The organism is Streptomyces sp. MI02-7b (genome assembly GCF_033793585.1).
Classification (GTDB): Bacteria; Actinomycetota; Actinomycetes; order Streptomycetales; family Streptomycetaceae; genus Actinacidiphila.
In genome coordinates, this window is the sequence record NZ_JARAWX010000001.1 from 459,444 (window position 1) to 516,225 (window position 56,782).

Here is a 56,782-nt window from a genome sequence, read left to right on the forward strand (position 1 = left end):
GAATCACCGGGGCTGGAGGCGGCGCTGCGTGCTCCGCGGTCCGAACTGCGCACGGGGGTGGTGCTGCCGGGCGGCCAGTCCTACGAGACGTTGCAGCTCTACGCCGCGACGACGGTGCCGGGCTTCTGCCGCGTCTCCTCGGCCGGCACACCGCTCGTGGCCAGGCCCTCGCAGTACGAGGATCCCGCGGCGATCGTGGCCGACGGCTCCCTCGCGTATCTGACCGTCGTCAAGACCCGCGACGGCGGGACCCCGGCCGAGCGCCGGTTCGAGTTCGTGGTGCACGCCTACGGCGCGGCCGGTCCCGGCCTCGCCGGTCGACTGGCCCAGTGCGTACGGGACTGGGACCGGTACGTGCGCGGCACGGGCTGTCCGGCGATGACCGTCCACCCCGCCGGAACCCCCGACGAGGACCTGCCCGTGGGGGACGTGCTCGACAAGAAGGCCTCCCGCCTGGTCCTCCAGTGGCCGGGGCGCGCACCGCACGCCGGGTCCGACACCCTGCGGGCTCTGACGACCGCCGGGGGCGCCGATGCCTGACGCACAAGGCCCTCCGCCCGGTCGTCCGGCCCTTCTCGCGGTCTTCGCCCACCCGGACGACGAAGCCCTCGGTGCCGGCGGCGTTCTCGCCCGCCATGCCGCGGCGGGTGCCCGCACCGCCGTCCTCACGACCACCTGGGCCCCGGACAGCCACCGGGCGGCCGAACTGGGCGACGCCGTCCGCCTCCTGGGGGCGGACCGCCCTCGGATGCTCGGCTACGCCGACCACCGCCTCCCGGAATCCGCTCCCGGCCGGCCACGCTGGTGCGACACGCCGCTGGACACCGCGATCGCACACGTCGTGACGCACATCCGCGAGTTCCGTCCCGCGATCGTGGTCACCCACGACGCGTACGGCGGGCTGACCGGCCACCCGGACCACCGCCGCACCCACCGCGTGACCACGCTCGCCGTGCACGCCGCCGGACTGGAACACCTCTGCCCCGAGGCCGGCCCGTCCTGGCAGCCCAGCGCCCTGTACCTGGCCACTCGTCCCCACTCGGCCGTCGAAGAGCTCGGACCGCTCCTGACCGGTGCCGGAAAGACCGTGCTGAGCGTGCCGGACGAACTCGTCACCACGACGGTGGACGTCCGGCCATGGCTGGACCGGAAGTGGAACGCCGTCCTCGCCCACCGCAGCGAGGTCCGGCGGGAGCGCTCACTGCCCGGCATCCTCTCCCGCCTTCCCGCCGGCACCCGGGACCGGATCCTGTCCACCGAGCACTACAGCCTCATCGCCCTCGCACCGTCCCCGCACGACCACGAACGACAGGAGCGGACATGAGCGGAACCTGGCTCCCGCCGGTGCAGTACGTTGCCCAACTCCCCAAGGCCACGGTGTACGGCTGCTTCCTCATCACCGACCAGGAGGACCGCCCCGTCCAGTTGCGCTCCGTCAGGAACCCGGCGAACTGGCAGTGGCCCGGCGGCAACATGGACCCGGGCGAGACCCCCTGGGAGTGCGCCGTCCGCGAGGGCCTGGAGGAGACCGGCCTGGAGATCGCCCGGACCCCGCGCCTGCTGGGCGTCCGCTACCTGATGCCGCGTCCGGACTGGCCCGCGCACAAGATCGGGCTGATCTTCGACGGCGGTCGGCTCACCCCGGAGCAGATCGCCGCCATCGTCCTGGACCCGGCCGAGCACGACGAGGTCCGTGTGCGGTCATTGGAGGAATGGCGCGACGAGTTGACCGACGCCGCCTTCCAGCACCTGGCCGCCGCCGTCCAGGCACGACGCGACGGCATCCCCTGCTATCTCGAACAGACCGAAACCTCTTAGCGGGAGGCCCCCGGGGCCCCGCGCACGCACTCGGGGCTGCCGGATCGCACCGCGGACGCCCGAACACGTGCGGTCCGTGCCAGGGTTGGCGCATGCTTCCCATCACCGTGTTGCGGGAGAACGGCAGCCGGCACGTCCGGGTCTCCGCGCGCGAACTCGCGGACCTGATCGGCGGGATCGGGGCCGAGGGCGATCTGTTCCTGATCGTCCAGCGCATACCCGACCTCCCCGACGTCTTCATCCAGGTGTGGCACCGCTTCGGGGAGGGCTGTGTGCTGGAGCACCGCGACGGCGGACCCGGCCGCCACTTCCAGGTGCTCCTGGACACGCCGGACGCCGCGGTGGCCGCGATGACCGGATGGGCCCGCCAGGAGCAGGACTGGGACAAGGAGTTCGCCTGGAGACGGCTGAAACTCCGGGCACCCAGGCGCGTACGCCCGCCGAAGCTCGACGAGGACGAACGCGCGCAGTTGGAGGCACGCGTACGCGAGGCACTGGTCGGTGGGTACGCGACGCGGGCGGAGCTGGCGGAACTCGCGGAGGAGTGCCTCGTCTCCGGGAGGCGGCGGCCGGTCTCCCCCGAACAGGCCCGGCAACTGGCCGACCGGATGTGGCTGGAACGCGTCGGGGAACAGGCCGACTGGGAGGGTGAGACCGATCCGGAGCGGCTGACGCGGGCGTTCACGGCGCTGGAGGCGGCAGGTGTCACGGCGCGGGAGAACTTCACCTGCTGCCGCTCGTGCGGGGACTCCGAGATCCGGGCGGCAGCCGCGCCGGGCGCCCGCGGATTCGTGTACTTCCACTCCCAGTGCACGGACTCGGCGGTGGCCGGACGCGGACTGCCGCTCCTCTGCGGGGGTTTCGACGGCTCGACGGAACAGGCGGCTGCAATCGGACGCGAGGTCGTGGCGGCGCTCGAGGCGGCCGGGCTGCGCTCGCAGTGGGACGGCGACCCGGCCCGGACCGTCACGGTGACACCGCTGGACTGGCGTAAGCGGCTGGTGGGCTGAGGGGTAGGGGGTGCGGGGTCCCGCGCGTTCCCCTGCCACAACCTGCCGGCCGCCGGCGAGGCCTCCCGGCGCCCCGGCTCGGTGTACCGCCGGACCTGCGCGAGCCGAGAGCCGGCGAATCCCGCCGGAGCCGGATCCTCCCGGGTGCGCCGGCCGTTCCGTGGACCGTTCCGTGGGCCGGCCCGGCACGGCCGCGCCGGCGACCGGGCGGGGTCGCGGCGCGGCCGTGCACGTGGCCGGTCAGATCGTGGCGACGGGCCCGGAAGGGGACGCGTAGCGGGCGCCGGCCGGCGGCCGGGCGTCGGACGGCTGGGGTGCCGGTGCGGGCTGCTCCCCTACGGGCTGGCAGTGCGGGCACAGTTCGTGGCGGCCGAGGTCGGTGATGATGGTCCCCCATCCGCGACAGTGCGTGCAGTCGCGGGCCAGAGCGGGATCGGCGTGGGGAGCGGGGCTGGCCCCGTCGGTCATACGGCGCTTCCTCCGATGCGTCTCTTGTGTCGCCTTTGCATCATTTGTACGTGATCCGCACCACTCCCGCCAAATACGTGTTCGACGATGACGTGTCGATCGGCATCCGGTCGGCCGCGAGCGCAGCGCGGCGGCGCGGGAAGTCTGCCACGAACGACCGTCATTTGTCCGGGGTGTGGACGACGTCGCATCGGCGGACCGCGCGGCGGGGGGGGTCCCCGCGGAGGGGGAAGAGCCTGCGGGAACGGCCCCGGGTCCTGCCGGCGCCCCGCGCGGTCCCGGCCGGCGGGGCGACAGCCGGCCGGTGCGGCGGCGCGCACAACACGATGGCCGCCCGCGGCGAGCGCGGGCGGCCACGACCGGTACGCGCCGGGGCGCGCGCCTCAGTGAGGCTTCGTCGCCGGTTCCAGGACGAAGACCGGGATCTCACGGTCGGTCTTGGTCTGGTAGTCCGCGTAGTCGGGCCACGCCGCGATCGCGCGCTCCCACCACTCCGCCTTCTCCTGGCCCGTGACCTCTCGCGCCGTCATGTCCTGGCGCACCGGTCCGTCCTGGAGCTCGACCCGGGGGTCGGCCACCAGGTTGTGGTACCAGACGGGGTGCTTCGGGGCGCCGCCCTGGGACGCGACCACGGCATAGCTTCCGTCGTGCTCCACGCGCATCAACGGGGTCTTGCGGATCTTGCCGGACTTCGCGCCGAGCGTCGTCAGGACGATCACGGGCCTGCCGCGGAGCGTCGTCCCCTCGGCACCGCCGGATCGCTCGTACAGCTCGACCTGATCGCGGACCCACTGCTCCGGGCTCGGCTGGTACTCACCCACCAAAGGCACGCCGTCCTCCATTTCTCCGTGTGTCACCGTAACCCCGCCAACACCATCAGCCACCTCGCGCATTCCCGGTCGGACCGGCCGCCACACGCCGGGCGTACCGCCGGTCAGCCGGACGGCGGCAGGACGGTCGGGACGGGCACGGCAGGCATCCCGGGGACATCCGGGTGCCGGGCGGAGCGGCGGAGCCCGCACCGGGCACCTGGGCGGCACCATCGGGGCAGACCCCGGACACAAGGAGAGAACCCCATGGAACTCGGGCTGCACATCGCCGACTTCACGTGGACGGGCGGCGCCCCCGCCCTCGGCCCCGCCCTCGCCCGGTACGCCAGGGACGCGGAGGCGGCCGGCGTCACCCGCATCACCGTGATGGACCACTTCTGGCAGCTCGGCGGCGACCTCGGCCCCTACGAGCACGAGATGCTGGAGGCCTACACCACCCTGGGCTTCCTGGCCGCCCACACCGAGCGGGTGCTGTTGCACACCCTGGTCACCGGCGTCGTCTACCACGAGCCCGCCGTCCTGGCGAAGAAGGTCACCACCCTCGACGTCCTCTCCGGCGGCCGGGCCGGCCTCGGCGTGGGCGCGGCCTGGAACGCGGACGAGTCCAAGGGCCTCGGCATCCGGTTCCCCGAGGTCAAGGAACGCTTCGAGCGACTGGAGGAGACCCTGCAGATCTGCCTGCAGATGTGGTCCGGCGACGAGGCACCGTACGCCGGTGCGCATCACACGCTCGACCGCACCCTCAACTCCCCGCAGAGCCTGTCCCGGCCGCACCCGTACCTGATGATCGGCGGTTCCGGCGAGAAGAAGACGCTGCGTCTGGTCGCCCGGTACGCCGACGCCTGCAACATCTTCGCCGGGCCCGAGGCCGCCCGGAAGCTGGAGGTCCTCAAGGAGCACTGTGCCGCGGTCGGCCGCGACTACGCGGACGTCGAGAAGACCACCACCCTCGCGGTCGGCCCGGACACCACCCCCGACGACCTCACCGCGCGGGCCCGGGCCATGGCGGAACTCGGCTTCGGTGCGGCGTACGTCTACAGCCACCAGATCCGTGAGCCCGCCCGTGTCGTCGACCTGCTGGCCGCCGTGGTCCCGCGGATCGCGTAGCCGGCGGTGCGGCGCCCCGCCCCGGCTCAGGCAGCCGGGGCCGCGGGCCCGACGAGTTCCTCCAGGACGTCCTCCATGGTCACGTAGCCGAGGAGCGTGCCGTCCTCGTCCGCCACGGCGGCGAGGTGGGAGCCGGCCGCGCGCAGGGCGGTCAGGGTGTCGTCCAGCGGCGTGGCGCACCGCAGCCGGATGACCGGCCGGATCGCCGCGCGGGGGAAGGGGCGGTCGCGGTCGGTGACGCCGAGGGTGTCCTTGATGTGCAGGAAGCCCAGGACGTCCCCGTCGGACCCGGTGACCGGCAGCCGGGAGTAGCCGGAGGCGGCCGCCAGCCGTTCCAGTCCGTCCGGGGTGACCTGGGCGTCGACGGTGACCATGCGGTCGGCGGGCACGAGGATGTCGCCGACCGGCCGGGTGCCGAGTTCCAGTGCGTCCCGCAGCCGTTCGGTGCCGGAGGCGTCGAGCAGTCCCGCGGCGTTGGAGTCCTGCACCAGACGGGCGAGTTCCTCGTCGGTGAAGGCGGCGGTGACCTCGTTCCGGGGCTCGACGCGCAGCAGCCGCAGCAGCGTGTTGGCGAAGGCGTTGATCCCGAAGATCACCGGCCGCAGGGCGCGGGTCAGGCCGACCAGCGGCGGACCGAGGAGCAGCGCGGTCCGCTCGGGGGCGGCCAGCGCCACGTTCTTCGGGACCATCTCGCCGAAGAGCATGTGCAGGTACGTGGCCGCGGCGAGGGCGATCACGAACGCGATCGGGTGGACGAGCCCGTGCGGCACGTGCGCGGCCTCGAAGCCGGGCTCCAGCAGGTGGGCGATGGCGGGCTCCGCGACCGCGCCCAGCACCAGCGAGGAGACGGTGATGCCCAGCTGGGCCGTGGCCAGGAGCGCGGACAGGTGCTCCAGGCCCCACACGACGGTGCGGGCCCGCTTGTCACCGGCCTCGGCGCGCGGCTCGACCTGACTGCGCCGCACCGAGATCAGGGCGAACTCACCGCCCACGAAGAAGGCGTTGGTCAGCAGGGTCAGGGCGCCGATGGCGAGTTGCAGTACGGTCATCGCGCGTCCTCCGAGATGCGGGCGACACGGACCCGCTCGGCCACGTGGTGGTCGACGCTCAGCACGCTGATGCGCCAGCCGTCGACCTCCGTCTGGTCGCCACGGGCGGGTATGCGGCCGAGCGAGGTGGCCATCAGTCCGGCCACGGTCTCGTACGGGCCCTCGGCGACGGCCAGCCCGATCTCGGCGAGCTGGTCGATGCGGACGTTGCCGTCGGCCTCCCACGCGCCGTCGCCGGACGGTGCCAGGTCGGGGCTCTCCTGCGGGTCGTGCTCGTCGCGGACGTCGCCGACCACCTCCTCCACGACGTCCTCCACGGTGACGACGCCGGCGGTGCCGCCGTACTCGTCGATGACCACAGCCATGGTGCGGCGGCTGCGCATGCGTTCCAGGAGCCGGTCGACGGGCAGGCTGTCCGGCACCAGCAGCGGCGCGGTGGCCAGCGCGGTGACGGGTGTGCGGCCGCGCGCGGCGGCCGGGAGGGCGAGGACGTCGCGGATGTGCACGGTGCCGACGACCTCGTCGATGCTGTCCCGGTAGACCGGGAAGCGGGACAGGCCGGTGGCCAGGGTGAGGTTCGCGGCGTCGGCGGCGGTGGCGCGGGACTCCAGGGCCCGTACGTCCACGCGCGGGGTCATGACGTTCTCCGCGGTCAGCTCGCTCAGGTGCAGGGTGCGCACGAACAGCTCCGCGGAGTCCGGCTCCAGCAGGCCCGCGGCCGCCGAGTGGCGGGCCAGCGCCATCAGCTCGTCCGGGGTGCGGGCGGAGGCCAGTTCCTCGGCGGGTTCGAGGCCGAAGCGGCGCACGAGACGGTTCGCCGCCTCGTTCAGGTGCCGGATGAACGGTCCGAAGACGGCGGTGAAGCCGCGCTGCGGTCCGGCCACGGTCCTGGCCACGGCCAGCGGGCGGGAGATCGCCCAGTTCTTCGGCACGAGCTCGCCGATCACCATCAGGACGACCGTGGACACCCCCACGCCGAGCACGGTCGCCAGCGAGGACGCGGCGCCCTCCGGCAGCCCGGTGGCCCGCAGCGGGCCGGTCAGCAGCACCGCGAGGGACGGTTCGGCGAGCATGCCGATGACCAGTGACGTGACGGTGATGCCCAGCTGCGCGCCGGACAGCTGCAAGGTCAGCCGGCGTACCGCCTTCAGAGCGCCGCCGGCACCGCGTTCGCCGGCCGCAGCGGCCCGCTCCAGCTCGCCGCGCTCGACCGTGGTCAGGGAGAACTCCGCCGCGACGAACACCGCGCAGGCCAGGGTCAGCAGCAGCGCCAGCAGCAGGAGGAGGACTTCGGTCACCGTGTCACCCCCGCTCCCCCGGCTCGGCGGTTCTCAGGGGGAATGACACGGTCGGTACTGGGAGGGTGGTCCATCGCGGGAACCGCGGCTCCTTCTCGGGCTCGGAACGGTGATGTTTCCCCCAGGGTAAAGGACGCGCAAAGGTGCCCGGTAGGGGCAGCCTCCGGCGGCCGGCCGGGCGCGGGTCACCCGTTCGCGCCGCCCGGGAACTCCCGGCCCCGGCGGCGCAGTTCAGCATGCGGCCCGCACGGGGCCGACGGAACCACATACGAAGGAGTGAACGCCGCGATGGCGTTCGAACGGCTGCTCGGGGCGCTCGGCGTGGGCGGGCCCTCGGTCGACAAGGTCCTCACCGGGGGCCCGGTCCTGCCCGGCGGCACGCTGTACGGACAGAACCACCTGGCAGGCGGCGACACGGACGCGGACATCCACGCCGTCGTCCTGGAACTGGTCGCCCGGGTGGAGGCGGAGGGCGGCCACGGGTACGGGGACGAAGACGGGGAGCACGAGGGCGTCGTCGTCTTCGACCGGACCGTGGTCGGCGGTGGTTTCCGCCTGCCGGCCGGCGCGCGGCACACCCTGCCGTTCTCCGTGCCCGTGCCGCGGGAGACGCCCGTCACCGAGTTGCACGGGCGCAGCCCCTCGGTATCACCCTCGGCGTCCGCACGGAGCTGGAGGTGGCGGGCGCCCGTGACAAGGGCGACCTCGACGCGCTGAGCGTCGCGCCGCTGCCCGCGCAGGAGGCGATCCTGGAGGCCCTCGGGCAGCTCGGCTTCGGCTTCACCGCCGCCGACCTGGAACTGGGCCACCTCCACGGCACCGGCCGGCGGCTGCCGTTCCACCAGGAGATCGAACTCGTGGCCCCGGCGCGGTACGCGCACGCCGTCAGTGAGATCGAACTGACCTTCCTCGCCCACCCGGCCGGCGTCGAGATCGTTCTGGAGGCCGACAAGCACGGCGGCCTCTTCTCCGAGGGCCGCGACCGGGTCGACCGCTTCGCCGTCGGCCACGCCGCTGTGCTCCGCACGGACTGGACCGCGGAGGTCGACTCCTGGATCCAGCGGCTCGTCGACCGGCACGGCGGACCCGGCTCCCCCGCGGCGTACGGTCACGACCACGGTCACGGTCACCATCACGACGACGACCACCACGGATCCGGCATGGGCGTCGGCACGGCCGTCGCCGCGGGCGCCGCCGGCCTGGCGGCCGGAGCGGTCGGCGGCTACCTGGTCTCCGAGGCGGTCGACGAGTTCGTCGACGCCGAGGACAACGACGCCGACGCCGACGGCAACGAGGGGTACGACGAGAACGACGAGGACGACGAGGACGATGAGTCCTGAAGCGACGCCGATGCCCGCCGAGCACGAGCCGGCGTGAGCAGCACCGGGGCCCGGGCCGTGCGGCCCAGGCCCCGGTGCGCTGTGCGGGTACGAAGGTCAGCGATGCGCCTTCGCACGGTCCAGGGCGGCGACACCCACCGCGGCCAGGGCGATCTGGATGAGCCATTCGACCCAGTCGACGCCGTTGGTGTCCGCCACGCCCACACCCGCCGCGATGGCCGAGCCGATCAGCGCCGCCACGATGCCGATCAGAATGGTCCAGATCACGCCGATGTGCTGACGCCCCGGGACCAGCAGACGTCCCAGAATGCCGATGATCACGCCGATGATGATGGCACTGATGATGCCTGAGATCTCCATGGCCGCCTCCCTGTGAACAAGCTCGTCGCCCGTCATGTGCCCCCTATCGCCCCCCGCATGCCGACCACTTGCCGAGGACCGGCCCACGGCTCGCCCGGGGACGGGCCTTGGGCCTTCCGGGCGGAGCGCCGGGCGACACGCACGACGTCCCGCCCCGCCGCCGGAGGTGGTGCTGTGATCGTTCCGATCGGTCCGAACCGACCGGTCGCAGCGATCAGCCGGACCGCATCGAGGAGCGCCATGGCCGCCGCCGCACAGGACTTCGCCGGGCTCGGCGGGGCGATCGACGTCCACGCCCACTACATCACCCCGTCCTACCGCGAGGCGCTGACGGCCGCCGGGCACACGCGCCCCGACGGCATGCCGGCGATCCCCGAGTGGAGTCCGGAGAGCGCCCTCGCGCTGATGGACGAGACCGGTGTGGCGACGGCGATGCTGTCCGTCTCCTCCCCCGGTGTCTCGCTGGGGGACGCGGCCGCCGCCGCGACGCTGGCCCGTGCCGTCAACGAGGAGGGCGCGGCCGTCGTCAGGGAACATCCCCGGCGGTTCGGGCTGCTGGCATCACTGCCGCTGCCCGACGTCCCGGCCGCGCTCGCGGAACTCGGCCACGCCCTGGACGTGCTCGGCGCGGACGGGGTGATCCTGCTGACCAACTACGACGGGGTGTATCTCGGCGACAGCCGCTTCGCACCGCTGATGGCGGAGCTGCACCGCCGCGAAACCGTGGTGCTGCTGCACCCGACGTCCCCGGTGTGCGGGGAGCGGACGGCCCTTGGATTCCCGCACCCGATGGTCGAGTTCCTCTTCGACTCGACGCGCGCGGTCGCCGAACTCGCGCTGCGTCACGTGCTGGAGCGCTGTCCCGGCATCCGGTTCGTCGTGCCGCACGCGGGGGCGGCGCTTCCCGTGATGGCGGACCGGATCGCGGTGTTCGCGCAGATGTCCGGGACCGGCGTCGACGTCCTGGCGGCGCTGCGCGCACTGCACTACGACGTGGCGGGCGCCGCACTTCCGCGCGCGCTGCCCGCGCTGCTCTCCCTCGTCGACCCCGACCGGCTGGTGTACGGCAGCGACTACCCGTTCACCCCCGCGCCCGTCGTCAAGGACCTGGCTGCCGCGTTGGCCGCCACGGGAGTACTCGACGCGGCCGGGAAGCATCTGGTGACCTCGGGCAACGCGCGCAGTCTGTTCCCCCGTCTGACCCGGCTGACCGGATAGCCGCCCGACAGCGCCTCGGGAACGACGCCGGGGCGGCGGGTCTCCCCGCCGGCACGCCCCGGCCCACGACCGCGCCCCGCCCCCGGGCGCGGCGATCGGGTTGCCGGGGTGCCGGTGCCCCCGACGGGCCGCGGGTCAGCGCACGACCCGCGGCGGGGTGGCGGTGCCGTGGACCCGCTTGGCGTGCCGGGCGTACAACCGCGGCGCGAGGAGCGGCATGACCATCCGGGCGGGCCGCGGGGCCTCGGTGAGGACCGCCTTGATCACCTCGGGGTCCCCCTCGTACATGGCCATGCCGAAGGCGAGCGGGAGTGCCTTCTTCGGCACCGCACCCATGCCGTGCTCACCGAGCTGCCGCCACTCGGTCGCGGTGACGTACTTCTCGGCCAGAGGAAGGATCCGCTCCTCCTCCATCGCCATGTGCTCCAGCAACGTGACCAGCAGCCGGTCGAACGCGTCGGCGAGCTCGTGCCCGCCGCGCGCGGTGGACCTCCACTCCGGCAGCAGGCGCATCGCCGCGCCGTGGGCGGCCTCGATGGCGTGGTGCTGCTCCTCCATCACCGGCACGATGGCCTCGGCCTCCTCACCGCCACGCTCGTGGAGCAGCGGCCAGAGGATCACGTCCTCGCCCTCGTGGTGGAAGTGCAGGATGTCGCAGACGAGTTGGACATGGGCGCCCACGACCTCCGAGCGCTTGGTGTCGTACGGCTCGACGTCCCGAACGAGTTTCGGGAGCAGGCCGAATTCACGACGGAGCATGGTGTGCGCCATGTACATGTCTCGCACATCGGCCATGGCTTCGCGGGTGGCGGGATTCACTGGCTCCTCGTTCGGATTGCTGTCACAACGTGTGCTGGCTGGCGGCAGCCCCTCTGTACCCCGACACGGTTCGGAGCGGATCGCGATCACCTTTCAGTCTCGGCCGCCGTGGGCCTCCCGCGGCCGGAACTCGTTTCCACCAGCCACTCCGACAGTGTCAATAGTTGAAGGATATATCAAACATTGCGTCCTTCGGTGGGTGATGACGCCGCGGTGGGCGCGGCGCCGTACCCGGCCGACTCCCACAGACGGAACACGGGCCGGGCAGTACCCCGGTGTTCCCGGGACTCCCGTTCCCCGGACCGGGCGTCTTCCGGAGGCGTCACCCGGACCGCCACGGGGGAACGCCCCGCGCCAAGACCCCCGACAGGCTCGGCACGGGGCGCTCCCGTATTCCCGGCGTGGGTCTCCCCACAGATCCACGCCGGGAGTCTTCTGCGCGACCCGTCCACAGCGCGGGTCGCTCGCATCACGGCCACAACGGCGGTGTGACGCCGCCGGCCTGCCCGACCGGCGCGAGTGACACCGTAGCAAACCAAAATGTCTTGCAAAGATTGTCATGGCGAGGACGCCCCGACAAAACGCGCATTCTCGGCTGATTCACCGGGCGTCGCCGCACGCGGTATGCGCCCAGAAATACATCGTGTCACAATGAATGGTGTGAACGATGCCGGACTCTGCGGGGCGGCCCCGAACGACCCTTCCGCCCCGTTCCGCCGACCGGAGTCGCAGCAGAACTGTGACCGTGTCACCACGTGCCGTACTAATCTGTGGAGCAGGCGGACCGACGTGTCCCCGCGCCTCGCGCGCGCTTCTCACGGAAGCGACGACGGGGACGTTCGGTTCGCCACACCAGGACGGAGCCGGAGCCGAGGATGAGAGGGCGCATGGCTTTCATCACGCACACCGCTCGTGACATCGAGGCCACCGCTCGGGCGCTCCAGGACGAACTCCAGCGCCTCGAGGCACAACAGCACGGGCTGGAGCGGGAACTGGCAGCAGTCCTCGCGCACCTCGGCTCCGTGCGCAGGGCCCTCGGTGCTCTTCAGAAGCTGATGCCCACCGAGTCCCGCGACCTCGACGACGTCACCGGTGGTTCCGTCCCGGTGCCCGTGACGCATCCGGCCGAGTCCGCGGCCACGCAGGGCACCTACGGCCGGCTGACCGAGCAGATCCTGGAGTACCTGGCCACCACCGGCGGCACCGAGGTCCGCGCCCGCGACGTCGCCGCCGCTCTGGGCCGCGACGCGAACGCGGGCAGCATCAACGCGGTGCGCAGCACGCTCGACCGGCTCGTCGGCGCCTCCCGGGTGCGGCGCACGGGGCGCGGCCTCTACCGAGCGGCCTCCTGACCGGCCCCTTTTCACGGTGCCCTACGGCGACGCTTCGGCTGTTGGCTGTGGCTTTTGTCATGTGCACCTCATATATGACGTCAGGCGACGTGTTTGTCATTGTCTGACACTCGTGTCTATAGTCGACGCCATAGTCCGGGACAGTCCCCGGACGGACCGGAAAGGAGCTCAGACATGGCCACCACCCCCGCCCCCGGCACACCCTGCTGGGCCGAACTCGGGTCGCCCGACCCCCGGGTCGCGGCGACCTTCTACCGCGCCCTCTTCGGCTGGGAGTTCGCGCAGGGCGATCCGCACACGAGCCACCGCACGGCCCTGCTCCACGGGCGGCCGGTGGCCGGGCTCCGGCCCGTGAGCGAACCGGCGATGACGGGCTGGACGACGTTCATCGGCGTGACCGACACCGCCAGGAGCGCCGCCGCCGCCGCTGCCGCCGGCGGCAGCGTCCTGTCCTCGTCCGACGGGGACGTGCATGTCACCGACCCCGGCGGTGCGCGGTTCGCCCTCCGCGGGACCGGGGCACGGCCCGCCGCCCCGGCAGGGACCCGCGAGCCCGGGACCTTCGCGTGGAGCGAGCTCATCACTGACGACGTCCACGCTTCGGCCGCGTTCTACCGCGAGCTGTTCGCGTGGGAGGTGGGCGCCCCCGAAGCGCCGCTGGGCCGTCGCGCCGTGCACCTCGCCGACACGCGGGTCGCCCTGCTGCTGCCCCGTCCGCCGGCGATGTCCCCGGAGATTCCGCCGTACTGGGACGCCTACTTCACCGTCGAGGACCCGGCGGAGGCCGCCGTACGCGCCTCGGACGCGGGCGGCACCGTGCTCATGGCGCCCACCGACATGGGCGCGGGCCGCATCGCCGTGCTGCTCGACCCGCTGGGCGCGGTCTTCACCGTTCTCGCGCACCGGAAGTGAGGGAGACCGACCATGTCCGTCACAGGAAAGACCGGCATTGTCACCGGTGCCGGAGCGGGGCTCGGCGAAGCGACGGCCAAACGCCTCGCCCGTGAGGGCGCGCAGCTCGTCGTGGCCGACGTGGACAGCGCGGGCGCCGAACGGGTGGCACGCGAGATCAAGGCCGCGGGCGGCGAGGCGACGCCCTTCGAGGCCGACGTCCGGGTGCTCCAGGACACCGCGCGGCTCGTGGAGTTCACCGTCGCCGCGTACGGCCGGCTCGACATCGCCTTCAACAACGCCGGGATCACACCCGGGCTGGTGGACGTCCACGAGACGGCGCCGGCCGACTGGGCGCGCGTCATCGACGTCAACCTCACCGGTGTCTTCCACAGCATGCGGGCGCAGTTGTCCCGCCTCCTCGCGCAGGGCGACGGTGGGGCGATCGTCAACATGGCGTCCACCGCGGGCCTCATGGCGCACGCCGGACGGGCCGCCTACGCGGCCTCCAAACACGGCGTCATCGGTCTGACGCGTTCCGCGGCCGTGGAGTACGCCCGGCGGGGCATCCGCGTCAACGCCGTCGCACCGGGCCCGATCGACGCCCCGTCCGCCCGCGCGCTGCCGCCCGAGGTCCGGGCGGCGATCGCGGCGAAGACGGCGATGAACCGCACGGGGGACGTGGAGGAGGTGGCCGCGGTCGTGAGCTTCCTGCTGTCCGACGACGCGTCCTTCGTCACCGGCTCCGTCTACGAGGTCAACGGCGGCCAGACGCAGCTCTGAACCCGTCCTGGTCCTGGCCCCGGCAGAGGATGACAGGAATGTCCACCTGCGGCTCCGTTGTCAGTGACGGATAGGCTGTCCCCATGAGCAGCCCAGACGCAGCCCGATCAGGCCTCCGGGAGATGACGCGGCAGACGGTGCGGTCGCAGATCGCCGACCGGGCGATGGCGTTGTTCATCGAGCACGGTTTCGACAGGACCACCATCGAGCAGATCGCGGCCGAGATCGGCATGTCCGGGCGGAGCGTCGCGCGCTATTTCGCCAGCAAGGAGGACATGGTCGTCGGGAACCTGACAGCCATCGGTCAGGGCATCGCCGACCGGCTGGCGGCCCGGCCCGTGGACGAGCCGCTCTGGGCGGCGCTGCGGCACGCGCTGGACGGCCATGTCGAGGCCCTCGACCGCGATCCCGACGGCAGGCTCCTCGCCACGTCCCGGATGCTCGCCGCGACGCCGGCGCTGCGGGGGGCGCTGGCGAAGAAGCAACTGGAGTGGCAGGAACTGCTGGTCCCCCTCGTCGCGGCCCGACTCGACGGCGAGCGGCGGGAGTTGCGGGCCCGTGCCATCACCGCGGCAGTACTGGCCTGCCTCAACACGGCCGTCAACGCGTGGACGGAGAGCGGCGGCACCGAGCGCGTCGAGGTTCTGCTCGACGTGACCCTGGAGGCCGTCGCCTCCGCCGCCGCGCACGCGCACTGATCACGCAGGGCCCGCCCTCCTCTCACCTCTCCGCACCTCTCCTCATCCCTCCGCACACGTTCCTGCGCCGGAGCCGGAACAGGATCCGGCACATACGCCTTAGATTATAGTGAGTATCTAAGAGGCGTGGCACGCCTCCATGAACGAGAGGGATCGACATGTCCACAGCATCGGCCGGAACGGCACTCATCACCGGCGCGACGGCGGGCCTTGGCGCGGCCTACGCGGAGGAACTCGCCGCGCGCGGCCACGACATCGTGATGGTCGCCCGCGACCAGGCCCGGTTGGAGAAGGCCGCCGCGAGCCTGGCGGAGCGGTCGGGCCGCGCGGTCTCGGTCGTGCGCGCCGATCTGTCCACCGCCGAGGGCATCAGGGCCGTCGAGACCCGCCTGGCCTCCGACGCGGCGATCGACGTCCTGGTCAACAACGCCGGCAGCGCGTTGTTCGGGCCCCTGTCGGCGGCGGATCCGGATCAGCTGGAGTCGCTCATCACGCTCAACCTGACCTCCGTCACCCGGATCGCGGCGGCCGCCGCGAAGGCGTTCGCCGGGCGCGGCGCGGGCTCGATCGTCAACATCTCGTCCGCGTTCGCGCTGAACATCCCGCCGGTGGGCGCGGTGTACGGCGCGGCCAAGGCGTACGTGATCGCGTTCACCCAGGCGCTGGCCCAGGAGTTCGCCGACTCCCCGGTACGCGTCCAGGTCGTGGTCCCGGGCGCGCTGGAGACGACGATCTGGGACGGTTCCGGCATCGAGCTGCACCAGCTGCCCAAGGAGGCGGTCATGTCGCCGCGGGACGCGGCCCGGGCCGCCCTCGCCGGTCTTGACGCCGGTGAGCTGGTGACGATCCCCTCACTGCCGGAGTACGACACGTGGAAGGCCTACGACGAGGCCAGGCTCGCGCTCGCCCCGGTGCTCTCGCTGTCGCAGCCGGCGAAGCGCTACACCGGGCAGTCGTAGCCGTCGTAGCCCGTCGTCACGGTCGCCGTGCACCGCGGGCCTGGTACCCCCCTGCCGAGGGGGGCACCAGGCCCGCGGCCCGCGTGGTCGGTCAGGCGCCTTCCGCGGTGCGGTGGGGGTGCGCCGGGTACACGCCCATGAAGCGCACCTCGGAGGAGAAGAATCGCAGTTCCTCCAGGGCCAGGGCGACCCGCTTCTCGTCCGGGTGGCCCTCGATCTCGATGTAGAAGCGGCTGGCCGCGAGCCCGGCGCCGACCTGGTAGCTCTCGATCTTGGTGAGGTTCACGGCGTTGCTGGAGAAGCCGCCCAGCGCCTTGTACAGCGCGCTCGGGATGTTCCGCACGGAGAAGAAGAGGCTGGTCATCATCGGCTCGCCGGTGACCGCAGGGAGCTGTGCGTCGCGGGCCAGCACCACGAAGCGCGTGGTGTTGTCGTGGGTGTCCTCGACGCCGCTCGCCAGCACCTGCAGCCCGTAGAGGGCGGCGGCACCGGGCGGGGCCAGGGCCGCGTGCCGCGGGTCGCCGAGCTCGGCGACCTCGCGGGCGGCACCGGCGGTGTCGTCGCTCACCAGGGTCTGCCAGCCGCCCTCGCGGATGATCTTCCGGCACTGGCCCAGCGCGTGCACGTGGCTGCGGACGCACTTAACGTCCTCCAGCGACCCGCCGGGAACGCCCATCAGGTCGAAGCGGATGGGCAGGAAGTACTCGGCGATGATCGACAGGCCGGAGTCGGGGAGCAGGTGGTGCACATCGGCGACGCGGCCGGCGGCGGAGTTGTCCATGGGGATCACCGCGAGGTCCGCGGTACCCAGCGTCACCGCCTCCAGGGCCTGCTCGAAGGTCGTGCAGGGCAGGTCGCGGCTTCCGGGGTACAGGTCACGGGCCGCGGCGGCCGAGTTCGACCCCGGCTCTCCCTGGTAGGCGATGGTCACCATGTGCGTGTCGGTATCTCCGGCTCGGGGCTGGCCGCGACCGTCGGTCGGCGGTGCGTACGGGACCGGCGCGGGCAAGCGCGCCCGGACCCACTCCCCGCATGCTACTGGGATCATCCGCGAAACCGTGCGGGCCGACCGCCCGGGCGGGCCCGCGGCGGCACGCCGGCCGGGGCCCGCGAGGGCGGGTGTTCACCAGGGCAGCGGCCCGCTGCGGTCCGTGAACGTGCCGGTGGGGCCGTCCTGCCCGATCGTGGCGAGCATCACGATCGCCTCGGCCCCCTCCTGGGGGCTCTGGATGCCGTCGCCGCTCAGGCCGTGCAGGTCGGTCGCGCTGAAGCCGGGCTCGACGGCGTTGACCCGCATGGCGGGCAGGCCCCTGGCGTACTGGACGGTCAGCATGTTCACCGCGGCCTTGGCGGACGAGTAGACCGGCGTCACGAAGTGCGACTCGTGCCGGTCCGGGTCCTGGACCACGCCGAACGAGCCGAGCCCGCTGCTGACGTTCACCACGACGGGGCTGTTCGACGCCCGGAGCAGCGGCAGGAAGGCGTGCGTCACGCGCACCAGGCCGATGACATTCACATCGAGGACGGTGGTCATGTGGTCGGCCGTCGCCTGCTCGGCGTTCACCATGCCCTCGAAGACACCGGCGTTGTTGACCAGGACGTCCAGGCGGCCCTCCTGCCGGCGGAGCTCCTCCGCCGCCGCGGTGACGGAGGCGTCGTCGGTGACGTCGAGCTGCAGGAAGCGGGCACCGAGGTCGTCGGCGGCGGCCCGGCCGCGTGCGGTGTCACGGGAGCCGATCCAGACGGTGTGACCGCGCTCGACGAGCTGCCGGGCGGTCTCGCGGCCCAGCCCCTTGTTGCCGCCGGTGACGAGTGTGATGGTCATGTGGGTTCCTCGAAGGGTGTCGGTGTGGTGTCGGGTACGGGGTGGGCATCGGGAGCGGCCCTCGGCCGCGAACGGGTGCCCACGGCGTCGAGCCGGGCCGTCGCGTCGGCGTGCGGTCCCCCGCCGGTCCCGGCCCGTCGACCACTGTGCGCGGGTGCCGCCACGGACGGCAGTGTCCCCGTGTTCATGGGAGCGAGAGGGCCAGGCACGCGACGGCCCGGCGCGGTTACGGTCGACGGCATGGACGGTACGAACGCACTCGGCGAGTTCCTCCGCGCGCGCCGGGGTCTGGTGTCGCCGGAGGAGGCCGGCATCACCCCGGGCGGGCTGCGGCGTGTCCAGGGCCTGCGGCGGGAGGAGGTCGCCCTGCTCGCAGGCATCAGCGCGGACTACTACCTGCGGCTGGAGCAGGGACGCGACCGCAACCCCTCCGCACAGGTGCTCGCCTCGATCGCCCGGGTCCTGCGGCTGGACGACGACGCCACCGCCCATCTGCTCGCACTGGCACGGACGGGGGCGGCCGGGCGGGCGCGGGTACGGACCGCGGCCCGCAAGCCGCGACTGGAGCAGATGCCGCACAGCATCCGGCAGTTGATCGACGGCTGGCCCGCCAACCCGGCCTGGGTGCAGAACAGGTTCTTCGACGTCCTCGGGGCGAACGCGCTCGGCGCGGCCCTGTCACCGAACAACACCCGCGGCGTCAACCTGCTGCGGGCGGCCTTCCTCGATCCTGCCGAACGAGCCCGGCGCCGGGACTGGGAGGCGGTGACCCGCGAGGGTGTCGCGACGCTGCGCGCCCAGGCCGGGCCGGGAGCCGAGGACCCCCGGCTGAACGACCTCGTCGGCGAACTGTCCCTGCGCAGCGAGCGCTTCCGTCAACTGTGGGGACGCCACGACGTACGCCCGCAGAAAGGCCACGTCACGCGGCTGACCCACCCCCTGGTCGGCGACCTGGACCTGATGGCGGACAAACTGTCCGTCGGCGGCACCGACGGTTTCGTGCTGGTCGTCCTGCATGCCGAACCCGGCAGCCGCGACGAGGAACTCCTGCGCCTGCTGGGCAGTCTCGCCGTCTCCGGCAGCGGCGCACGGCCGGTGGGGCAACGTTCGGCGGAGCATCCGCCCGCCGGGCACGACCGCCCCGGCACCGACGAGTCCTGAGCGCGATACCCCCTCGGACCGTCCTACGGGTGCGTGGTCTCGCCGGCCGGCGTCGCGGCGTCGCGGACGGCCTCGAGGATCTCCTCCGAGAGGGGTGACCCCGCGGTGGCACGGGCGAGGAGCACACCACCCACGAGCGTGGCCAGGCCCGCCAGTCCGGCCTTTCCGGGGGCGACCCACCCGGCCATGTCACGGACCCCCGCCACGTAGGGAGCGCGCCACTCGGGTTGCCGTGCGACGTCGCCGCCGAAACCGGCCGCCGGGCATCCATCGCCCAGGGAATCGCGGTGCTCGGTGGAGAGGTACCGGTCGCGCAAAGCGGAGACCGCCGCGTCGTGGCCGCCGAACTCGGCGTCCAGTGCGGCCAGGTACTGCAGCATGTCCCCAAAGCCCTTGGCCTGGGCCTCGCCGACCAGGGCGTCCTTGGAGGCGAACTGCTTGTAGAAGCCGCCCTGGGTCAGACCGACCGCCTGCATGACGTCCACGACACTGACGTTGGCCACGCCCCGCTCACGGAAGAGCCGGGCGGCGGCCTCCACCACCCGCTCCCGGTTGGCCTGCGCCTCGGCCTGCGACACCCTGCTCATGTCCGGTCCACCTCTTCTCGCACGTCCGGTGAGATCCGTCGCGCGGGTGACCGGCGGCTCCGCCCGGTTGGGTAGCGGCCCCGGTGCGACTGCGACCACCCGTTCGATGATACGCGTCATCTATCGGTCCCGGGCGCAGGGCCTGCCGTCACATCCCCTCCCCCGGCGGCGGCTGGGCGAACCGCGGGGCCGGCCCTTCGGGCGGCCGGCGCCAGTGTGACCACAGGGACTAAGCTCGTGGCACGGCATCGCGTGCCGGTCACCGACCGGGTGAGGCATGGAGGTGCCCGTGAGACTGCCCACGGAGGCATTCCACACATGCCCGTCGAGTTGAACCACACCATCGTCCACGCCCGGGACAACCGGGAGTCCGCCGCTTTCCTCGCCCGCATCCTGGGGCTCGAAGTCGGCGCCGAGTGGGGGCCGTTCGTCCCGGTCGCCACGAGCAACGGGGTCACCCTGGACTTCGCCACGATCCCCGCGGAGTCGATCGTGATGCAGCACTACGCCTTCCTCGTCTCCGACGAGGAGTTCGACGCCGCCTTCGCCCGCATCGAGGAGGCCGGCGTCACGTACTACGCGGATCCGCACCTGAAGCAGCCGGGTGAGATCAACCACCACCACGGCGGCCGCGGCGTGTACTTCCTGGATCCCGCGGGGCACGGCATGGAGATCATCACCCGTCCCTACGGCAGTCACCAGCAGGCCGACGGCGCCTGACGGGGACGACGCGGACACCCGACGGGCGGCGGTCCGGACCCCGTGGTCCCGGACCGCCGCCCGTCGCGCTGTGGGTCAGTCCCCCGTGACGAAGGCGGCGACGGCGTTCGCGAACTCCGAGGGCTGCTCCAGGTGCCCGAAGTGGCCGCTGTCCTCCAGGACCAGCAGTTCGGCGCCCGGGATCAGCTTCTGCAGTTCCTCGGCCCACCGCACGCCGCAGATCACGTCATGGCGCCCGACGACGACCAGTGCCGGCACCGTCAGCGAGCCCAGCGTGCCGCGGTCGTCGATCAGGTCCGGGGACAGATCGGCGTCCAGACCGGAGATGTACCACCCCGTGACCGATTCCCGCAGCGGGGCGAACTCGCTCTCCCTGCCCCAGTAGTCGGCGAAGTACGCCGGCATGATCCCGCGGATCGCGGCCACCATGTCCTCGTCGCCCGCGAGGGAGGACACCGACTGGAACGCCTCCAGGACACCCGGCAGACCGGGGTGGTCCGCGTGCCGGGCGGCGAACTCCTCGACCTTGCCCATCGCCTCGGCGCCGTGCTCCGGGCCGGTGACCGGGGCGCTGTCGTAGAGGACGATCCCGGCGATCCGGTCGGGCCGGTGCAGGGCGTGGTACTGGACGACGAAGCCGCCGTGGGAGTGGCCCAGCAGGTGCACCGTGGGCACCCCGAGGTGGTCGACGACCCTGTCCAGGTGCCGGCTGTAGAGCTCGCGCGTGTAGCCGTGCGGGTGGGTGGGCAGCCGGCCCGAGCCCCCGGTGCCGACCGGTTCGACGTAGACCATCGTCAGGTGGCGCTCCAGCTCGGGCATCCGCAGGTACTCCCAGGCGATGCCGGGGCCGCCGGAGTGCGCCACGCACACCGGGCCGGCGCCGTGTACGTGGTAGCGCTGGTCGACACCGTTCACGGTGATCGTGTGCGTGCCGGTGGCCAGCGGGCCGGTGGCGGGTGCGTTCATCGCGGTTCCCATCGGAGAGGGGGAGGCTGACACCGACAGGACGCGGGCGGGGGCAAGGAGTTCGATCGGGGCGAGGTGACCTCGGTCACAGCGGTCACACGGTGTTGGGCTGCGGCACACGCGCCTGGTGGAAGAGACGCAGCCGCTCCACCCGGCCGGCGGCGAGGGTCATGATCCAGGCCACCGCGGGCGGGCAGTGGTCGGGGTTGTCCGGGGGATTGATCAGGTCCATCTCCCAGACGGTGAGCGCCTTGCCCGCGGCCACGTGGACGGGCCGCTGCCGGACACCGGCGGTCAGGTCGGACTCCATCCCGAGCAGCAGCAGGTCCGTGCCCCCCAGCCGGACGTCGCCCCGCATCAGCGCGACGCCGGGGCTCCACCGCTCGGCGAGCACCTTGCCGAAGTCGCCGCGCTCGGCGGCCGCCAGCGTGTCGTGGGCCTCCTGCCAGCTGGCCGACGTGCGCCGCGCGGCGTCGCTGTGGGCGCCGGCCGCGGTCGCGGCCAGCGCCTCGGCGAGTTTGGCCCGCCCCTGGCTGAGCCGGCTGCGGATCGTCCCCACGGGCACCGCGCAGGCCTGGGCGATCTCCTCGTACGAGGTGACCCGCGAGCTGAAGTGCCGCAGGACCAGCGGTACCCGCAGGGTCGGCGAGAGTTCCTCCATCGCCTCCCAGATCCAGTCGCGCAGCGCGTGGCGCTCCAGGACCTCCTCGGGACCGGGGCCGGCGGCGATGCGGGTGAGGTCGTCGAGGGGCACGGTGTGCGCGGACGTCCGCAGGAAGCTGCGGCAGGCGTTGCGCACGATCATGCGCAGCCACGGGCCGACGGCCGCCGGGTCGCGCACGTCACCGATGCGCCGCAGGGCGGTCAGCGCGGCGTTCTGGACGGCGTCGTCGGCGTCGGCCCCGGGGCCCAGGATGCTGAGCGCGACCGCGCGCATGCCGGGCTGGTGGGCCTCCAGCAGCAGCCCCAGGGCCACGACGTCACCGGCCTGCGCGGCACGGGTCAGGGCCACGTCGCCGCCGGGTTCCGCCACTGGGGAGGGGTCACGCCTCATGCCGCACCTTCCTGTCCCCCGGGGCGGAACGTCGCACGGCTTCCGCTCCGCGGGCACCTCACACATCAAGGAGCACCACGCCGGGAGCGCTTCGGGGAACCGGGGAGGGGGTGGGACGCGGAGCGTCGGCGGGTGCTGCACCGCGAGCCCCGACCGTAACACGCTGCGCCCCAGGCACGTTCGGGACCGCCGGCCTTCGGACGACACGTTCGTTGTCGTTCCCGGCATGACAGCGAACCCGGCCACTTCCGCGGCCTGCGGGCCCGGCCCGCGAAGCCGCGCCTGCCCGCGGGGGGTCGCGGCCGCGGCGGTCCGCGTGACGAAGGACGAGGGGCTGGGGAAGGCCACCATGCCGGGGCCCGCCCAGGAACCGGACGCCGGCGGGCACGTCGCGCTCCACGTCCACTTCGGCAGCGCCGACGCTCCACACGCGGCGATCCTGGACCGGCTACCCGGAACAGCGAGCCGCCCCCCGCGTTGCCTTGCGGGGTGGTGTCACGGGGCCCGGAGGCATCGACGGACCGCTGATGAGGGGCTTGAGCACCGGCTTCACCCGGGCCGGAGGAGCGCTCCGTAACGGAGATGTGGCAGTTCGGTGCCAGCTCGATCGAACCTTCTTCCTCTCCGCGTTCGCGGCCCTGGCCGACGCCGCATCGCGGACCTGGTGCGACAAGAAGACCGCCCAGGGCAAGCACCACACCCAGGCCCTGCACTGGCTCGCCAGACGCCGGGCCGACGTCCGCTTCGGCCAGGCTCAGCCGGCTGATCCTCAGCGGCCTCGCCGCACACGGGGCAGTCCCGCTCGTCGACCGAGTCCATCACGCCGGGTGACCGCAAAAGTCGCACGGCCGCATGCCCTCACCCGCCGACTCCCGAACAGGCACGTCATCAATCATCAAAGCCGCACTGCCACCCGATCACCTTGACCGAAGACGTAGGGCCCCGCGCGGGACCCCTGGCGGGGACGCAGGCAGGCCGCACACGTGCTCTCGCCGAGGGCGGCGTCCCGCTGCGGCAGGCGGTCCGGGAGGTGGACGTGCTGCCGCCGTACGCCATCTCATCGGCGCGGTGCACGCGACGCGGCGAGCGTCGCACAGCGCGGCACAGGAGCGCTTCGGACGGGGCGTCGTCGTCCTCCTCCCCGGTATCCTCCGCGCCCCCGCCCCCGGCACGCCGGCAGGAGCGGAAGCCCCCGGGCCCCACCCCGTGACACCGTCGGCGGTGGTCTCGTCGGACTCACCCTGGCCCCCGTCCTCCGCGTGCGCGGCCTCGCGGTCCGGGGACCGGGACCCCCGCCCTCGCCGGTGCGACCCGTGAGGGCGAATACTGGAGACGACCGACCGGCCGGGGACCCGTGACCTGCGGCCGGCGGCGGAAAGAGCGCGAACCGGCGCGACGGGAATCCCCGGCGGCCGCGCACCGTTGCCCACATAGCGGGAAACGGACACGACAAGAGGGAAGGACCGACCATGACCGCGCCGACGAACAACAAGGCCATCCTGGCGGGCGGCTGTTTCTGGGGTATGCAGGACCTGATCCGGAAGCTGCCCGGCGTGACCTCGACGCGGGTCGGGTACACCGGCGGCGACGTGCCCAACGCCACCTACCGCAACCACGGGACGCACGCGGAGGCCATCGAGATCACCTACGACCCCGCGGAGACCGACTACCGGGCCCTCCTGGAGTTCTTCTTCCAGATCCACGACCCGACGACGAAGAACCGCCAGGGCAACGACATCGGCCTGAGCTACCGGTCGGCGATCTACTACGCCGACGACGAGCAGAAGAGGGTCGCCGAGGACACCATCGCGGACGTCGAGGCATCCGGGCTGTGGCCGGGCAAGGTCGTCACCGAGGTCGAGCCCGTGGGCCCGTTCTGGGAGGCGGAGCCCGAGCACCAGGACTACCTGGAGCGCTACCCCGAGGGGTACACCTGCCACTTCCCGCGTCCCGGCTGGAAGCTGCCGGCCCGCGCCAAGGACTGACCCCGGCACGACGGCACGCGGTGCGGCCCCACCCCCTCGGGGGCGGGGCCGTACTCGTCCGTCCCCGCCCCGGTCATGCGCGTGAGCACGAGTACAAGGAGGACGGATGGCGGACGCATCTGCGCCGGCGGTGGCACCCCAGGGCCCGGCCCGCACGGGCCGGCTGTCGGACCTGATCGCCGACGACCTGCCGCTGCTGCTGGTGGGCATCAACCCCGGCCTTTCCTCGGCCCGGGCGGGGCACCATTTCGCCACCCCGGGCAGCCGGCTGTGGCCGGCGCTGCACCGAGCCGGCTTCACCCCGCGGCAGCTCACCGGCCAGGAGGACACCGAACTGCTGCGGTACGGCATCGGCCTCACGTGCATCGTGCGCCGGCCGACCGTCCGGGCGGCGGAGCTGTCCCGGGCCGAGCTGGTGGCGGGCGGACGGACGCTGCGCCGCCGGGTGCGCGCCCGCCGCCCGGTGTGGCTGGCGCTGCTGGGCGTCACCGGCTACCGCGCGGCGTTCGGTGTGCCCGACGCCGTGGTGGGCCCCCAGGAGGCGACGATCGGCGGGACCCGGATCTGGGTGCTGCCCAACCCCAGTGGGCTGAACGCGCATTACCCGCCGGCCGCCCTCGCCCGCGAGTTCACCCGGTTGCGCCTGGCGACCGGGATGCCGGACCTGTCCGGCATCCCGATCGACACCGCGTAAGGGACACACCCGTCAGAGGCGGTCGGCGACCTTGCGCGCCAGATCCGTCAGCGGCTGGGCCTGCTCCTGCCCGTCCTCGAGGCGTACCAGCCGGATCGAGACCCACTGCTCGCCCACCCGCAGGAAGACCTCCCCGTCCGCCAGGTACGCCTCGTCACCGACGTCCTTGAGCGGCTTCAGCGCGTCCCCGTGGATCTGGTGCTCGGCGTCGTAGTAGTTCTTGCCCGACTCGCCCGTGTACACCTCGACCTGCCCGGTCGGGCCGTCGGGCGGCGCGGTGTAGGTGCAGGTGTCCCCGATCGCCCTTCCGTGTCCCAGCGGCATGCCGGCGAGCTGGTCGGCCTCCAGCTGGGTCACCAGGGAACAGGGGTCGTCAGACGCCGCGGGGGTCGAGGGAGACGGAGTCGACGCCTGCCCGTCGTCCGGCTGCGACGTCCCCGGAGCCGCCCCGCCCCCCGCGGGGGTGCTCGCGGCGGGCGCGCTCGGCTTGTCGCCGGCGTCGGTCGCCGCGTCCTGGCACCCCTGAAGCGCCAGCACCAGCAGCACCGCGACCGGCGCCCCCAGCAGTGCGCGACGCCTGCCGCTCAGCGATCCGGTCCGCGTTCGGCCACGGGTCCGGGTATGGGTGTTCAACATCGATTCGGTCCCCCCAAGATTCCGTTGTTCGTCCCCGCCCGGCACGATGGCCCGCGCAGGTGAACCTACAGACGTACCGAATCGGCCATGGGGTTTCAGCCGAATCGAGACCGCGCGTCGGAGGCACTCGGGCAGCGCACGCCACGCCGTTCCCGCCCCCGTACGGGAACACTCCGCCCAATATGACGTATCGTCAGTTCGCTGGGCGACCGGCCGAACGGACCGTCCCGAACGGTGCCGGGGCGTCCGGGAAGGGGTGGGCGAGGCCCCGCCGGTCTCCCGGTGGACGGAAGCCGCGCGAGGACCCGCCCCCCACCCCGCTCAGCCCTCGTCGGCCGCCGCGAAGGTGACGTCCGCCGTGTCGACGGTCCCACCCCGGCGGCCCGGGGCACTCTGCCACTTCCAGTACAGGTTGGTGTGCGCGACGACCTGCTCCGGCGTGGGCGCTCCGTACGCGGTGAGGTCCTCCGTAGTGTGCGCGTCGCCGACCAGCGTCACGTCGTAGCCGCGGACGAGGCCGCCGTGGAGGGTCGAGCGGATGCACGCGTCGGTCTGGGCGCCGGTGACGACGAGACGGCCGACCCCGCGCTCGGCGAGCAGCGCCTCGAGATCCGTCTCCTCGAAGGAGTCGCCGTACCTCTTGTGGACGAGGGGCTCGGCGTCCGCGCGAACGAGCTCCGGCACGTACTGCCACGCCTCGCTGTCCCGCTTGAGGCCGTCGTCCGAGTGCTGCACCCAGATGACGGGCACGTCCTGCGAACGCGCCGCGCCGACCAGGGTGTTGATGTTGGCGATCACCTCGTCGCGCCGGTGGGCACCGTCCACCACCCCGTTCTGGACATCGATGACGAGGAGCGCGCTGTTCGGCCGATCGGGCAGGGTCGTCATGAGGGGGACCTCGGTTTCTCGTCGCGGACCTGTGTCGGCTCTCACACTAGAACGGGCCACTGACAAAGCCTCCGGCGGAACGAACGGAGCCGGCCCGGCGCGCGGTCCGCGGGCGGGGTAAATCGCCCCGCCCTGCCGCTCCTTGACGGACCGACGGCCGAGCGCGCGGTGCCGTCCGCCACGCCCTGGGACCCGGTCGTGATCCGCCCCGGCATCGGAGGTGGCCCGATCCGGGCCCGTGCACTGCCCGGACCCTCTCCAGTGGCGAGGCTCCATAACCCTCCATAGCGTCTGTTTTCGACGGCTCACCCAGGTCAGCGGAAAGCAGGTACGCGTCATGAAGCATCCTCGGTCTCTCCGAGCCGTTGTGGTCACGGCGACCGCGGCGACGCTCGCGGCGGGCGCGGTCGGCTGCGGGAGCGGCAGCAGCAACGTCAGCGACGTGCACAAGGTGAGCGCCCACACCGTCCATTCGGGGGAATCGATCCAGGCGGCGGTGGACCAGGCGGCACCCGGGGACGTCATCGACATCGAGGCCGGCACGTACAACGGGAGCGTGCAGATCTCCACGCCCCGGCTGACGCTGCGCGGCGCGGGCACCGCCACCGTCATCATGCCGAGCAAGACCGGCAAGGAGAACGCCTGCGCCAAGGCGGGCGAGGGTCTGTGCATCACGGGGTCGGCGAAGAAGAAGGCCACCGACGTGCGGCTGGAGTCGCTGACGGTGACCGGGTTCAAGACCAACGGCATCCACGCCACCCAGGCCGACGGCCTGCAGGTGGTGAAGGTGACGTCCCGGGACAACAAGCAGCAGGGCATCCTGCTCGAGAAGTCCGTTCGGGGGCAGTTCACCGGCAACACCTCGACGAACAACGGCGAGTCCGGGATCTTCCTCGCCAACTCGATGAACACCGAGGGCGGCGCCCTCGACACCCAGGGCGCGGTCGTCAAGGACAACACCCTGAACGGGAACCGGATCGGTGTCACGCTGCGCCGGGTCCGCAACGTCTCCGTCGAGCACAACACGATCAGCGCCAACTGCGGCGGCATCTTCGTGGTGGGCGACGAGGGGGTTCCCCGCGGCGGCGCACTCACGGTCAGCCACAACACGGTCACCAAGAACAACAAGTACTGCCCGGCGACCGCCCGCCTCCCCTTCATCCAGGGCGCCGGCATCGTGCTCACCGGCGTGGAGAAGACCGTCGTGACGGACAACGACGTGCGCGGCAACACCGGCAAGTCGCCGATGTCCGGGGGCATCGTGCTCTTCAAGAGCGTGGTGGGCAAGGCCAACACCGGCAACGCCGTCCACGACAACGTCGTGCGCGGCAACCAGCCGGCCGACCTGGCCAACCGCGACACGGCGGGGACCGGCAACACCTTCACCAACAACCAGTCCGAGACCTCGGAGCCGCGGGAACTGCAGGCAATGCACTGACCCCGCGGCAGCACTCCCGGCGCGCGGCCCCCACGGTGACGGGGTCGCGCGCCGTCACACCGCCCCCGTAAGGGCATCCCCCGGAATGACCATGTCGGTGTAGGGTGTGCCCATGCCCTCCAGGACGCCGCGCGCCGCCACTCGGGAAGACTCCGTGCCCGAGACCGCCGCCGCCCTGGTCGACCTGCTGAACTCACGCCCCTACGCCGGCATGCCCGACAAGCTCGACACCCCCGGATCGGCCACGGCCGTGCTGCGCCCCTTCGGGCAGGAGGACGACGACGCCCCCTCGCCGCGTCGCGTGGAACTGGTCCGTGCCGTGCGTGACGACCTGATCGCCCTGGCCGAGCACCACGATCCCGACGACTCGGCGGCCGACTGGGCGGCCTTCTCGGGTCGCGTGTCGTCGATCGCCTTCCAGCAGGACTTCTCCGTGCCCGGCACCGTCTCCATGCGGCAGACCTCCGGCGATCCCGTGGTCGGCCGGATCACCCTGGCCGTCGCCGAACTCGTCGACGCCGGCACATGGTCGCGGCTGCGCCTGTGCGCCAGCGAGATCTGCCGCGAGGTCTTCTACGACACCAGCCGCAGCCGCACGCGGCGCTGGCACTCGTACGAGGTGTGCGGCAACCGCGCCAATGTCGCGGCGTACCGGGCCCGCACCGGCGCTTCCGCCCCGGCGGGCGACGCCGCTCACTGACGGTTCCCCGATCCCGGCCCCCGCGGGGCCGGGACTCTCCCACGCGCGCCGTGCGGCGCGCCGTGCCGCCGCCACAGCTCCCGCCGCCACCCCGGGCCACCCCTCCCCACGGAAACATGGCCTATTTCATATAGACCTTTACATCGATATCGTCGCGATGTTAGCGTCGTAAGCGTCATTCATTGAAAGCCGCTTACCCGAGGTGCTGCTCACCCGCGCGCCCTTAAGGAAGAACATGTCCGTGTATCGAGCCCTCCAGGTGTCCGGATCCGGCGACTTCGCCTTCGTCGAGCGGGAGGTGACCGAACCGCTGCCGGGGCAGGTGCGCCTGCGCGTGGAGGCCTGCGGGGTCTGCCACTCCGACAACCTCGCCGTCGCGGGGGCGGTGCGGCCGGACCCCTCCGTGCCGATCGTCCCGGGCCACGAGATCGTCGGCGTGATCGACGCCGTCGGCGCCGGCGTGACCGCCTGGCAGGTCGGCGACCGGGTCGGCGTCGGCTTCCTCGGCGGCCCCTGCCACACGTGCGACTCCTGCCGCCGGGGCGACTTCGTCAACTGCGCCGCCCAGCCGACCACCGGCACCACGACGGACGGCGGCTACGCCGAGGTCGCGTACGCCCGGGCGAGCGGCCTCGTGCGCATCCCGGACGGCATGTCCTCCCTCGACGCCGCCCCGCTGCTGTGCGCCGGCCTCACCGTTTTCAAGGCGCTCCAGCAGATCGGCGCCCGGCCCGGGGAACTGGTCGCGGTGCAGGGCATCGGCGGCCTCGGCCACCTCGGTGTGCAGTACGCGCGCAGCCTCGGCTACCAGGTCGCCGCCATCGCCCGCGGCACGGAGAAGGCCCCGCTCGCAGCGGCGCTGGGCGCGGAGCACTACATCGACAGCCTGGCCACGGACCCGGCCCAGGCCCTGCGGGAGCTCGGCGGAGCCGCGGCGATCATCGCCACGGCCGCCAACAACGCCGCCATGGGCCCGCTGGTCGGCGGGCTGGCGCCGCGCGGCCGCCTGATCATCGTGGGCGCGGGCGGCGAGCCCGTCCCGGTCGACCCGGTCGCGATGATCTTCGGCACCCGGACCGTCACCGGCAGCCTGACCGGCTCGCCGATCGAGAACGAGGACAACCTGCGCTTCGCCCTGCGCCAGGAGATCCGGTCGATGAACGAGGTCATGCCCCTGTCGGAGGCCCCGAAGGCCTTCGCGCACATGATGTCCGGCCGCGCCCGCTTCCGCGTCGTCCTCGACACGCGCGGCTGACCCGCCGAACGACCACGGCACCGCCCCCGGCCGACGCGCCGGGCGGCGGTGCCTGCGCGTTCACGACGCCGCGGCACCGGTTCCCGCCACCGGATGCGCGGGCCGGTCGCCGCGATGATCCTGGACATGGATCCGCCGCACCCCACAGACGAGGACTGGTCCCCATGAAGGTCGGCATCGTCGGAGCGGGCTCCGTGGGAGCCGCCACCGCTCTCTGCCTGGTCGAGCGGGGCGGTATGTGCCGGGAGATCGTCCTGGTCGACCGCGACACCGGACGGGCCGAGGGCGTCGCCGCCGACCTGCGCTACGCCGCCCCGCTCTCCCCCACCGTGCGGGTGCGCGCGGGCGGCTGGGCGGACCTGTCCGGCGCCACTCTCGTGGCGATCACCGCGGGCGTCAACGAACGCACCGGCGGCGCCACCGACCGCGCGGACCCCGAAGGGCGGCTGCGCCTGCTGGACACCAACACCACGGTGTTCGCCGACGTCGTGCCCCGCGTCGCGGACGTGGCGCCGGAGGCGGTCCTCATGGTCGTCACCGACCCTCCCGAGCCCCTCGCCGAGGTGACACGGCAACTCGCCGGGCACGACCGGGTCTTCTCCACCGGGACGCTCATCGACAGCCTCCGCTTCCGCGTCCACCTGGCCGACCGGCTGCGGGTGAAACCGGCCGACGTGCAGGCGATGGCCGTCGGCGAGCACGGCACCTCGGAGGTGCTGCTGTGGTCCTCCGCCACGGTCGGCGGGATCCCCGTCGCGGAGATGCTGCGGCGGTTCGGCTCCTCGGTGGCCGAGGCACGCCCGCGGATCGAGGACGCCATCCGGTACGCGAACATCACCATCATCGAGGGCACGGGCGCCAGCCAGTTCGGCATCGGCGCCGTCTCCGCCCGCCTCGTCGAGGCGGTGCTGCGCGACGAGGGCGCGGTGCTCCCCGTCGCCGCGCACTCCGCCGCGTACGGGACGACGCTCTCACTCGCGGCGGTGCTGGGCGCCGAGGGGGTGCGCGAGGCGTTCGAGCCCGCCATGGACGAGCAGGAGCGCGAGGGGCTGATCCTCAGCGCCGCCGTCCTCCGCAAGGCTGCGGACCGGGCGCTGAGCCTGCTGTGACCGCGGGCGCTTCCCGTGCGGGCCACGGGACCACGCCCGTGCCGCCCGCCGCCGTACCGCGCTCCGGCGCGGAGTGGTTGACGCACCGCGCGCCGATGCCGAACAGGACGCGCGGCGCCGAAGGGTGACCGCGGGGTCCTCCGCCCGGAGGGCCCCGCGGTCACCTGTGAGGGCGTCAGCCCAGCGCCTCCTCGAAGCTGCTGTGACCCGTCGCGGCCACGAGCGACGCGCGGAGCGCACGGCAGCCGCGCTGTGCCGCGTCGTCGAGGTCCGCGGCGGAACGCGGCTGCTGGTCCGGGTGCTTCTCGGCCCATTCCGCCAGCGCGATGGTGAGCTGCGCCTGCGCGCCGACCTTCGAGCCGACGCTCTTCACGTCCGGCTCCACGTCCTTGAGGAACGCGCAGAACGCGGCGCTGTCGACCGGATTCCCGTCCTGCTCCGGGGCCTTGGACACGTCGCTGCCCGGCGCGCCGCCATCGGTGCGCGACGCGGCGGAGGACGGCGCGTCCACCGCTTCGGACTTCCCATTGCCCCCGCACCCGGTCACCAGGAGCACCAACAGGGCAGCGGACACCGCATACTTCATGACTCCCCCTCCCGCCCGGACGCCCCCACGGCATCCGGCGGCCGGAGCCTAGTGACCTGCCGGCACGGGCGTCCCGCCTGCGGCGCGGACGTGCCGAACGGTGACACACCCGCAGTCGCCGGGTGACATACCGCAGGTCACGGCCGGCATCCCGGGTATTGGCTGACCCTTCATCACGGTGACACCCGGCAAGGCTCGATGCGTCAACACGGTTCGACAAAGCTGATCCGGGCATGTCAATTGGGCCGCGCACCCCCCGCCGCGGCCGACCAGGAGGACGCAGTGAAGAAAAGCCCCCGGATCCGCAGAGTCTCCGTCGTCTTCGGCGGCGCCGCCGCGCTGGTGCTCGCCCTGCCGGGCGTGGCTTTCGCCGCCCCGCCGCCGGCCCTCCCCGCCAACGCGGACAGCTTCGAGCAGGGCTTCGAGCCCGCCTTCGACTACGACACCGACGGCTGCTACTCCTCGCCCGCCATAGGCCGGGACGGCACGATCAACCCGGGCCTCAACCCGACAGGCGCCCTCAACGGCAACTGCCGCGACGCCTCGGACCTCGACAACACCAACGGCTACTCGCGCTACAAGTGCAACAACGGCTGGTGCGCGATCATTTACGGTCTCTACTTCGAGAAGGACCAGGCCGTCCCGGGCATCAGCCTCGGCGGCCACCGCAACGACTGGGAGCACGTCGTCGTCTGGACGCAGAACAACCAGGCGAAGTACGTGGCCACTTCCGCGCACGGCAACTTCAACGTCTACAGCGCCGACCAGGTCCGCTGGGACGGGACCCACCCCAAGGTCGTCTACCACAAGGACGGCGTCGGCACCCACTGCTTCCGGCTCGCCAACACCAACGACGAGCCGCCGGAGAACCACTACCACACCTGGCAGTACCCGACCCTCGTCGGCTGGAACGGCTACCCCGCGGGCCTGCGCGACAAGCTCAGCGCGTACGACTTCGGCAGCGCCGTCTTCGGCCTGAAGGACGGCAACTTCAACGCCCACCTGGCCAAGGCCCTGCCGGCCGGGGTGCCGTTCGACCCCAACGCCTGATGACGCACGCCGGGGACGGGACGGCGCTCACGCCGGCCGCCGTCCCCTCCCCGGCCCTTCCTGCGGAAGGTCACGCCACGTCGAGCGCCGCGAACTCCTCCGCGGTCAGAGCGAGTTCGGCGGCGGCCACCGAGTCGCGGATGGTCTCCGGCCGGCTGGACCCCGGGATCGGTACGACGACCGGGGACTTGGCGAGCATCCAGGCCAGGCACACGCGCTGCGGGCTGACGCCGTGCGCCTCGGCGACCTCGGCGAACCGCGCGTAGGCGGACCCCAGTTCACGGGCCTGCGAGATGCCGCCGAGCGGGCTCCACGGCAGGAACGCGATCCCGAGCTCGTCGCACAGGCGCAGCTCCGGCTCGCTGGAGCGGAAGGCCGGGGAGAACTGGTTCTGCACCGAGACCAGGCGGCCGCCCAGGATCTCGTTCGCCAGCCGGATCTGCTCCGGGTTCGCGTTGGAGATGCCGGCCATGCGGATCTTGCCCTCGTCGAGCAGGTCGCGCACCGCGCCGACCGAGTCGGCGTACGGCGTCTTCGGGTCGGGGCGGTGGAACTGGTACAGCCCGATCGCCTCCACACCCAGGCGGCGCAGGGAGTCCTCGCACGCCTGCTTGATGTGCGCGGGCGAGCCGTCCAGCGTCCAGCGGCCGTCGCCGGGGCGCAGGTGACCGCCCTTGGTCGCGACCAGCACCTCGGAGCCGCGCCCGTGCGAGGCGAGGGCCTTGGCGATCAGCGCCTCGTTGTGGCCGACCTCGTCGGCGTGCAGGTGGTAGGCGTCCGCGGTGTCGATCAGCGTCACGCCGGCGTCCAGCGCCGCGTGGATGGTGTCGATGGACCGTGCCTCGTCCGGCCGCCCCTCGATCGACATGGGCATCCCGCCCAGGCCGATCGCGCTGACCTCGATGTCACCGATGCGGCGAGTCTGCATGTGTCCGTGACCTTTCCCGACGTGCGTCCCAGCCGGTGTGCCCGGCTGGTCGTGCCGGCACGACCGGAGATGTCCGCGGCCGGGCCGGCACGCCACACAGCCTGACCGCATCCGGGCCGACACGTCCAACAGGAGAAAGCGAACACATTCAGGAGTTACGCTTCTGAATCATGGAACTACGGCATCTGGAGCACTTCGTCGCGGTGGCGGAGGAACACCACTTCACCCGCGCCGCCGAACGGCTGATGATCTCCCAGTCGGGGCTGTCCGCGTCGGTGCGCGCCCTGGAGCAGGAGCTGGGCGCGCCGCTGTTCGTGCGCAGCACCCGCAGCGTGGAGCTGACCGCCGCGGGCGAGGCGCTGCTCGCCGAGGCCTCCCGTGCCCTGTCCAGCGTGCGCGCCGCCAAGGAGGCGGTGGACGCGGTGCAGGGCCTGATGCGGGGCGTCCTCACCATCGGCACCGAGCAGTGCGTCGCGGGAGTGGACCTGCCCGCCCTGCTCGCCCGCTTCCGCTCCCGGCACCCCGGTGTGGAGATCAGGCTGCGGCAGGCCGGGTCGGCGGCGCTGGTCCAGGACATCACGACGGGCCGGCTCGACGTGGCGTTCACCGCGCTGTGCGGTGAGGCCCCGGAGGGGGTCCGCTTCCAGCCGCTGACACGCGCCCCGATGGTGGTGCTCTGCCACCCGGACCATCCGCTGGCCGGAGCGGGGAAGGTGGACTGGGACGAGCTGGGCGGCGAGGTGTTCGTGGACTTCCACCCCGACTGGGGGGCGCGCGGCCTGAGCGACCGGGCGTTCGCGGCCAACCTCGTGCACCGCCGGGTCGCCCTGGAGGTCAACGACGTGCACAGCCTGATCGACCTGGTGCACCACGGGCTGGGCATCGCCGTCGTACCGCTGCCGATCGCCCGCAAGGACCACGCGGCGGGCCTGCGCACCGTCGACCTGGTGGGCGCCGAGGACCACCAGTGGGAGGTCTCGGCCGCCCTGCCGAAGGCGGACCGGGTCAGCCCGGCCGCCCGCACCCTGCTGTCCTACCTGCCCTGAAGCCGCCCGAACGCGGAACCGCGAGAACGTGACACCGCTCGACACGAGAACGCGGAGCCACTGAGACGACGACGGAGACACCCATGGCCTCTCCGGAAGCACGGCCCGGTCCCGGCCCGCGGGCCGTGACCGCCGAGGACCGCCGGCGGGTGCGCGCGGCGCTCACCGCCACGGCCTGCGCCGCCCGGGAGGCGCTCGCCGAGACAGCGCGCGACCACGCGGGGCTGGCCGACGACTGCGTCCTCGACGCGGCCGACGAGGCGGAGCGCACGGCGCGGTCCCAGTCGACCGCCGACCGCGCGGAGCACGCCCGCCAGGAGTTGCGCCTGGCCCGCGAGGCACTGAGCCGGCTCGACGGCGACGACTACGGGACGTGCGTCTCCTGCGGGCGGCCGATCGACAGGGAACGCGTGCTGGCCCTGCCCCTCGTCCGGCACTGCATCGACTGCGCGGCGGCCGCCCGGCGCTGAGGTGCCCGGGCGGGCCCGACACGCCGTCCTGACCAGCGCGGACGTAAACTGGCAGAGCCCGCCCGGCCGGTGTGCGGTCCTCGGACCGCATGACGGCGCCGGCTGGGCGAGCTCCGGCGTAGGCCTGTTCCCGGGCGGGTCAGCCGCGGTCGGCGGTCCCGCCCCCGGTCGGGGCCGAGGTGTGCTGGACGCCGCCGGGCCGCGGGGGACGCCGGGTGTCGTCGGCGCTGCGCCGTGCGGCCTCGGCGACGGCCTCGGGCGTGATCCCGAACTCCTGGTAGATCCGCTCGTAGTCGGCCGACGCCCCGAAGTGCTCCAGGCTCACGATCCGTCCCGCGTCGCCGACCACCTCGCGCCAGCCCTGCCCGACCGCGGCCTCGACGCTCACCCGGGCCCGGACGGCCGGCGGCAGGACCTCGTCCCGGTAGGCCTGTTCCTGGGCGGCGAACCACTCCCGGCACGGCATCGAGACCACCCGCACGGTGCGGCCCTCGGCGGTGAGCAGGTCGGACGCGGCCAGGGCGATCTGCACCTCCGAGCCGGTGGCCACCAGGATGACGTCCGGTTCGGCCCCCGGTCCCCGGTCGGCCAGCACGTAGCCGCCTCTGGCGGCGTCGCGGGCGGGGGCGAATCCCCCGTCGGGACCGCGGTCCAGGACGGGGAGGTTCTGCCGGGTGAGGATCAAGGCGGCGGGCCGGTCCTTGTGCTCGAGGACGGTGTGCCAGCACACGGCGGTCTCGTTGGCGTCGGCGGGACGCACCACGTCGAGGCCGGGGATGGCGCGCAGCGCCGCCAGGTGCTCGACGGGCTGGTGCGTGGGACCGTCCTCGCCCAGGCCGATGGAGTCGTGGGTCCACACGTAGATCGTGGGCAGCTTCATCAGGGCGGCCAGCCGCACGGCCGGGCGCATGTAGTCGCTGAAGGTCAGGAAGGTGCCGCCGTAGGGGCGGGTGAGGCTCTGCAGGGCGATGCCGTTGAGGATCGCGCCCATCGCGTGCTCGCGGATGCCGAAGTGCAGGGTGCGGCCGTAGGGGCCGCCCTTCCACATGTCGGTCTGGTGCTCGGGCGGCAGGAACGACGGCTCGCCCTCCATCGTGGTGTTGTTGCTCCCGGCGAGGTCGGCCGAGCCGCCCCACAGCTCGGGCAGCACCCCGGCGAGCGCGGTCAGCACCTTCCCCGACGCCTTGCGGGTGGCCATGCCCTTCTCGTCGGCCGGGAACTCCGGGATGGCGTCGGCCCAGCCCTTCGGGAACTCCTGGGCCCGCAGCCGGCTCAGCAGGCGGTCGTGGTCCGGATGGGCCGCGCGCCAGGCCTCGAACCGCTCCTGCCAGCGCTCGTGCTCCTGGCCGCCACGCTCGCGGACCGCCCGGGCGCGCTCCAGGACGGCGTCCTCGACAACGAAGTCCCGGCCCGGGTCGAAGCCCAGGACCTGCTTGGTGGCGGCGACCTCCTCGTCGCCCAGGGCGGAGCCGTGCGCCTTGCCCGTGCCCTGCTTGGTGGGCGCCGGCCAGCCGATGACGGTGCGCAGCACGATCAGTGACGGGCGGTCGGTCTCCCGCTGCGCCGCGCCGACGGCCGTGAGCAGCGCGTCGACGTCCTCGACGTACTCCCCCGTGCGGGTCCAGTCGACCGTCTGCACGTGCCATCCGTACGCGGCGTAGCGGGCGGCCACGTCCTCGCTGAAGGAGACGTTGGTGTCGTCCTCGATGGAGATCCGGTTGGAGTCGTAGAAGACGACGAGGTTGCCCAGGCGCTGGTGGCCGGCGAGCGAGCTGGCCTCGGAGGTGACGCCCTCCATGAGGTCGCCGTCCGAGGCGATCACGTACACGTGGTGGTCGAACGGGCTGGTGCCGGGGGCCGCGTCGGGGTCCAGCAGTCCGCGCTCGCGGCGGGCGGCCATGGCCATGCCGACGGCGCTGGCCAGGCCCTGGCCCAGCGGGCCGGTGGTGATCTCCACGCCCCGGGTGTGCCGGTGCTCCGGGTGGCCGGGGGTCGCCGAGCCCCAGGTCCGGTAGGCCTCCAGGTCGGAGAGCTCCAGCCCGTAGCCGGACAGGTACAGCTGGATGTAGAGGGTCAGGCTGGAGTGCCCGCAGGACAGCACGAAGCGGTCCCGGCCGAGCCATTGGTCGTCGGCCGGGTCGTGCCGCATGACCCGCTGGAAGAGCAGATAGGCCAGCGGGGCCAGGCTCATGGCCGTGCCGGGGTGGCCGTTGCCCACCTTCTGCACGGCGTCCGCGGCGAGCACGCGGATCGTGTCGACCGCCCGTACGTCCGTCGCGTCCCACCCCGCTTCCGCCGCCACCGGGGAGGAAAGGTCCCGGTCCCGCTCGAAGACCGTTCCCCCGGACTGCCGGCTGGTCATACCACCACTCCCTCGCTCACTGACGGACTCCCGCGGGGGCGGCGCCGCACCAACCGCCTCCTGGACGACGCGTACCCCGGCATCACGGCCGAAACGTCGGCTCCTTCCATATGACGTGAGGATCCGGCCCCGCGCGACCGCGCGTACCCCGGCCGGTGCCGGGTCTGCGGGCGGACGGCGGCGGGCGCACACTGAGGGGGCGGGAGCGGCCGGACGCGGCCCGGTGCAGCCTCGCGCAGCCGGACGAGGATCCCCGGAGGGGCATGAACAGCACGGCCCACGACCCGTACATCCGTGTGCGCGGCGCCCGTGAGCACAATCTGCGGAACGTCGACGTGGACATCCCGCGCGACGTCCTCGCGGTCTTCACCGGAGTGTCCGGGTCGGGCAAGTCCTCGCTGGCCTTCGGCACGATCTACGCGGAGGCGCAGCGCCGCTACTTCGAGTCGGTCGCCCCGTACGCCCGGCGCCTGATCCACCAGGTGGGCGCCCCGGCGGTCGACGAGATCCTGGGCCTGCCGCCGGCCGTCGCCCTGGAACAGCGCCGCGGCTCCGCCACCTCGCGCTCCTACGTCGGCACCGTGACCACGCTGTCCAACACGCTGCGGATGCTCTTCTCCCGTGCCGGGCGCTACCCCGAGGGCGCGCCGCGGGTGGACTCCGACGCCTTCTCCCCCAACACCGCGGTGGGTGCCTGCCCGGTCTGCCACGGCCTGGGCCGGGTGCACCGGGCCACCGAGGAACTGATGGTGCCGGACCCGTCGCTGAGCATCCGGGAGGGCGCGATCGCCGCCTGGCCGGGCGCCTGGCACGGCAAGAACCTGCTGGACGTGACGCGCACCCTCGGCCACGACGTCGACCGGCCGTGGCGCGACCTGCCGCGCGCGGACCGGGACTGGATCCTGTTCACCGACGAGCAGCCCGTGGTGACGGTGCATCCGGTGCGGGAGGCGGGCCGTATCCAGCGCCCGTACCAGGGCACCTTCCAAAGCGCCCGGCGGTACGTGCTGCACACGTTCGCCGACTCCAAGAGCCAGGCGCTGCGGGCCCGCGCGGAACGCTTCCTGGAGAGCTCGCTCTGCCCGTCCTGCGGCGGCAGCCGGCTGCGCCCCGAGTCGCTGGCCGTCACCTTCGCCGGGCGGACCATCGCCGAACTCAACGCCCTGCCGCTGGCGGGTCTCGCGGAGGCGCTGCGGCCCGCGGCGCTCGGCCGGGTGGACGACCTCCCCGAAGGGCCGGAGCGGCAGATCGCGACGACGCTCTCCGCCGATCTCGTGACGCGCGTGGAGGTCATCACGGAACTGGGCCTCGGCTATCTGAGCCTGGACCGGACGACCCCGACACTGTCCCCCGGAGAGCTGCAACGGCTGCGGCTGGCGACGCAGTTGCGGTCGGGCCTGTTCGGGGTCGTGTACGTCCTGGACGAGCCGTCGGCCGGGCTGCACCCGGTCGACACCGAGGCGCTGCTGACGGTGCTGGTGCGGCTGCGCGAGGCGGGGAACACCGTGTACGTCGTCGAGCACGACATGGACGTGGTGCGCCGCGCGGACTGGGTCGTCGACGTCGGGCCGCGGGCCGGCGAGCACGGCGGCCGGGTCCTGCACAGCGGCCCGGTGGACGCGCTGGCGTCGGTCGGGGAATCCGCCACCCGCCGCTTCCTGTTCCCGTCCGGGCCCGACCCCGCGGCCGGGCGCACGCCGCGCGAGCCCGCGGCCTGGCTGCGGCTGGAGGGCGTCACCCGGCACAATCTGCGCGGCTTGGACGTCGAGCTGCCGCTCGGGGTGTTCACGGCCGTCACCGGGGTGTCGGGCTCGGGGAAGTCCACGCTGGTCGGCGTGCTCGGCGCCGTCCTGACCGAGCACCTGGGACCGGACGGCGGCGGCGCGGAGGACGCCGGGGACGAGAGCGGCGAGGCGGAGGGCGGCCCCGCCGACCCCCTGACCGGCGTCACGGCCCACGGGGTGGAGACCGTGGACCGCCTGGTGCTCGTCGACCAGAAGCCGATCGGCCGCACGCCGCGCTCCAACCTCGCCACCTACACGGGGCTGTTCGACGCCGTGCGCAAGCTCTTCGCCGCCACCGAGGACGCGCGGCGGCGCGGCTGGAAGGCGGGCCGCTTCTCCTTCAACGTCACCGGCGGGCGCTGCGAGACCTGCCAGGGCGAGGGCTTCGTCGCCGTGGAACTGCTCTTCCTCCCGGGCACGTACGCGCCCTGCCCGGTCTGCCACGGCGACCGCTACAACGAGGAGACGCTGGGCGTCCGTTACCGGGGGCGGAACGTCGCCGAGGTCCTGGGCACGACCGTCGACGCGGCGGCCGAGTTCTTCGCCGACGTCCCCGCGGTGGCGCGCAGCCTGCGCACCCTGCGCGAGGTCGGTCTGGGCTACCTGCGGCTGGGGCAGCCCGCGACCGAGCTGTCGGGCGGCGAGGCGCAGCGCATCAAGCTCGCGTCGGAGCTGCAGCGCGGCCGCCGCGGCCACACGGTGTACCTGCTGGACGAACCCACGACGGGGCTGCACCCGGCCGATGTGGAGCTGCTGATGGGGCAGTTGCACGGGCTCGTCGACGCGGGCCACTCCGTCTTCGTGGTCGAGCACGAGATGGGCGTGGTCGCCGGCGCCGACTGGGTGGTCGACCTGGGCCCCGGCGGCGGTGACGCCGGCGGCCGCGTCGTCGCGGCGGGGCGGCCCGCGCAGGTGGCGCGGGCGCCGGGGAGCCGGACGGCGGAGTACCTGGCGCGCCGGCTCACGGGCTGACGGGCGTGGGGCTCCGGACGACGCCGCGCCGTGCCGTGCCGAGTCGTGTCGGACACCTTCACACCATCCGATATGACACAGAATGTTCCGGTGTTCTGCGGGCGATACGACGTCCGCCGTCCGACCCCCTTGGAGGACCGGTATGGCTACCACCGTCGCGGACGTCATGGTCGCCACCCTGGCGGCCTCCGGGGTGCGGCGCGTCTACGGCCTGCCGGGTGACTCCCTCAACGGCTTCACCGACGCCCTGCGCCGCAACGCCTCCGTCGGCTGGGCCCACGTGAGGCACGAGGAGGCCGCCGCCTTCGCCGCCGCCGGCGAGGCGGGCGTCACCGGCCGGCTCGCGGTCGCCGTCGGAAGCTGCGGCCCGGGCAATCTGCACCTGATCAACGGCCTGTTCGACGCGCAGCGCAGCCGCGTCCCGGTACTGGCGATCGCCGCGCAGATCCCGCGCGTCGAGATCGGCGGCGAGTACTTCCAGGAGACCCATCCGCAGGACCTGTTCCGCGAGTGCAGCGTCTACTGCGAGACGGCCTCCACCCCGGAGCAGGTGCCCCGGCTGCTGCGCATCGCGATGCGCGCGGCACTGGAACGCGGCGGCGTCGCGGTCCTCGTCGTCTCCGGTGAGCTCTTCCTCGCCCCCGCCTCGCAGTCCGGCGCCCCGCGCCCGGTGACCGGCACGCACACGCACGTACGCCCGGACGACGCGGCCCTCGCGCGCGCCGCCGAGGTGCTCAACGCGGCGGAGCGACCGGCGATCCTGGGCGGCGCGGGCTGCCGCGACGCCCACGACGAGGCGGTCGCGCTGGCCGACGCCCTCAAGGCGCCCATGGTGCACTCGCTGCGCGGCAAGGAGTATTTGGAGTACGACAACCCCTACAACGTGGGGCTGACCGGCCTCATCGGCTACAGCTCCGGCTACCGCGCGATGGAGCACTGCGACGCGCTGCTGATGCTCGGCACCGACTTCCCCTACCGGCAGTTCTACCCGGGGGCCGAGGTGCCGGTCGTCCAGGTGGACGTGCGCGGCGAGCACATCGGGCGGCGCACCGAGGTGGAGGTACCCCTCGTCGGCACCGTCAAGGACACCGCCGCGGCCCTGCTGCCGCTGCTCCGGCCCCGGACCGACCGCTCCTTCGCCGACCGGATGACCGGCCACTACCGTGGCGTACGCGCCCACCTCGGCCACCTCGCCGAGGGCGGCACGTCGGACGGGCCCATGCACCCGCAGCACGTGGCGGCCGCCGTCGACCGGATCGCGGGCCCCGACGCTGTCTTCACCGCGGACGTCGGCACCCCCACGGTCTGGGCGGCCCGCTACCTGACGATGAACGGGCGGCGCCGGCTCGTCGGCTCCTTCAACCACGGCTCCATGGCCAACGCGCTCCCCCACGCGATCGGCATCCAGGCCTCCCACCCCGGCCGGCAGGTCGTCGCCTTCTGCGGCGACGGCGGCCTGACGATGCTCCTCGGCGAGCTGATCACCCTGCGCCAACTGGACCTGCCGGTGAAGGCCGTCGTCTTCAACAACAGTGCCCTCGCCTTCGTGGAGCTGGAGATGAAGGCCGCAGGTTTTGTGAACTACGGCACCGGACTCGACCACGTCGACCTCGCCGACGTCGCCCGCGCGGCCGGCCTCTTCGGCGCCCGCGTCGACCGCGCCGACCAGCTCGGCGACGCCCTGACGGCCGCATTCGCCCACGACGGCCCCGCCGTGATCGACGCGCGCACGGCCCGCCACGAGCTGTCCATGCCGCCGAAGATCACCCTCGAACAACTCAAGGGGTTCACGCTCTTCGCGACCCGCACCATCCTGTCCGGCCGCGCCGACGAGATCGTGGAACTCGCCAAGACCAACCTGCGCGAACTCAAGATCGGCTAGGCCGACGCTGCCCGGCCGGTGAGTGCGGACGCCGGGCGTCCGCCCGAGAGGAGCACCCTCGCGTCCAGTGCCGTACGTCGCGGCTCGGTTGTCGTGTCCAGGGTCCGGGTGATCGCCAGCGGTGGAGCGAAATGGCCGCGCGCCGACGGCACTGTTCGTGTCAGGCTGCTCGGCATGTCCGGTCGCGCACGAGTTCCGGAGTGATGGCGGAGGCCTCGGCGCATCTCGTGTCGCCGGACTTGGAGCAGGCGCAGGTATGCGTATGCGGTCGGATCATGGAGGTCCTGCCCGAGACGGCCGACGTCGCGCCCGGCATCGCCGCCCATGTGGCGCGCCACCGCTGCGAGCAGTAGGAGCCAGGGAATGGAGCCATGGGAACTTTGCCGAGCGGTCGAGGCAGGAAGAGCGACCGCTTCGGAGTCGGGCCTTCGGGTCGATGATGTGGTCGTCATCCACAACTCGGACCGTGTCGCACTGCGCCTGCTCCCCTGCGACGTTCTCGCTCGGGTCGCGCCGTCGGGGCATGTGCCCGATTCCGAGTTCGAAGTGGCGGTTGCTCGCCGTCTCGCGGACGCCGACGCTCCGGTCGCCGAACTCGACCCGCGGGTCGACCCCCGAGTCCATGTGCGTGACGGCTTCGCCATCTCGTTCTGGACCTACTACGAACCTGTGGCATCGCAGATCACGCCGGCCGACTACGCGGACGTCCTCCTGCGGCACCATGCCGCCCTGCGCCGGATTGATCTGCGGGCACCGCATGTCACCGACCGGGTCGCCGCGGCCCTCGGAGAGGTGAACGACCGTGAGCGATCCCCGGAGTTGCCCGATGCGGAGCGGCAACTCCTCAGGGACACCCTCAGTGGACTGAGCGTCGCGATCAGCGTCGACAGCGCCCGCGACCAGCTGTTGCACGGCGAGCCCCATCCGGGCAACCTCCTCAACACGAAGAGGGGGCCGCTTCTCGTCGACCTCGCCACGTGCTGCCGTGGGCCGGTCGAGTTCGACCTCGCCCATGCGCCCGAGGAAGCGGGAACCCACTATGCGGGGGCTGACCAGGGTCTGATCCACCGGTGCCGCGCCCTCAACTGGGCTTTGTTCTCGGTCTGGCGCTGGCGCCGGGACGACCAAATGCCGGACCGGGACAGCTGGAGGGTGGAGGGGCTCCACCGGGTTCGTGCTGCCCTCGATCGCTGCGGACTGGGCTGAACTCCCAGCGGTGCGACCGCCACCCCGGTCGCCGCCGCCAGCTCCCGGCACGCGGGCGCGACCGGCGGGGGTCGAGGGATCCGCGCATCCGCGCACCGGCGGCCGACTCGCGCGCCCCACGCGGCACTCCCGGCCCACGTCCCCCCATTTCCACAGGGGTTCGGCCTCCGTAAACCCGTTCGACGCCGTTGTGTGCGTGGGAAAGATCACCTCGCAAGGCCGCGCCGCCCCCGGGGATTTCGCGGCAGGATGCGGTGCCTCCCCACCCGGGTGGTCTCGACAAGCCGGCGGGGCTACCGGCCCCCTGGAAGAACCGCAAGGAACGTCCCTTGAGATCATCACCGAGACGCTGGAGCGTGCTCGCCGTCGCCGGCGCCGCCGTTCTCTCCCTGGCACATCCCGCCACCGCGTCCCCTGATTCCCCAGAATCCGCCTCCTCCGCCGCCACCCCGGCACGGAACAACGTGCCGCCCGGCACCCACACCGTCACACTGATCACCGGCGATGTGGTCACGACCCGTCAGTCCTCCGGCAACGGCAAGGGCGGCACGGTCGACGTGCGCACCGCGACGGGCCGACCCGCCGAGGCGCGTGTCATGGAGTCCGGCGGGGACCTGTACGTCTTTCCCTCCGCCGCACTGCCCTACGTGGCGGCGGGCACGCTCGACCGGCGCCTGTTCGACGTCAGCGACCTGGTCGCCGACGGCTACGACGACGCCCACCGCGACCGGCTGCCGCTGATCGTCTCGTACACCACGGCCGCCGCGGGCCTGCGCGCCACGGCGCCCCCCGGTGCGGCCCGGGTCAGGGACCTGAGCAGTGTGCAGGGCGCCGCCCTCACCGAGGACCGCGACCGCTCGGCCGACTTCTGGCAGGCCGTCACCGCGGCGCCCGCGAACGGTGCGAGGGCGGCGGCCAAGAGCGGTGCCCCGGCCTTCGGCGCCGGCATCGCGCGCATCTGGCTCGACGGCAAGGTGAAGGCGGACCTCGCCGACACCACCGCCCAGATCGGCGCGCCCAGCGCCTGGGCGGAAGGGGACACCGGGCAGGGTGTGGACGTCGCCGTCCTGGACACCGGCATCGACGCCGGGCACCCCGACTTCGGCGGGCGCATAGCCGGCACCGCCAGCTTCGTCCCCGACGAGGACGTCACCGACCGCAACGGTCACGGCACCCACGTCGCGTCCACCATCGCGGGCACCGGAGCGGCCTCCGGCGGCAAGGAGCGAGGCGTCGCCCCGGGGGCGGAACTCCACATCGGCAAGGTGCTGTCGGACACCGGCGGGGGCCAGGACTCCTGGGTGCTGGCCGGCATGGAGTGGGCCGCGGTCGACCAGCACGCCGACGTCATCAGCATGAGCCTGGGCAGCAGCGCCCCGTCGGACGGCACGGACCCCATGAGCGAGGCGGTGAACCGCCTCAGCGCCCAGACCGGCGCGCTGTTCGTCATCGCCGCCGGCAACTCCGGTGCGCCCAGCACGATCAGTTCGCCCGGCGCCGCGGACGCCGCGCTGACCGTGGGCGCCGTCGACTCCGCCGACGACGTCGCGTTCTTCTCCAGCCAGGGCCCGCGGGTCGGCGACGGCGGCCTCAAGCCGGAGATCACCGCCCCCGGTGTGGACGTGCTCGCCGCGCGGTCGCAGTACGCCCCCGAGGGCGAGGGCAGCTACCAGACGCTGAGCGGCACCTCGATGGCGACCCCGCACGTCGCCGGCGCCGCGGCCCTGCTCGCCGCCGCGCGACCCGGCCTCACCGGCGCCCAGCTGAAGGACCTCCTGGTCAGCAGCTCGAAGCAGACCCCGCTGTACGACGCCTTCCAGGCCGGCAGCGGCCGGGTCGACGTGCCCGCGGCGCTGCGTGCGGGCGTCTTCGCCTCGGCGACCGCGTTCGCCGGGCAGGTGGCGCAGGGCGGCACCGGGGCCGTGCAGCGCCCGGTGACGTACACCAACACCGGCGACTTGGCCGTCACCCTCGGCCTGTCGGTGCAGGCGCCGAACGCCCCCGCCGGCCTGTTCCGGATCTCGGCCTCCCAGGTCGTCGTCCCGGCGCACGGCACCGCCGAGATCACGCTCACCATCGACGCGTCCAAGGCCGCGGGCAACAACCGCTGGTCGGGCCAGGTCATCGCGACCGACGCGTCCGGGGCCGTCGCCGCGCACACCGCGGTGTCCCTCGGTGACGTGGCGCACAAGCTGACCGTGCTGCTCAAGGACGCCCACGGCAACCCCATGTCGGGCGTGGTCGAACTGCTCAGGTCCGGTGAGTTCGGTCCCGAGTTCTGGGTCGTCGACGAGTCCGGCGTCCTGGAGACGTTCCTGCCCGAGGACGTGTACTCGGTGCTGTCCTTCAAGGACGTGGAGGGCGTGCACGGCCCGCACTCGCTGGGCATGGCGCTGCTGGGGGACCCCGAGGTCGTCATGGACCACGACACGACCGTGACGCTGGACGCGCGCAAGCTCCGCCGGGTCGACATGACCACACCGCGGTCGACCGAGACGACCTACCAGCGCCTGGAGTACAACCGCGCGATGGGCGGCGGTACTTGGCGCGACTACATGGAGACCCAGACCAGCTACGACAGCCTCTGGGCCCAGCCGACCACCCACGACGTCAAGCACGGCGACTTCTACCTCGGCGCCCGCTGGCGCAAGGAGCAGCCGGTGCTCGCCGTCTCCACCCCCAGCGGCGCCTTCACCGACGTCCTGCGGCAGGACGGCGTCACCCCGCTGGCCAAGGGCCACTACCGGCTCCCGCTCGTCGCGGCGGGGGACGGCGCGGCCGCCGACTGGGCGAAGGTCGACGCGCGCGGCAAGGCGGTGGTCGTACGCCGTAACGACTCCGTCGGCGACGCCGAGCAGGCGGCGTCCGCCGCGAAGGCCGGCGCCAAGCTGCTGCTCGTCGTCAACAACCAGCTCGGCCGCCAGATCCGCAGCTACGGCCCCGACTGGGACACCGCCGCAAGCCTCGACGTCGCGCTGCTCAGCACGGACGAGGGCGAGCGGCTGCTGCGGCAGGCCACCGGGCGCGGAGCCGTCCTCACGGTGGACTCCCAGCCCGACAGCCCCTACGTGTACGACTTGATGTGGACGTGGCACAACCGTGTCCCGGCCGACCTGGTCGTCAAGGGCGGCTCGAAGAACCTGGCCCGCGTCGACGTCACCTTCGACAGCCCCGACCCGTCGCTCGGCGGCGGCGAGTGGCGCTACGACTGGCCCGTGTACTCGAACTGGGGCATCGGCCTGACGATCCGGGAACCCATGAACAGCCGCCGCGTCGACTGGGTCTCCACCGGCAGCGGCTACTCGTGGGGGCAGGAGGCGTACGTCGACGGCCTGATCTACGAGATCGAGCCGCGCACCACCTACCGGCCGGGCAGCTCGCACACGCAGGAGTGGTTCAAGCCGGTCGCACGGCCGTACCTCGACAACAACTACAAGCTGCCCACGCGCAGCGGGAGCCGGCTCAACCTCGACGTGCCCGGGTGGGGCAGTTCGGACCACGTCGGCATGTCCATGGACTACGACCGCATGCGGCAGTCCCTCACCCTCTACCAGGGCAGCACCCGTCTGGCGGTGGGCTCGTACACCACGGTCGCGGCCGACGCTCCCGGCGCCGGCCGCCTGCCCTACCGCCTGGTGCTCGACGGCGGCCGGGACGCCACGGTGAGCCCGTACTCCGCCACGACGCACACCGAGTGGGGGTTCGACTCCAAGGCACCCACCGGTGACGAGTCCGCCGTCCTGCCGCTGATCCAGCTCGACTACGGCATCGCCACGGACCCGGACGGCCGCGCCGACCGCCACGCCGCGGTCACGGTCTCCGCCGCGCACCTGCCGGGTGCCGCGGGAGCGGGCACGATCGCCCCCGTCACGGTGGAGTTCTCGTACGACGACGGCCGCACGTGGCGGAAGGCGACCTGCGGTCACGACGGCCGTTTCGCGCTGTCCGCACCGAAGCAGGCCCGCTTCGTCTCCCTGCGGGCCACCGCCCGCGACTCGGCCGGAAACACCGTCACCCAGTCGGTGATCCGCGCCTTCGGTCTGCGCTGACGGACTCGCCCGTACGGGCGTCGGCACGACAAGTCGCTTGTATTCAGACGCACTTGGCCGACGCCCGTACGGCGAGCACTCCCGAGCGGTACCGTGACCGCGGGCCGGCAGATGCGCGCTCCCCCGTCCGTATCTGCCGGCCCGCCGTGCGTTTGCCGCTGCCGCCACCTCATCCGGGAGCGGCGCGAGCCGTTCGCCCCGCTCCCCCCGGACTATGTGGCGCCCTGCCGAGCCGCCGACGGGGCGGCCCAGCGGCTCCATGCCGGAATGGGTTCGCGGGCCCGCAGCCAGGCGGCCGGGACGGCGGACGTGCCCGTGCGGGAGGCGACGACGCCGCCGGCGATGGCGCACGTGGTGTCGCGGTCGCCCCATCCGGCGACGGTCTGCCACAGCGCCTCGGGCAGGTCGTCCAGGTGCCCCGCCGCGGCCCACAGGGCGAACGGCACCGTGTCCCCGGCCGACATCCGCGTGCCCGAGCCCAGCACGGACGCCGCGTGGCGGACCGAGGTGTGCTCGGGGAAGTGGGCGGCGACCAGCAGCCCGGAGCGGACATCGCTGTCCGGCACGTGGGAGGCGACCTCGCGCAGGAAGGCGGACCGCGGCGGGGCGTCCTGCTCCGCGCCGGCGGCCGCCAGTGCGGCGGCCACCGCCACGGCCGCGGCGCCCGCGGCCGCCTCCGGGTGGGCGTGCGTGGTCGACGCGGAGAGCCCGCCCTGCCGGGCGGCGGCCGCCATGTCGTCGCGGAACCAGGCGCCCAGCGGGGCGACCCGCATCGCCGCACCGTTGCCGTGCGAACCCTGGCCGCCGAACTGCGCCGTGGTGACCGCCCGCCAGTCCTCGCCCTCACCGATGCGGCGCAGCACGCCGTGCATGGACGCACCGTACTTGCGCGCCGGATCCCGGGCGTACTCGGCGGCGAACTCCCGGGCCAGGCCGTCCGGGCGCACCTCCCCGTGCCTCATGAGGTGCGCGAAGAGCACGAAGGCCATGGCGGAGTCGTCCGTCCACGGCCACGGCGCGGGACGGAGCTCCCGCGCGGCCCACTGCTCCTCGACGGGTTCGTGGGAGAGCGTGAACCAGCTGTCGCCGAAGGCGTCGCCCAGCACCAGTCCGTCCAGACTCGCGTGGGCATGCTGCGGACTGCTCATTGCGTTGCGCTCCTTCGACGACGACCCGACCACGGCATTGTCGTCGCAGGCCCCCCGCGCGGGCGATCGGATTACCGGTCGGCGGCGGGACCCGGGGGATTCCCGCCGCCCGTCGCGGTCGCGGGGGTGGCGGCAGCGGCGGCGTCCTCCCAGGCGCGCAGGTACATCCGGATCGCCTGCCGGTTGCGCTGCAGCGCGTCGATGCGTCGTTCGATGCTGCCGAGCTGGCGTCGCAGCCCGTCCAGATCCCTTTCCGCCAGGCAGTCCGGCGGCTCCGTGCCCTCCTTCGTGGCGTCGAGGCAGGGCAGGACCTCGCGGATCATCTGCGTCGTGAGGCCGGCTTCGAGAAGCTCGCGGATCTGCAGTACCCGGTCGACGGCGGGCTCGCCGTAGGTGCGGTATCCGTTGCTGCTGCGGAACGGGTGCAGGATGCCGACCTCTTCGTAGTAGCGAAGCAGTCGCGGCGCGACGCCCGTCCTCGCGGCCAGGTCTCCGATCTTCACATCGCTCTCCTGCGGTGGGGGCCCGGGGGCGGCCTCGCCACCGCCTTGACCTTCACATTAATGGAAAGGTTTAGCTTTTTCCACGGCCCCGAACGCACCGCCCGGCGACGGACCCACCGGGCCCGGACGAACGGGGGACGCACCCGGGCTCATGGAGAAAGGCGCCACCGTGATGACGATCGGCGAGCTCGCCGAAAAAGCGGGAGTCACCCCCCGCATGCTCCGCTATTACGAGCAGCAAGGGCTGCTCACTTCCGGCCGCGGAGGAAACGGGTACCGGCTGTACGGGAAAGCGACGGTCGGGCTGGTCATTCAGCTGCGGGAACTGATCGAGTCGGGACTTCCCACGCGCCTCGTCCGTACCGTGCTTCCCTGGCTCGGGCACCAGGAATGCGATTCCACGCCCTCCTGCGAGCCTCTGGACCAGGAAGAGGTCGCCGCACTGCGGCAGCACATCCACAACATCGACCGCCGCATCGAGGTGCTCTCGCGCAATCGCAGCGCCATCGACGAATATCTCCGTCTCATGGGCACGAACCCGCTCAGTGCCGACCGTCACGCCGGTGACGTGCTTGACCTTGACACTAGCGTCAATCCTTAGCGTCGGCCGAGTACGTGCAATCCGGCTGACCAGCACAAGGAGACATCGCCATGCCCGAGACTCTGACAGGACGGACCGCGCTCGTGACGGGAGGATCACGGGGTATCGGTGCCGAGATCGCCCGCGAACTGGCGCGCGAGGGGGCGAATGTCGCCATCACCTACCGGACGTCGCGCGAACGGGCGGAGGAGGTCGTGGCCGAACTGGCCGCCCTGGGGGCGAAGGCATTCGCATTGCAGGCGGACCAGTCGGTTCCCCATGAAGCGGTGACCGCCGTCGAACAGGCCGCCGAGCAATGGGGCGGCAGGATCGACGTGCTGGTGAACTCCGCGGGCGTCGCCGTCATGGGCGAAGTCGGACGGCCGGACGATCTCGCGGGAATCCAGCAGATGATGGCCACCAATGTCATGGGCACCATTGCCACCACGCATTCCGCCGCACGTTTCCTCTCCGACGGGGGGCGCGTCGTCCTGGTGGGAAGCATCGTCGCCCACCGCATTCCCGCCGCCGGCGTCGCCGAGTACGCGGCGAGCAAAGCGGCGATCGACCAGCTCGCCCGCGGATGGGCGCGCGACTTCGGCCCGCGCGGCATCACCGTCAATGTCGTGCAGCCCGGCGCGACCGACACGGACATGAATCCCGCGGACGGCCCGTTCGCGGCCAACCAGGTGGCCATGACGCCCCTCGGGCGCTTCGGTGCCACCGGCGATGTCGCGAAGGCGGTGGCCTTCCTCGCGAGCGAGAACGCCGCGTTCATCACGGGCGCGCTGCTCACCGTCGACGGCGGGCTGAGCATCTGACACGGGAGCGGTAGCCACGGCCCAGGGGGCTCCGGTGCCACGACGACGGTCGACGGCCACCGGAGCCTCCCCTGGTTGCGGGCCACGTGCCGCATCGCCCGTTCGGCCTATGCGGCACGTGGCCCGCGCCCCGCAAGTCGAACGCCGGGCGCTCCCCCAACCCTGACGCGCCCGTCCCACCTGCCATCACCGGCGCCGCCCGCCCCCGGCCCGGCCGCACCGGACCGGTGATGCCCAGCCCCGAACTCGACCCGCTCCCGGCCTCGTTCCAGGTCCGGGGCCTCCGCCCCGGCGGCCCGTGACCGTCCGCCACCCATTGGCCCGGAATGCGATCCCGGGCCCGCGAGGTAGGCCGGACGGATGACAACCGAAGGGCCGGAGTGGGCCACCCAGGGGACGCCGAGGCATATGGCGGTATGTCATAAGAAGCGGTTTTCATCCCGTGATGGTTTGCTGCCCATGGCGGCGGACCGGCCCTGACCCACGTCCGCTTCGCCGCCGCGTTTCCCCTCTCGCACACATCTCCCAAGGAGGAGTTTGATGTCGGTCTACACCCCCCAGCAGTTCGGGCAGCAGCAGCCGTACGCCCAGCAGTTCGGCCAGCAGGCCTGGGGCCAGCAGCAGCCGTGGGCGTCCCAGCAGGGTCTGGGCCAGCAGGCCTGGGGCCAGCAGCACGGGGCGTTCCAGCAGTACGGCCAGTACGGCAACGGGCAGGGTCAGCAGCAGCTGCCGCTCCTGGTGACGGAGGTGGCGCTGCGTTCCGCCGCCACCGCCGTGTCCGCGGTCGTCGAGCAGATGCGCGTCGACCCGCAGATCGCGATGGGTATCCAGGCCCAGGGCCAGATCCCCCCGCACGCCTGGAGCGCCGTCGTGACCGAGTGTGCCCGTCGGGTCGCCCCCGTCGTGCACGCCGTTCTCGCGCAGAACTGCCAGGGCCAGCAGGGCCAGCAGTACGGCCAGTTCGGTCAGTTCGGCCAGGGCAACCAGGCCGCGTACGGCCAGCACCACTTCGGCCAGCCGCAGTACGGCTACGCGCAGATGTCCCCCGTGGGCATCTGATCGGCTTCCCGGCCGGGCGGGACACCTCGGTGTTCCCGCCCGGCCGGGGCCGTCACCACGGCCGGGCGCGTCCGGCACCGGACCGCGCGGCCGGTTGTTGAGGGTGGACATGCAGGAGCGACAAGGGTGAAGGCGGAGTGATGAGCGAGCAGCACGGCAACGGCGCCGCGGCGAAGGGGTCCGGCGGCTCGAGGAACGGTGGCCGCAAAACGGGCCCCGCGCCCGAGACCGGCGGCCCGCGGGAGTCGCAGACCAGTGGGGCGACGAACGCCCGGCAGGAGCACGACCAGGACCAGAACCGGGGCACCGGACAGCCGTTCCGGCAGACCCCCGGGCGCGACAGCACCCGGCAGACCCGCAGCGGCTGGGGGCGCTACCTCGTCGCACCGAAGCCCGTCTCCTGGCTGCCCGGCGGCGTGCCGCCGATCGAGGCGTCCGCCCTGTTCGAGCTGCTGGAGGAGGACCCGGACGTCGAGCCGCTGCGCCAGGTGCGGCCGTCCCGGGCCCGCGGGCTCGGCGCCATCGCCGGTCCGCTGCCGATGTGCCCGGCGGTCGCGGTCGTCGCCATGCCCCACGAGCGGGCCCAGGCGCTGGCCGCCAACCCGCAGATCGTGGTGGAGTCCGACCAGCCGCTGTCCTACCCGTCCGCCCCGGCCCCCGCGGCCCTGGCGGCACCGGCCGCCGACCCCGCGATCGGCGTCACCCTGGGCGAGCCCCACCAGCTGACCGTGCGCGTCACCGGCAGCGACGGGCAGTCCGTGGGCGGCGCCGAGGTGTGGGCCACGGGCACGAGCATGACCTCGTACGCGGTCACCGGGGCCGACGGCCGCGCGCGTCTGACGCTTCCCGCCGACACCCCCGCCACTTTGCGCTCGCTGTTCGTCCGCCCGGTCGGCGGCTACTGGCCGACGCGCACCGGGCGCCCGCAGCTGCTCGACGACGCGGCGCAGTCCACGGAACTGGCGGTCGAGGTCCTGGCCTTGGCGGACACCTTCGAGGGCTTCCCCGACCAGCCGCTGGTCGGCTGGGGCACCCAGGCGATGCGCCTCCACCAGATCCCGCCGACGTACCGCGGGCACGGTATCCGCATCGCCCTGCTGGACTCCGGCGTCGACGCCCACCACCCGGACCTGAAGGACACCGTCTGGCACGGTGCCGACTTCACCCCGGGTGCCGAGGACGACGGATGGCAGTCCGACGCGACCGGGCACGGCACCCGCTGCGCCGGGGTCGTGGCGGCGGCCGACAACCGCAACGGCATGACGGGCATCGCGGCCGACGCCGAGCTCCACGCCCTCAAGCTGTTCCCGGGCGGCCGGGTCAGCGACCTGCTCGACGCGATCGACCGCTGCGTCACCCACGACATCGACCTGGCCCAGATCAACCTGGCGTTCGGTCAGCCCTCGCAGCTCGTCGCGTGGAAGCTGCTGGACGCCCACGCGGCCGGTATCGCCGTCATCGCGCCCGCCGGCGACACGAGCGCGGCGATCACGCCGCTCGCGGCCCTGCCCACCGTGCTCGCGGTCGGCGCGCTGGCGCACACCGGCACCTACCCGCCCGGCAGCCCGGTGGCCGCGGTCCAGCCGCCGTGGCCGGGCCCGTTCCCCGCCCCCTTCACGCCGGTCGGGCCGGGGGTCGACCTGATCGCCCCCGGCGCGGCCATCGTCACCACGGTGCCGGGCAACGGCTACTCCGTCGCCGACGGGACCGCGCTGGCCGCCGCGCACCTCACCGGTCTGGCGGCGCTGCTGCTCGCCCACCACGACCAGCTGCGCAGCTCCCCGCACCCGCGGACCGCCGAACGCGCAGACCACCTCATGGCGCTGCTCCGCACGGCCAGCCGGCCCGTGCCGGGCGCGGACCACATGCGGCAGGGCGCCGGAATGCCCGACGCACCGATCGCCCTCGGTCTGCCCACGGTGCCCCCGGTGTACGACGGGCAGGAGTACATGCCGTCCGGACCGGCCTCGCAGAACTGACGCCGCTTCGCGCGACACCGCCCGGCCGCGCCGGGGCGGGGGCCACGTGCCCCCGCCCCGGCGCTGTCCGTGTCGCCCCATATTCCTCGGGCATGTGCCCAGGCCGGGTGTACGAACGGGCGGTGCGGGCAAGGTCAGGGGATGCCTGCACGTGAAGCCGTCGCCGCGCTGCTCAAGCGCGGCAGGGACCCCGTCGTCACCCTGACCCTGCGCGCCACCGTGGCGGCGACCATCTCCTACGTCATCGCGCTCCGGATCAGCACGGAGGCGGCGCCGCTCACCGCACCCCTCACCGCGCTGCTCGTCGTCCAGGTCACCCTCTACTCGACGATCACCACCGGAATCCGCCGGGTGAACTCCGTCGTGGTGGGGGTGCTGCTCGCCGTCGGTTTCAGCGCGCTGGTGGGCCTGACCTGGTGGAGCCTCGGCCTCGTCGTCCTCGCGGCGCTGGTGGTCGGTCAGTTCGTGCGGGTCGACGAGTTCGTCAACGAGGTCGCGATCAGCGCCATGCTGGTCCTCGGCGTGAGCCAACTGGCGCACCAGGCATGGGACCGGGTACTGGAGACGCTGATCGGGGCGGGCGTGGGCCTGCTGCTCAACTTCCTGTTCGCCCCGCCCGTGTGGGTCGGCACCGCGGGCGAGTCCATCGAGGACCTGGCCCGCCGCATGCGGCACCTGCTGCTGCGCGTCTCGGAGGAACTGGACGTGCCCACCGCCGTGGAGCACGCCGAGGCCCGGCTGCACGAGGCACGCCGGCTGGACCAGGACGTCTCCGAGGTCGACGTCGCACTGCGCCGGGCCGAGGACAGCCTGCGCCTCAACCCGCGGGTCAAGGAGGGACTGCTGTCCCGCGTGGTGCTGCGGACCGGGCTGGACACGCTGGAGATCTGCGTCGTCGTGCTCCGCGTGCTGACCCGCTCGCTGACGGACCTGGCCAGGCGGCGGGGTGAGGACGAGCCGCTGTTCGCCTGGGACGTGGCGGTGGTCATGGAGCAGCTCTTCGCCCACCTCGGCGGTGCCCTGGTGAGCTTCGCCGTCCTGGTGACCACACAGGTGAGCCGGAACGCCGAGGAGGCCGAGGAGCGGCTGGCGGCCGAACTCAGCGCCGCCCGCGCGAGCCGGGACAACGTCGCGCAGCTGCTGCTGGACCGGGTGCGCGAGCATCCGCACGCCTGGCAGTTGCACGGTGCCGTCCTGGCCGAGGTGGACCGGATCCTCGACGAACTGACCCCCGAGCACCGCTCGCAGCGCCTGATGGAGGAGCTGGACCGGGCGGCGCACACCCGCAGGGAACGGTTCGCCGTGCTCACGCGCATCCGCGACACCGTGCGGGGCGGCCCGGGCGGGCCGGTCCCGCGCCGGCCGGCCCCGCGCGCCGGGGGCCTTCTGCTGCGCCGGTTGCAGCGGGGGGTGTGGCCGCGTGAATGAGGCGGACGCCCGTGCGGCGGGTGGCACGGCACACTGCATGAATCGGACATAAATTGGATGAGTGGGCCTGTCAGGCACCGGCGACGGCCGGAGAACGGCGCCGGCAGCGGACATCGACTACGCGGCGCTGTTCGCGGCCACACCGAGCCCGTGCCTGGTCCTGGATCCCCGGTTCATGATCGTGGGGGTCAACCAGGCCTACCTGGAGGCCACCGGCCGGACCCGCGACGACCTGCTCGGCCAGTACCTCTTCGACGCGTTCCCCGACAACCCCGCCGATCCCCACGCGGACGGGGTCCGGAACCTCAGCGCCTCGCTGGAACGGGTCCTGGCCTTCCGCACGTCCGACACCATGGCCCCGCAGAAGTACGACATCCCGGTGGTGTCCCGGCCCGGCGCCTTCGAGGAGCGCTGGTGGAGTCCGATCAACACCCCGGTCCTCGCACCCGACGGCACCGTGTCCTGGATCATCCACCGGGTGGAGGACGTGACCGCCTTTGTGCAGGCCCGCCGTCACCGCCACGTACCGAAGGGCGGGCGGCTGAGCGCCCGGGAACAGGTCATGGAGGCGGAACTGTACGTGCGGGCCCGCGAGTTGCAGGTGCTCAACGAGGAGCTGCGGCGGGCGCACGCCCGGGAACGCCAGGTCGCGCTGACGCTGCAGGACGCCATGCTCCACTCGCCGGACCTCGCCCAGCACGGCGACGTCGCCGTGCGCTACCTGCCGGCCGCGGGCTCGCTGAACGTGTGCGGGGACTGGTACGACGTGGTCGACCTGCCCGACGACCGCTTCGCGGTCGCGGTCGGCGACGTCGTCGGCCACGGGTTGCAGGCGGCGAGCGTCATGGGCATGCTGCGCAGCGCCCTCAGCGCGGCGACGCGCACCGCCCCCGGACCGGCGCGGGCCCTGGAGATCCTCGGGCAGTACGCCCGCAGCGTCGAGGGGGCCCTGGCCACCACGGCCGTGAGCGTCCTGATCATGCGGAAGAGCCGGGAGATCACCTACAGCAGCGCGGGTCATCCACCGCCGGTTCTGCTGCGGACCGACGGGCGCTGCGTGCTGCTCGACGAGGCCACCGACCCGCCCCTCGGTGCGGGACCGTGCCAGGCGGCACGGCCCCAGGCACGCGTGCCCTACGTGCCGGGCGACGCGCTCGTGCTGTACACCGATGGGCTCATCGAGCGCCGCGGCGAGGACATCGACGTCGGCCTGACCCGCCTCACCGACGCGCTCACCGCGGAAGCCCGCCTCGGCGCCGAGCCCCTCGCCGACGCCGTCCTCGACCGCCTCGGCCTCAGCCGCGGCGGCGCCGACGACATCGCCCTGGTCACGGTCCGGCTGTGACCGCGGCGGCTGCCTCCGCCCGGGCTTCCGCCTCGTCGACCAGGCGCAGCGCGGTCTGCGTTGCGGTCGTGAGCGAGGGGTCCCCCATGGCGCGCCGCAGGCACAGCGCCTTCTCCAGCAGGGCCCGGGCCTCATCCGTACGCCCCTGGTCGAGGCGCTGCTTGCCCAGGTGCTGGAAGCAGAAGGAGAGCATGTCCGGGGCGTGGGCTTGGCAGAGGTGGAGGGCCCGTCGGTAGTGGGGCTCCGCGGCCTCCAGGTCACCGCCGTAGCGGTGGGCGTCTCCCAGGTTGAGGTGGACGGCGACGGCCACCCGGTCATCGGCAAGAGCCAACGCCTGTTCCAGCACGCTGATGGCCTCCTCACGGCGGCCCAGCACCAGGAGACCCACACCCGCGCGACGCAGCGGCGCGGCTCGGTCGGGGGCACCGTCGAGCAGATCGGCCACCGCCCGGGTCAGAGCCTCCCGGTCGGTGGGGACCATGCGGCCGTGCCCGTCCAGTGCGATCAGGTGATCCACGCGTCCCCCCCTGCCCCGGCCCGTCGTACGGCCGCCGCTCGTCCGCCGA

General features: G+C 72.9%; 51 protein-coding genes and 1 pseudogene (1 of these 52 running past the window's edge). 33 read left to right on the top strand and 19 right to left on the bottom strand.

Annotation, left to right across the window (positions count from 1 at the left end):
* From fxlM to PV364_RS01935, 4 genes are all read left to right on the top strand, one after another.
* Positions 1-540: the 3' end of a methyltransferase, FxLD system gene (fxlM, locus tag PV364_RS01920; protein WP_319657778.1), read on the top strand. Its footprint begins 1,797 nt before the window's first position; 540 of the gene's 2,337 nt are visible here — the last part of the coding sequence; its start codon lies off the left edge, out of view; the stop codon is at positions 538-540.
* Entirely contained in the window at positions 533-1,324 is a 792-nt protein-coding gene (locus tag PV364_RS01925; protein ID WP_319657779.1) for a PIG-L deacetylase family protein, read from the top strand. Before fxlM ends, PV364_RS01925 begins: the two co-directional genes overlap by 8 nt.
* On the top strand, positions 1,321-1,818 hold the full coding sequence (locus PV364_RS01930) for an NUDIX domain-containing protein (protein ID WP_319657780.1): 498 nt from the start codon (positions 1,321-1,323) through the stop codon (positions 1,816-1,818). Before PV364_RS01925 ends, PV364_RS01930 begins: the two co-directional genes overlap by 4 nt.
* Positions 1,819-1,910: 92 nt before the next feature.
* Positions 1,911-2,828, top strand: a complete 918-nt coding sequence (locus tag PV364_RS01935; RefSeq protein ID WP_319657781.1) for a DUF6891 domain-containing protein — start codon at positions 1,911-1,913, stop codon at positions 2,826-2,828.
* A gap of 240 nt (positions 2,829-3,068) precedes the next feature.
* On the opposite strand, the gene PV364_RS01940 is transcribed toward PV364_RS01935, so the two are convergent.
* Both PV364_RS01940 and PV364_RS01945 read right to left on the bottom strand, forming a co-directional pair.
* Complete coding sequence (locus tag PV364_RS01940) at positions 3,069-3,296, bottom strand: hypothetical protein (RefSeq protein ID WP_319657782.1); 228 nt, start codon at positions 3,294-3,296, stop codon at positions 3,069-3,071.
* Between the two features lie 383 nt (positions 3,297-3,679).
* The gene (locus tag PV364_RS01945) at positions 3,680-4,126 is read right to left on the bottom strand and encodes a nitroreductase family deazaflavin-dependent oxidoreductase (RefSeq protein WP_319657783.1); all 447 of its coding nucleotides are present in this window, start codon (positions 4,124-4,126) and stop codon (positions 3,680-3,682) included.
* 246 nt (positions 4,127-4,372) lie between these two features.
* Here PV364_RS01945 and PV364_RS01950 point away from each other — a divergent pair, with 246 nt between their 5' ends.
* Positions 4,373-5,233 carry an LLM class F420-dependent oxidoreductase gene (locus PV364_RS01950; RefSeq protein WP_319657784.1) on the top strand — a complete coding sequence of 287 codons (861 nt, stop codon included), beginning with the start codon at positions 4,373-4,375 and terminating at the stop codon, positions 5,231-5,233.
* A 26-nt stretch (positions 5,234-5,259) separates the two neighbouring features.
* Here PV364_RS01950 and PV364_RS01955 read toward each other — a convergent pair whose 3' ends face one another.
* Both PV364_RS01955 and PV364_RS01960 read right to left on the bottom strand, forming a co-directional pair.
* Positions 5,260-6,282: a hemolysin family protein gene (locus PV364_RS01955; RefSeq protein ID WP_319657785.1), complete on the bottom strand. Its 1,023-nt coding sequence runs from the start codon at positions 6,280-6,282 to the stop codon at positions 5,260-5,262.
* The gene (locus tag PV364_RS01960) at positions 6,279-7,580 is read right to left on the bottom strand and encodes a hemolysin family protein (RefSeq protein WP_319657786.1); all 1,302 of its coding nucleotides are present in this window, start codon (positions 7,578-7,580) and stop codon (positions 6,279-6,281) included. The genes PV364_RS01955 and PV364_RS01960 overlap by 4 nt, the downstream gene beginning before the upstream one ends.
* Positions 7,581-7,868: 288 nt before the next feature.
* On the opposite strand from PV364_RS01960, the pseudogene PV364_RS01965 reads away from it, so the two are divergent.
* A pseudogene (locus PV364_RS01965) lies at positions 7,869-8,920 on the top strand (sporulation protein).
* Positions 8,921-9,016: 96 nt separating this feature from the next.
* Here the strand turns inward: PV364_RS01965 and PV364_RS01970 are convergent.
* Positions 9,017-9,280 carry a GlsB/YeaQ/YmgE family stress response membrane protein gene (locus PV364_RS01970; protein ID WP_319657787.1) on the bottom strand — a complete coding sequence of 88 codons (264 nt, stop codon included), beginning with the start codon at positions 9,278-9,280 and terminating at the stop codon, positions 9,017-9,019.
* Positions 9,281-9,520: 240 nt separating this feature from the next.
* Here PV364_RS01970 and PV364_RS01975 point away from each other — a divergent pair, with 240 nt between their 5' ends.
* Positions 9,521-10,498: an amidohydrolase family protein gene (locus PV364_RS01975; RefSeq protein WP_319657788.1), complete on the top strand. Its 978-nt coding sequence runs from the start codon at positions 9,521-9,523 to the stop codon at positions 10,496-10,498.
* Positions 10,499-10,633: 135 nt separating this feature from the next.
* Here the strand turns inward: PV364_RS01975 and PV364_RS01980 are convergent, their stop codons facing one another.
* Entirely contained in the window at positions 10,634-11,293 is a 660-nt protein-coding gene (locus PV364_RS01980) for a hemerythrin domain-containing protein (protein WP_319657789.1), read from the bottom strand.
* A 911-nt stretch (positions 11,294-12,204) separates the two neighbouring features.
* Between PV364_RS01980 and PV364_RS01985 the strand changes: the two genes are divergently transcribed.
* The 5 genes from PV364_RS01985 (at position 12,205) to PV364_RS02005 (ending at position 16,000) form a co-directional block, all read left to right on the top strand.
* Positions 12,205-12,669, top strand: a complete 465-nt coding sequence (locus PV364_RS01985) for a hypothetical protein (RefSeq protein WP_319657790.1) — start codon at positions 12,205-12,207, stop codon at positions 12,667-12,669.
* A 174-nt stretch (positions 12,670-12,843) separates the two neighbouring features.
* Positions 12,844-13,581 (top strand): VOC family protein, encoded by a 738-nt coding sequence (locus PV364_RS01990; RefSeq protein ID WP_319657791.1) that lies wholly within the window; start codon positions 12,844-12,846, stop codon positions 13,579-13,581.
* Between the two features lie 12 nt (positions 13,582-13,593).
* Positions 13,594-14,343 carry an SDR family NAD(P)-dependent oxidoreductase gene (locus PV364_RS01995; protein WP_319657792.1) on the top strand — a complete coding sequence of 250 codons (750 nt, stop codon included), beginning with the start codon at positions 13,594-13,596 and terminating at the stop codon, positions 14,341-14,343.
* Positions 14,344-14,426: 83 nt separating this feature from the next.
* Positions 14,427-15,041 (top strand): TetR family transcriptional regulator, encoded by a 615-nt coding sequence (locus PV364_RS02000; RefSeq protein WP_319657793.1) that lies wholly within the window; start codon positions 14,427-14,429, stop codon positions 15,039-15,041.
* A gap of 158 nt (positions 15,042-15,199) precedes the next feature.
* Positions 15,200-16,000, top strand: coding sequence for an SDR family NAD(P)-dependent oxidoreductase (locus PV364_RS02005; RefSeq protein WP_319657794.1), 801 nt, complete (start codon positions 15,200-15,202; stop codon positions 15,998-16,000).
* 91 nt (positions 16,001-16,091) lie between these two features.
* Here the strand turns inward: PV364_RS02005 and PV364_RS02010 are convergent, their stop codons facing one another.
* Together PV364_RS02010 and PV364_RS02015 are read right to left on the bottom strand one after the other, a co-directional pair.
* A complete protein-coding gene (locus PV364_RS02010; RefSeq protein ID WP_319657795.1) occupies positions 16,092-16,934 on the bottom strand; it encodes a prephenate dehydratase in 843 nt (280 codons plus the stop codon).
* A 189-nt stretch (positions 16,935-17,123) separates the two neighbouring features.
* A complete protein-coding gene (locus PV364_RS02015) occupies positions 17,124-17,825 on the bottom strand; it encodes an SDR family NAD(P)-dependent oxidoreductase (RefSeq protein WP_319657796.1) in 702 nt (233 codons plus the stop codon).
* A 240-nt stretch (positions 17,826-18,065) separates the two neighbouring features.
* On the opposite strand from PV364_RS02015, the gene PV364_RS02020 reads away from it, so the two are divergent.
* Entirely contained in the window at positions 18,066-18,986 is a 921-nt protein-coding gene (locus PV364_RS02020; RefSeq protein ID WP_319657797.1) for a helix-turn-helix transcriptional regulator, read from the top strand.
* Between the two features lie 23 nt (positions 18,987-19,009).
* Here the strand turns inward: PV364_RS02020 and PV364_RS02025 are convergent, their stop codons facing one another.
* On the bottom strand, positions 19,010-19,573 hold the full coding sequence (locus PV364_RS02025) for a TetR/AcrR family transcriptional regulator (RefSeq protein ID WP_319657798.1): 564 nt from the start codon (positions 19,571-19,573) through the stop codon (positions 19,010-19,012).
* Between the two features lie 318 nt (positions 19,574-19,891).
* Here PV364_RS02025 and PV364_RS02030 point away from each other — a divergent pair, with 318 nt between their 5' ends.
* Positions 19,892-20,293, top strand: a complete 402-nt coding sequence (locus PV364_RS02030; RefSeq protein WP_319657799.1) for a VOC family protein — start codon at positions 19,892-19,894, stop codon at positions 20,291-20,293.
* Positions 20,294-20,368: 75 nt separating this feature from the next.
* Here PV364_RS02030 and PV364_RS02035 read toward each other — a convergent pair whose 3' ends face one another.
* Positions 20,369-21,259 (bottom strand): alpha/beta hydrolase, encoded by an 891-nt coding sequence (locus PV364_RS02035; protein ID WP_319657800.1) that lies wholly within the window; start codon positions 21,257-21,259, stop codon positions 20,369-20,371.
* A gap of 94 nt (positions 21,260-21,353) precedes the next feature.
* On the bottom strand, positions 21,354-22,313 hold the full coding sequence (locus PV364_RS02040) for a sigma-70 family RNA polymerase sigma factor (RefSeq protein ID WP_319657801.1): 960 nt from the start codon (positions 22,311-22,313) through the stop codon (positions 21,354-21,356).
* 1,469 nt (positions 22,314-23,782) lie between these two features.
* On the opposite strand from PV364_RS02040, the gene msrA reads away from it, so the two are divergent.
* Together msrA and mug are read left to right on the top strand one after the other, a co-directional pair.
* Positions 23,783-24,298, top strand: coding sequence for a peptide-methionine (S)-S-oxide reductase MsrA (gene msrA, locus PV364_RS02050; protein ID WP_319657802.1), 516 nt, complete (start codon positions 23,783-23,785; stop codon positions 24,296-24,298).
* 106 nt (positions 24,299-24,404) lie between these two features.
* The gene (gene mug / locus PV364_RS02055; protein ID WP_319657803.1) at positions 24,405-24,992 is read left to right on the top strand and encodes a G/U mismatch-specific DNA glycosylase; all 588 of its coding nucleotides are present in this window, start codon (positions 24,405-24,407) and stop codon (positions 24,990-24,992) included.
* 12 nt (positions 24,993-25,004) lie between these two features.
* Here mug and PV364_RS02060 read toward each other — a convergent pair whose 3' ends face one another.
* Together PV364_RS02060 and PV364_RS02065 are read right to left on the bottom strand one after the other, a co-directional pair.
* Entirely contained in the window at positions 25,005-25,628 is a 624-nt protein-coding gene (locus PV364_RS02060) for a hypothetical protein (protein WP_319657804.1), read from the bottom strand.
* Between the two features lie 321 nt (positions 25,629-25,949).
* The gene (locus PV364_RS02065) at positions 25,950-26,516 is read right to left on the bottom strand and encodes a cysteine hydrolase family protein (RefSeq protein WP_319657805.1); all 567 of its coding nucleotides are present in this window, start codon (positions 26,514-26,516) and stop codon (positions 25,950-25,952) included.
* 337 nt (positions 26,517-26,853) lie between these two features.
* On the opposite strand from PV364_RS02065, the gene PV364_RS02070 reads away from it, so the two are divergent.
* The 4 genes from PV364_RS02070 to PV364_RS02085 all read left to right on the top strand — a co-directional run bounded on the left by PV364_RS02070 (position 26,854) and on the right by PV364_RS02085 (position 31,018).
* The gene (locus tag PV364_RS02070; protein WP_319657806.1) at positions 26,854-27,954 is read left to right on the top strand and encodes a nitrous oxide reductase family maturation protein NosD; all 1,101 of its coding nucleotides are present in this window, start codon (positions 26,854-26,856) and stop codon (positions 27,952-27,954) included.
* Positions 27,955-28,108: 154 nt separating this feature from the next.
* A complete protein-coding gene (locus PV364_RS02075; protein WP_319657807.1) occupies positions 28,109-28,654 on the top strand; it encodes a CGNR zinc finger domain-containing protein in 546 nt (181 codons plus the stop codon).
* A 235-nt stretch (positions 28,655-28,889) separates the two neighbouring features.
* Entirely contained in the window at positions 28,890-29,909 is a 1,020-nt protein-coding gene (locus tag PV364_RS02080) for an alcohol dehydrogenase catalytic domain-containing protein (RefSeq protein WP_319657808.1), read from the top strand.
* A 164-nt stretch (positions 29,910-30,073) separates the two neighbouring features.
* Positions 30,074-31,018 carry a lactate/malate family dehydrogenase gene (locus tag PV364_RS02085; protein WP_319657809.1) on the top strand — a complete coding sequence of 315 codons (945 nt, stop codon included), beginning with the start codon at positions 30,074-30,076 and terminating at the stop codon, positions 31,016-31,018.
* A 175-nt stretch (positions 31,019-31,193) separates the two neighbouring features.
* On the opposite strand, the gene PV364_RS02090 is transcribed toward PV364_RS02085, so the two are convergent.
* Complete coding sequence (locus PV364_RS02090) at positions 31,194-31,604, bottom strand: hypothetical protein (RefSeq protein ID WP_319657810.1); 411 nt, start codon at positions 31,602-31,604, stop codon at positions 31,194-31,196.
* Positions 31,605-31,886: 282 nt separating this feature from the next.
* Here PV364_RS02090 and PV364_RS02095 point away from each other — a divergent pair, with 282 nt between their 5' ends.
* Positions 31,887-32,654: an NPP1 family protein gene (locus PV364_RS02095; protein WP_319657811.1), complete on the top strand. Its 768-nt coding sequence runs from the start codon at positions 31,887-31,889 to the stop codon at positions 32,652-32,654.
* A gap of 70 nt (positions 32,655-32,724) precedes the next feature.
* On the opposite strand, the gene PV364_RS02100 is transcribed toward PV364_RS02095, so the two are convergent.
* On the bottom strand, positions 32,725-33,582 hold the full coding sequence (locus PV364_RS02100) for an aldo/keto reductase (RefSeq protein ID WP_319657812.1): 858 nt from the start codon (positions 33,580-33,582) through the stop codon (positions 32,725-32,727).
* A gap of 170 nt (positions 33,583-33,752) precedes the next feature.
* Here PV364_RS02100 and PV364_RS02105 point away from each other — a divergent pair, with 170 nt between their 5' ends.
* Both PV364_RS02105 and PV364_RS02110 read left to right on the top strand, forming a co-directional pair.
* A complete protein-coding gene (locus PV364_RS02105; protein WP_319657813.1) occupies positions 33,753-34,628 on the top strand; it encodes a LysR family transcriptional regulator in 876 nt (291 codons plus the stop codon).
* 83 nt (positions 34,629-34,711) lie between these two features.
* Entirely contained in the window at positions 34,712-35,098 is a 387-nt protein-coding gene (locus PV364_RS02110) for a TraR/DksA family transcriptional regulator (RefSeq protein ID WP_319657814.1), read from the top strand.
* Between the two features lie 139 nt (positions 35,099-35,237).
* On the opposite strand, the gene tkt is transcribed toward PV364_RS02110, so the two are convergent.
* Positions 35,238-37,460: a transketolase gene (gene tkt, locus PV364_RS02115; RefSeq protein ID WP_319657815.1), complete on the bottom strand. Its 2,223-nt coding sequence runs from the start codon at positions 37,458-37,460 to the stop codon at positions 35,238-35,240.
* 263 nt (positions 37,461-37,723) lie between these two features.
* On the opposite strand from tkt, the gene PV364_RS02120 reads away from it, so the two are divergent.
* The 4 genes from PV364_RS02120 (at position 37,724) to PV364_RS02135 (ending at position 47,353) form a co-directional block, all read left to right on the top strand.
* Complete coding sequence (locus PV364_RS02120; RefSeq protein ID WP_319657816.1) at positions 37,724-40,216, top strand: excinuclease ABC subunit UvrA; 2,493 nt, start codon at positions 37,724-37,726, stop codon at positions 40,214-40,216.
* A 142-nt stretch (positions 40,217-40,358) separates the two neighbouring features.
* Positions 40,359-42,098: a ubiquinone-dependent pyruvate dehydrogenase gene (gene poxB / locus PV364_RS02125; RefSeq protein ID WP_319657817.1), complete on the top strand. Its 1,740-nt coding sequence runs from the start codon at positions 40,359-40,361 to the stop codon at positions 42,096-42,098.
* A gap of 363 nt (positions 42,099-42,461) precedes the next feature.
* Positions 42,462-43,304, top strand: coding sequence for a phosphotransferase (locus PV364_RS02130; RefSeq protein ID WP_319657818.1), 843 nt, complete (start codon positions 42,462-42,464; stop codon positions 43,302-43,304).
* Positions 43,305-43,633: 329 nt separating this feature from the next.
* Positions 43,634-47,353, top strand: a complete 3,720-nt coding sequence (locus tag PV364_RS02135) for a S8 family serine peptidase (protein WP_319657819.1) — start codon at positions 43,634-43,636, stop codon at positions 47,351-47,353.
* Between the two features lie 212 nt (positions 47,354-47,565).
* Here the strand turns inward: PV364_RS02135 and PV364_RS02140 are convergent, their stop codons facing one another.
* A complete protein-coding gene (locus PV364_RS02140) occupies positions 47,566-48,501 on the bottom strand; it encodes an ADP-ribosylglycohydrolase family protein (protein WP_319657820.1) in 936 nt (311 codons plus the stop codon).
* Positions 48,502-48,572: 71 nt separating this feature from the next.
* Positions 48,573-49,004 (bottom strand): MerR family transcriptional regulator, encoded by a 432-nt coding sequence (locus tag PV364_RS02145; protein ID WP_319657821.1) that lies wholly within the window; start codon positions 49,002-49,004, stop codon positions 48,573-48,575.
* Between the two features lie 172 nt (positions 49,005-49,176).
* On the opposite strand from PV364_RS02145, the gene PV364_RS02150 reads away from it, so the two are divergent.
* The 6 genes from PV364_RS02150 to PV364_RS02175 all read left to right on the top strand — a co-directional run bounded on the left by PV364_RS02150 (position 49,177) and on the right by PV364_RS02175 (position 56,216).
* On the top strand, positions 49,177-49,605 hold the full coding sequence (locus PV364_RS02150) for a MerR family DNA-binding transcriptional regulator (protein WP_319657822.1): 429 nt from the start codon (positions 49,177-49,179) through the stop codon (positions 49,603-49,605).
* 50 nt (positions 49,606-49,655) lie between these two features.
* Complete coding sequence (locus PV364_RS02155; protein WP_319657823.1) at positions 49,656-50,405, top strand: SDR family NAD(P)-dependent oxidoreductase; 750 nt, start codon at positions 49,656-49,658, stop codon at positions 50,403-50,405.
* A 540-nt stretch (positions 50,406-50,945) separates the two neighbouring features.
* The gene (locus tag PV364_RS02160; protein WP_319657825.1) at positions 50,946-51,464 is read left to right on the top strand and encodes a hypothetical protein; all 519 of its coding nucleotides are present in this window, start codon (positions 50,946-50,948) and stop codon (positions 51,462-51,464) included.
* A 140-nt stretch (positions 51,465-51,604) separates the two neighbouring features.
* Complete coding sequence (locus PV364_RS02165; RefSeq protein WP_319657826.1) at positions 51,605-53,443, top strand: S8 family serine peptidase; 1,839 nt, start codon at positions 51,605-51,607, stop codon at positions 53,441-53,443.
* A 141-nt stretch (positions 53,444-53,584) separates the two neighbouring features.
* Positions 53,585-54,871 carry an FUSC family protein gene (locus tag PV364_RS02170; protein WP_319657827.1) on the top strand — a complete coding sequence of 429 codons (1,287 nt, stop codon included), beginning with the start codon at positions 53,585-53,587 and terminating at the stop codon, positions 54,869-54,871.
* Between the two features lie 61 nt (positions 54,872-54,932).
* Positions 54,933-56,216 carry a PP2C family protein-serine/threonine phosphatase gene (locus PV364_RS02175; protein WP_319657828.1) on the top strand — a complete coding sequence of 428 codons (1,284 nt, stop codon included), beginning with the start codon at positions 54,933-54,935 and terminating at the stop codon, positions 56,214-56,216.
* Here the strand turns inward: PV364_RS02175 and PV364_RS02180 are convergent.
* Complete coding sequence (locus PV364_RS02180; RefSeq protein WP_319657829.1) at positions 56,200-56,733, bottom strand: tetratricopeptide repeat protein; 534 nt, start codon at positions 56,731-56,733, stop codon at positions 56,200-56,202. The two genes, PV364_RS02175 and PV364_RS02180, sit on opposite strands and share 17 nt — an antisense overlap.
* Positions 56,734-56,782: the final 49 nt, after the last annotated feature.

Coding starts and splice junctions, on each gene's coding strand:
- PV364_RS01925 (WP_319657779.1), top strand. CDS start 533: ATGCCTGACGCACAAGGCCCTCCGCCCGGTCGTCCGGCCCTTCTCGCG.
- PV364_RS01930 (WP_319657780.1), top strand. CDS start 1,321: ATGAGCGGAACCTGGCTCCCGCCGGTGCAGTACGTTGCCCAACTCCCC.
- PV364_RS01935 (WP_319657781.1), top strand. CDS start 1,911: ATGCTTCCCATCACCGTGTTGCGGGAGAACGGCAGCCGGCACGTCCGG.
- PV364_RS01940 (WP_319657782.1), bottom strand. CDS start 3,296: ATGACCGACGGGGCCAGCCCCGCTCCCCACGCCGATCCCGCTCTGGCC.
- PV364_RS01950 (WP_319657784.1), top strand. CDS start 4,373: ATGGAACTCGGGCTGCACATCGCCGACTTCACGTGGACGGGCGGCGCC.
- PV364_RS01955 (WP_319657785.1), bottom strand. CDS start 6,282: ATGACCGTACTGCAACTCGCCATCGGCGCCCTGACCCTGCTGACCAAC.
- PV364_RS01970 (WP_319657787.1), bottom strand. CDS start 9,280: ATGGAGATCTCAGGCATCATCAGTGCCATCATCATCGGCGTGATCATC.
- PV364_RS01975 (WP_319657788.1), top strand. CDS start 9,521: ATGGCCGCCGCCGCACAGGACTTCGCCGGGCTCGGCGGGGCGATCGAC.
- PV364_RS01980 (WP_319657789.1), bottom strand. CDS start 11,293: ATGGCCGATGTGCGAGACATGTACATGGCGCACACCATGCTCCGTCGT.
- PV364_RS01985 (WP_319657790.1), top strand. CDS start 12,205: ATGGCTTTCATCACGCACACCGCTCGTGACATCGAGGCCACCGCTCGG.
- PV364_RS01990 (WP_319657791.1), top strand. CDS start 12,844: ATGGCCACCACCCCCGCCCCCGGCACACCCTGCTGGGCCGAACTCGGG.
- PV364_RS01995 (WP_319657792.1), top strand. CDS start 13,594: ATGTCCGTCACAGGAAAGACCGGCATTGTCACCGGTGCCGGAGCGGGG.
- PV364_RS02000 (WP_319657793.1), top strand. CDS start 14,427: ATGAGCAGCCCAGACGCAGCCCGATCAGGCCTCCGGGAGATGACGCGG.
- PV364_RS02005 (WP_319657794.1), top strand. CDS start 15,200: ATGTCCACAGCATCGGCCGGAACGGCACTCATCACCGGCGCGACGGCG.
- PV364_RS02010 (WP_319657795.1), bottom strand. CDS start 16,934: ATGGTGACCATCGCCTACCAGGGAGAGCCGGGGTCGAACTCGGCCGCC.
- PV364_RS02015 (WP_319657796.1), bottom strand. CDS start 17,825: ATGACCATCACACTCGTCACCGGCGGCAACAAGGGGCTGGGCCGCGAG.
- PV364_RS02020 (WP_319657797.1), top strand. CDS start 18,066: ATGGACGGTACGAACGCACTCGGCGAGTTCCTCCGCGCGCGCCGGGGT.
- PV364_RS02025 (WP_319657798.1), bottom strand. CDS start 19,573: ATGAGCAGGGTGTCGCAGGCCGAGGCGCAGGCCAACCGGGAGCGGGTG.
- PV364_RS02030 (WP_319657799.1), top strand. CDS start 19,892: ATGCCCGTCGAGTTGAACCACACCATCGTCCACGCCCGGGACAACCGG.
- PV364_RS02035 (WP_319657800.1), bottom strand. CDS start 21,259: ATGAACGCACCCGCCACCGGCCCGCTGGCCACCGGCACGCACACGATC.
- PV364_RS02040 (WP_319657801.1), bottom strand. CDS start 22,313: ATGAGGCGTGACCCCTCCCCAGTGGCGGAACCCGGCGGCGACGTGGCC.
- msrA (WP_319657802.1), top strand. CDS start 23,783: ATGACCGCGCCGACGAACAACAAGGCCATCCTGGCGGGCGGCTGTTTC.
- mug (WP_319657803.1), top strand. CDS start 24,405: ATGGCGGACGCATCTGCGCCGGCGGTGGCACCCCAGGGCCCGGCCCGC.
- PV364_RS02060 (WP_319657804.1), bottom strand. CDS start 25,628: ATGTTGAACACCCATACCCGGACCCGTGGCCGAACGCGGACCGGATCG.
- PV364_RS02065 (WP_319657805.1), bottom strand. CDS start 26,516: ATGACGACCCTGCCCGATCGGCCGAACAGCGCGCTCCTCGTCATCGAT.
- PV364_RS02070 (WP_319657806.1), top strand. CDS start 26,854: ATGAAGCATCCTCGGTCTCTCCGAGCCGTTGTGGTCACGGCGACCGCG.
- PV364_RS02080 (WP_319657808.1), top strand. CDS start 28,890: ATGTCCGTGTATCGAGCCCTCCAGGTGTCCGGATCCGGCGACTTCGCC.
- PV364_RS02085 (WP_319657809.1), top strand. CDS start 30,074: ATGAAGGTCGGCATCGTCGGAGCGGGCTCCGTGGGAGCCGCCACCGCT.
- PV364_RS02090 (WP_319657810.1), bottom strand. CDS start 31,604: ATGAAGTATGCGGTGTCCGCTGCCCTGTTGGTGCTCCTGGTGACCGGG.
- PV364_RS02100 (WP_319657812.1), bottom strand. CDS start 33,582: ATGCAGACTCGCCGCATCGGTGACATCGAGGTCAGCGCGATCGGCCTG.
- PV364_RS02105 (WP_319657813.1), top strand. CDS start 33,753: ATGGAACTACGGCATCTGGAGCACTTCGTCGCGGTGGCGGAGGAACAC.
- PV364_RS02110 (WP_319657814.1), top strand. CDS start 34,712: ATGGCCTCTCCGGAAGCACGGCCCGGTCCCGGCCCGCGGGCCGTGACC.
- tkt (WP_319657815.1), bottom strand. CDS start 37,460: ATGACCAGCCGGCAGTCCGGGGGAACGGTCTTCGAGCGGGACCGGGAC.
- PV364_RS02120 (WP_319657816.1), top strand. CDS start 37,724: ATGAACAGCACGGCCCACGACCCGTACATCCGTGTGCGCGGCGCCCGT.
- poxB (WP_319657817.1), top strand. CDS start 40,359: ATGGCTACCACCGTCGCGGACGTCATGGTCGCCACCCTGGCGGCCTCC.
- PV364_RS02130 (WP_319657818.1), top strand. CDS start 42,462: ATGGAGCCATGGGAACTTTGCCGAGCGGTCGAGGCAGGAAGAGCGACC.
- PV364_RS02140 (WP_319657820.1), bottom strand. CDS start 48,501: ATGAGCAGTCCGCAGCATGCCCACGCGAGTCTGGACGGACTGGTGCTG.
- PV364_RS02150 (WP_319657822.1), top strand. CDS start 49,177: ATGACGATCGGCGAGCTCGCCGAAAAAGCGGGAGTCACCCCCCGCATG.
- PV364_RS02155 (WP_319657823.1), top strand. CDS start 49,656: ATGCCCGAGACTCTGACAGGACGGACCGCGCTCGTGACGGGAGGATCA.
- PV364_RS02160 (WP_319657825.1), top strand. CDS start 50,946: ATGTCGGTCTACACCCCCCAGCAGTTCGGGCAGCAGCAGCCGTACGCC.
- PV364_RS02165 (WP_319657826.1), top strand. CDS start 51,605: ATGAGCGAGCAGCACGGCAACGGCGCCGCGGCGAAGGGGTCCGGCGGC.
- PV364_RS02170 (WP_319657827.1), top strand. CDS start 53,585: ATGCCTGCACGTGAAGCCGTCGCCGCGCTGCTCAAGCGCGGCAGGGAC.